50 protein-coding genes (2 of these 50 running past the window's edge) are annotated in these 57671 nt (G+C 70.5%); 31 read left to right on the forward strand and 19 right to left on the reverse strand.

Annotation, left to right across the window (positions count from 1 at the left end; translation table 11 throughout):
* Nucleotides 1-39: the end of a PIG-L deacetylase family protein gene (locus AC5RW2_RS15775; RefSeq protein WP_494049691.1), read on the forward strand. It extends 705 nt beyond the left edge of the window; 39 of the gene's 744 nt are visible here — the last part of the coding sequence; the start codon falls outside the window, past its left edge; it ends in the stop codon at nt 37-39.
* A gap of 131 nt (nt 40-170) precedes the next feature.
* Here the strand turns inward: AC5RW2_RS15775 and AC5RW2_RS15780 are convergent, their stop codons facing one another.
* The 3 genes from AC5RW2_RS15780 to AC5RW2_RS15790 all read right to left on the reverse strand — a co-directional run bounded on the left by AC5RW2_RS15780 (nt 171) and on the right by AC5RW2_RS15790 (nt 2308).
* Nucleotides 171-755 carry an anti-sigma factor gene (locus tag AC5RW2_RS15780; RefSeq protein ID WP_494012532.1) on the reverse strand — a complete coding sequence of 195 codons (585 nt, stop codon included), beginning with the start codon at nt 753-755 and terminating at the stop codon, nt 171-173.
* A 73-nt stretch (nt 756-828) separates the two neighbouring features.
* Entirely contained in the window at nt 829-1296 is a 468-nt protein-coding gene (locus AC5RW2_RS15785) for a tRNA (cytidine(34)-2'-O)-methyltransferase (RefSeq protein WP_494049692.1), read from the reverse strand.
* An 85-nt stretch (nt 1297-1381) separates the two neighbouring features.
* The gene (locus tag AC5RW2_RS15790; RefSeq protein ID WP_494022665.1) at nt 1382-2308 is read right to left on the reverse strand and encodes a J domain-containing protein; all 927 of its coding nucleotides are present in this window, start codon (nt 2306-2308) and stop codon (nt 1382-1384) included.
* Between the two features lie 110 nt (nt 2309-2418).
* Here AC5RW2_RS15790 and AC5RW2_RS15795 point away from each other — a divergent pair, with 110 nt between their 5' ends.
* Nucleotides 2419-3324 (forward strand): diacylglycerol kinase family protein, encoded by a 906-nt coding sequence (locus AC5RW2_RS15795; protein ID WP_494074185.1) that lies wholly within the window; start codon nt 2419-2421, stop codon nt 3322-3324.
* Here the strand turns inward: AC5RW2_RS15795 and AC5RW2_RS15800 are convergent.
* From AC5RW2_RS15800 to AC5RW2_RS15810, 3 genes are read right to left on the reverse strand one after another with little or no spacing between them, the layout of a single operon-like run.
* Nucleotides 3252-4064 (reverse strand): pyrimidine reductase family protein, encoded by an 813-nt coding sequence (locus AC5RW2_RS15800; RefSeq protein WP_494074186.1) that lies wholly within the window; start codon nt 4062-4064, stop codon nt 3252-3254. The genes AC5RW2_RS15795 and AC5RW2_RS15800 overlap by 73 nt on opposite strands.
* On the reverse strand, nt 4061-5005 hold the full coding sequence (folP, locus tag AC5RW2_RS15805; protein ID WP_494049695.1) for a dihydropteroate synthase: 945 nt from the start codon (nt 5003-5005) through the stop codon (nt 4061-4063). Before folP ends, AC5RW2_RS15800 begins: the two co-directional genes overlap by 4 nt.
* Nucleotides 5002-6252: an NAD(P)/FAD-dependent oxidoreductase gene (locus tag AC5RW2_RS15810; RefSeq protein ID WP_494049696.1), complete on the reverse strand. Its 1251-nt coding sequence runs from the start codon at nt 6250-6252 to the stop codon at nt 5002-5004. Before AC5RW2_RS15810 ends, folP begins: the two co-directional genes overlap by 4 nt.
* A gap of 176 nt (nt 6253-6428) precedes the next feature.
* On the opposite strand from AC5RW2_RS15810, the gene AC5RW2_RS15815 reads away from it, so the two are divergent.
* The 5 genes from AC5RW2_RS15815 to AC5RW2_RS15835 all read left to right on the forward strand — a co-directional run bounded on the left by AC5RW2_RS15815 (nt 6429) and on the right by AC5RW2_RS15835 (nt 11215).
* Nucleotides 6429-7085 (forward strand): helix-turn-helix transcriptional regulator, encoded by a 657-nt coding sequence (locus AC5RW2_RS15815; RefSeq protein ID WP_494049697.1) that lies wholly within the window; start codon nt 6429-6431, stop codon nt 7083-7085.
* Between the two features lie 78 nt (nt 7086-7163).
* Nucleotides 7164-8387, forward strand: a complete 1224-nt coding sequence (locus AC5RW2_RS15820; RefSeq protein WP_494049698.1) for a cysteine desulfurase family protein — start codon at nt 7164-7166, stop codon at nt 8385-8387.
* A gap of 88 nt (nt 8388-8475) precedes the next feature.
* Nucleotides 8476-9612: a tRNA 2-thiouridine(34) synthase MnmA gene (gene mnmA, locus AC5RW2_RS15825; RefSeq protein ID WP_494025556.1), complete on the forward strand. Its 1137-nt coding sequence runs from the start codon at nt 8476-8478 to the stop codon at nt 9610-9612.
* A gap of 150 nt (nt 9613-9762) precedes the next feature.
* Nucleotides 9763-10128 carry a chorismate mutase gene (locus tag AC5RW2_RS15830; protein WP_494012522.1) on the forward strand — a complete coding sequence of 122 codons (366 nt, stop codon included), beginning with the start codon at nt 9763-9765 and terminating at the stop codon, nt 10126-10128.
* Complete coding sequence (locus AC5RW2_RS15835) at nt 10115-11215, forward strand: uroporphyrinogen decarboxylase/cobalamine-independent methonine synthase family protein (RefSeq protein WP_494025557.1); 1101 nt, start codon at nt 10115-10117, stop codon at nt 11213-11215. The genes AC5RW2_RS15830 and AC5RW2_RS15835 overlap by 14 nt, the downstream gene beginning before the upstream one ends.
* A gap of 78 nt (nt 11216-11293) precedes the next feature.
* Here AC5RW2_RS15835 and AC5RW2_RS15840 read toward each other — a convergent pair whose 3' ends face one another.
* The 6 genes from AC5RW2_RS15840 to AC5RW2_RS15865 form a co-directional block, all read right to left on the reverse strand.
* A complete protein-coding gene (locus tag AC5RW2_RS15840) occupies nt 11294-11935 on the reverse strand; it encodes a DUF4166 domain-containing protein (protein WP_494025558.1) in 642 nt (213 codons plus the stop codon).
* A 63-nt stretch (nt 11936-11998) separates the two neighbouring features.
* The gene (locus AC5RW2_RS15845; protein WP_494025559.1) at nt 11999-13291 is read right to left on the reverse strand and encodes a DUF58 domain-containing protein; all 1293 of its coding nucleotides are present in this window, start codon (nt 13289-13291) and stop codon (nt 11999-12001) included.
* Between the two features lie 8 nt (nt 13292-13299).
* Entirely contained in the window at nt 13300-14325 is a 1026-nt protein-coding gene (locus AC5RW2_RS15850; RefSeq protein ID WP_494012518.1) for an AAA family ATPase, read from the reverse strand.
* A complete protein-coding gene (locus AC5RW2_RS15855; RefSeq protein ID WP_494025560.1) occupies nt 14322-15581 on the reverse strand; it encodes a DUF4350 domain-containing protein in 1260 nt (419 codons plus the stop codon). The genes AC5RW2_RS15850 and AC5RW2_RS15855 overlap by 4 nt, the downstream gene beginning before the upstream one ends.
* A complete protein-coding gene (locus AC5RW2_RS15860; protein ID WP_494025561.1) occupies nt 15578-16282 on the reverse strand; it encodes a DUF4129 domain-containing protein in 705 nt (234 codons plus the stop codon). Before AC5RW2_RS15860 ends, AC5RW2_RS15855 begins: the two co-directional genes overlap by 4 nt.
* The gene (locus tag AC5RW2_RS15865) at nt 16279-17736 is read right to left on the reverse strand and encodes a glycerophosphoryl diester phosphodiesterase membrane domain-containing protein (RefSeq protein ID WP_494025562.1); all 1458 of its coding nucleotides are present in this window, start codon (nt 17734-17736) and stop codon (nt 16279-16281) included. The genes AC5RW2_RS15860 and AC5RW2_RS15865 overlap by 4 nt, the downstream gene beginning before the upstream one ends.
* Before the next feature lie 191 nt (nt 17737-17927).
* Here AC5RW2_RS15865 and mtrA point away from each other — a divergent pair, with 191 nt between their 5' ends.
* The 7 genes from mtrA (at nt 17928) to secA (ending at nt 27981) form a co-directional block, all read left to right on the forward strand.
* Nucleotides 17928-18605, forward strand: coding sequence for an MtrAB system response regulator MtrA (mtrA, locus tag AC5RW2_RS15870; protein ID WP_493989146.1), 678 nt, complete (start codon nt 17928-17930; stop codon nt 18603-18605).
* Complete coding sequence (mtrB, locus tag AC5RW2_RS15875; RefSeq protein WP_494012514.1) at nt 18606-20300, forward strand: MtrAB system histidine kinase MtrB; 1695 nt, start codon at nt 18606-18608, stop codon at nt 20298-20300.
* Nucleotides 20281-22008, forward strand: a complete 1728-nt coding sequence (locus AC5RW2_RS15880) for an LpqB family beta-propeller domain-containing protein (RefSeq protein ID WP_494074187.1) — start codon at nt 20281-20283, stop codon at nt 22006-22008. The genes mtrB and AC5RW2_RS15880 overlap by 20 nt, the downstream gene beginning before the upstream one ends.
* Nucleotides 22009-22116: 108 nt before the next feature.
* Nucleotides 22117-22968, forward strand: a complete 852-nt coding sequence (locus AC5RW2_RS15885; RefSeq protein ID WP_494000221.1) for a ComF family protein — start codon at nt 22117-22119, stop codon at nt 22966-22968.
* A 240-nt stretch (nt 22969-23208) separates the two neighbouring features.
* Nucleotides 23209-23931, forward strand: coding sequence for a ribosome hibernation-promoting factor, HPF/YfiA family (gene hpf, locus AC5RW2_RS15890; RefSeq protein WP_494000220.1), 723 nt, complete (start codon nt 23209-23211; stop codon nt 23929-23931).
* Between the two features lie 28 nt (nt 23932-23959).
* Nucleotides 23960-25210 (forward strand): winged helix-turn-helix domain-containing protein, encoded by a 1251-nt coding sequence (locus tag AC5RW2_RS15895; protein ID WP_494025565.1) that lies wholly within the window; start codon nt 23960-23962, stop codon nt 25208-25210.
* A gap of 44 nt (nt 25211-25254) precedes the next feature.
* Nucleotides 25255-27981 (forward strand): preprotein translocase subunit SecA, encoded by a 2727-nt coding sequence (secA, locus tag AC5RW2_RS15900; RefSeq protein WP_494025566.1) that lies wholly within the window; start codon nt 25255-25257, stop codon nt 27979-27981.
* 9 nt (nt 27982-27990) lie between these two features.
* Here secA and AC5RW2_RS15905 read toward each other — a convergent pair whose 3' ends face one another.
* Both AC5RW2_RS15905 and AC5RW2_RS15910 read right to left on the reverse strand, forming a co-directional pair.
* A complete protein-coding gene (locus AC5RW2_RS15905) occupies nt 27991-28614 on the reverse strand; it encodes an Rv3235 family protein (RefSeq protein WP_494025567.1) in 624 nt (207 codons plus the stop codon).
* 95 nt (nt 28615-28709) lie between these two features.
* On the reverse strand, nt 28710-29429 hold the full coding sequence (locus AC5RW2_RS15910; protein ID WP_494025568.1) for a LysM peptidoglycan-binding domain-containing protein: 720 nt from the start codon (nt 29427-29429) through the stop codon (nt 28710-28712).
* Between the two features lie 157 nt (nt 29430-29586).
* On the opposite strand from AC5RW2_RS15910, the gene AC5RW2_RS15915 reads away from it, so the two are divergent.
* Nucleotides 29587-30147 (forward strand): hypothetical protein, encoded by a 561-nt coding sequence (locus tag AC5RW2_RS15915; protein WP_494025569.1) that lies wholly within the window; start codon nt 29587-29589, stop codon nt 30145-30147.
* A gap of 4 nt (nt 30148-30151) precedes the next feature.
* Here AC5RW2_RS15915 and AC5RW2_RS15920 read toward each other — a convergent pair whose 3' ends face one another.
* Nucleotides 30152-30367 (reverse strand): helix-turn-helix domain-containing protein, encoded by a 216-nt coding sequence (locus AC5RW2_RS15920; RefSeq protein ID WP_493979122.1) that lies wholly within the window; start codon nt 30365-30367, stop codon nt 30152-30154.
* 234 nt (nt 30368-30601) lie between these two features.
* Between AC5RW2_RS15920 and AC5RW2_RS15925 the strand changes: the two genes are divergently transcribed.
* The 4 genes from AC5RW2_RS15925 (at nt 30602) to AC5RW2_RS15940 (ending at nt 38947) form a co-directional block, all read left to right on the forward strand.
* Complete coding sequence (locus AC5RW2_RS15925) at nt 30602-31249, forward strand: hypothetical protein (RefSeq protein ID WP_494025570.1); 648 nt, start codon at nt 30602-30604, stop codon at nt 31247-31249.
* The gene (locus AC5RW2_RS15930) at nt 31246-32559 is read left to right on the forward strand and encodes a CpaE/TadZ family protein (RefSeq protein ID WP_494074188.1); all 1314 of its coding nucleotides are present in this window, start codon (nt 31246-31248) and stop codon (nt 32557-32559) included. The genes AC5RW2_RS15925 and AC5RW2_RS15930 overlap by 4 nt, the downstream gene beginning before the upstream one ends.
* Nucleotides 32560-32637: 78 nt before the next feature.
* A complete protein-coding gene (locus tag AC5RW2_RS15935) occupies nt 32638-37470 on the forward strand; it encodes an NAD-glutamate dehydrogenase (protein ID WP_494025572.1) in 4833 nt (1610 codons plus the stop codon).
* A gap of 1 nt (nt 37471) precedes the next feature.
* On the forward strand, nt 37472-38947 hold the full coding sequence (locus tag AC5RW2_RS15940) for a sensor histidine kinase (protein ID WP_494025573.1): 1476 nt from the start codon (nt 37472-37474) through the stop codon (nt 38945-38947).
* Between the two features lie 76 nt (nt 38948-39023).
* On the opposite strand, the gene AC5RW2_RS15945 is transcribed toward AC5RW2_RS15940, so the two are convergent.
* Nucleotides 39024-39272: a WhiB family transcriptional regulator gene (locus AC5RW2_RS15945; protein WP_086994524.1), complete on the reverse strand. Its 249-nt coding sequence runs from the start codon at nt 39270-39272 to the stop codon at nt 39024-39026.
* A gap of 275 nt (nt 39273-39547) precedes the next feature.
* Here AC5RW2_RS15945 and AC5RW2_RS15950 point away from each other — a divergent pair, with 275 nt between their 5' ends.
* Complete coding sequence (locus tag AC5RW2_RS15950; protein WP_494000210.1) at nt 39548-39964, forward strand: hypothetical protein; 417 nt, start codon at nt 39548-39550, stop codon at nt 39962-39964.
* On the opposite strand, the gene AC5RW2_RS15955 is transcribed toward AC5RW2_RS15950, so the two are convergent.
* Nucleotides 39936-43886 carry an FtsK/SpoIIIE domain-containing protein gene (locus tag AC5RW2_RS15955; protein WP_494025574.1) on the reverse strand — a complete coding sequence of 1317 codons (3951 nt, stop codon included), beginning with the start codon at nt 43884-43886 and terminating at the stop codon, nt 39936-39938. The two genes, AC5RW2_RS15950 and AC5RW2_RS15955, sit on opposite strands and share 29 nt — an antisense overlap.
* 154 nt (nt 43887-44040) lie before the next feature.
* On the opposite strand from AC5RW2_RS15955, the gene AC5RW2_RS15960 reads away from it, so the two are divergent.
* The 5 genes from AC5RW2_RS15960 (at nt 44041) to AC5RW2_RS15980 (ending at nt 49345) form a co-directional block, all read left to right on the forward strand.
* Complete coding sequence (locus AC5RW2_RS15960; RefSeq protein ID WP_494025575.1) at nt 44041-45330, forward strand: nucleotide sugar dehydrogenase; 1290 nt, start codon at nt 44041-44043, stop codon at nt 45328-45330.
* 61 nt (nt 45331-45391) lie between these two features.
* Entirely contained in the window at nt 45392-46012 is a 621-nt protein-coding gene (locus AC5RW2_RS15965; RefSeq protein ID WP_494074204.1) for an acyltransferase, read from the forward strand.
* Nucleotides 46009-47103: a DegT/DnrJ/EryC1/StrS family aminotransferase gene (locus tag AC5RW2_RS15970; RefSeq protein WP_494074189.1), complete on the forward strand. Its 1095-nt coding sequence runs from the start codon at nt 46009-46011 to the stop codon at nt 47101-47103. Before AC5RW2_RS15965 ends, AC5RW2_RS15970 begins: the two co-directional genes overlap by 4 nt.
* 2 nt (nt 47104-47105) lie before the next feature.
* Nucleotides 47106-48170 (forward strand): Gfo/Idh/MocA family protein, encoded by a 1065-nt coding sequence (locus AC5RW2_RS15975; protein ID WP_494074205.1) that lies wholly within the window; start codon nt 47106-47108, stop codon nt 48168-48170.
* The gene (locus AC5RW2_RS15980) at nt 48170-49345 is read left to right on the forward strand and encodes a glycosyltransferase (protein WP_494074190.1); all 1176 of its coding nucleotides are present in this window, start codon (nt 48170-48172) and stop codon (nt 49343-49345) included. The genes AC5RW2_RS15975 and AC5RW2_RS15980 overlap by 1 nt, the downstream gene beginning before the upstream one ends.
* Before the next feature lie 103 nt (nt 49346-49448).
* Here AC5RW2_RS15980 and AC5RW2_RS15985 read toward each other — a convergent pair whose 3' ends face one another.
* Nucleotides 49449-50588: a glycosyltransferase gene (locus tag AC5RW2_RS15985; protein ID WP_494000204.1), complete on the reverse strand. Its 1140-nt coding sequence runs from the start codon at nt 50586-50588 to the stop codon at nt 49449-49451.
* Nucleotides 50589-50890: 302 nt separating this feature from the next.
* Between AC5RW2_RS15985 and AC5RW2_RS15990 the strand changes: the two genes are divergently transcribed.
* From AC5RW2_RS15990 to AC5RW2_RS16015, 6 genes are read left to right on the forward strand one after another with little or no spacing between them, the layout of a single operon-like run.
* Nucleotides 50891-52051 carry a glycosyltransferase gene (locus tag AC5RW2_RS15990; protein ID WP_494074191.1) on the forward strand — a complete coding sequence of 387 codons (1161 nt, stop codon included), beginning with the start codon at nt 50891-50893 and terminating at the stop codon, nt 52049-52051.
* A gap of 54 nt (nt 52052-52105) precedes the next feature.
* Nucleotides 52106-52744 (forward strand): glycosyltransferase family 2 protein, encoded by a 639-nt coding sequence (locus AC5RW2_RS15995; protein ID WP_494074206.1) that lies wholly within the window; start codon nt 52106-52108, stop codon nt 52742-52744.
* 4 nt (nt 52745-52748) lie between these two features.
* On the forward strand, nt 52749-53132 hold the full coding sequence (locus AC5RW2_RS16000) for a DUF2304 domain-containing protein (protein ID WP_493979108.1): 384 nt from the start codon (nt 52749-52751) through the stop codon (nt 53130-53132).
* A complete protein-coding gene (locus AC5RW2_RS16005; RefSeq protein ID WP_494074192.1) occupies nt 53129-54355 on the forward strand; it encodes a glycosyltransferase in 1227 nt (408 codons plus the stop codon). Before AC5RW2_RS16000 ends, AC5RW2_RS16005 begins: the two co-directional genes overlap by 4 nt.
* On the forward strand, nt 54348-55484 hold the full coding sequence (locus AC5RW2_RS16010) for a glycosyltransferase family protein (RefSeq protein WP_494074193.1): 1137 nt from the start codon (nt 54348-54350) through the stop codon (nt 55482-55484). Before AC5RW2_RS16005 ends, AC5RW2_RS16010 begins: the two co-directional genes overlap by 8 nt.
* A 3-nt stretch (nt 55485-55487) precedes the next feature.
* Complete coding sequence (locus AC5RW2_RS16015; protein WP_494074194.1) at nt 55488-56471, forward strand: glycosyltransferase; 984 nt, start codon at nt 55488-55490, stop codon at nt 56469-56471.
* Nucleotides 56472-56523: 52 nt separating this feature from the next.
* On the opposite strand, the gene AC5RW2_RS16020 is transcribed toward AC5RW2_RS16015, so the two are convergent.
* On the reverse strand, nt 56524-57671 hold the 3' portion of the coding sequence (locus AC5RW2_RS16020) for an ABC transporter ATP-binding protein (protein ID WP_494074195.1). The gene runs 670 nt beyond the window's last position; the window shows 1148 of its 1818 coding nt (coding positions 671-1818); its start codon lies off the right edge, out of view — the gene reads right to left on this strand; its stop codon occupies nt 56524-56526.

Here is a 57671-nt window from a genome sequence, read left to right on the forward strand (position 1 = left end):
GTGGGGATCAATACCCCGGAAACCATCGCCGGATTCTGACGCAGGCCGCCCGCCGGCCGATCTGCCGCTCACGCCGGCACGGTGGGAGACCTGCGCCCCCACGGCGTCACAATGGCCGGTCGCGCCGGGTGCGTGCGCCCGTGCCTCGGCAGGTGGCCGGCGGCGCCGGGCTACGGCGTGGCGAGCGGAATGACGACGGCGAACGGCAGGCGGGGCGATTCCGCTCCGCCGGGTGCCTCGATGGAGACGGCCAGTTCGCGGCTGGTGGAGATGCCGTCGATTACCACCGGCTTGCCCGAGGTGATGTCGGCGGCGTCGATGGTGCCGGCCGACACCGGCGCCGAACCGTCCACCGGAAGCCGCCAGACCTGGTACGTGCGCCCCTCGGACGCCTGGACGCCGTGGAACGTCAGGACGGCGGCGTTCTCGCGGAGCGACACCGAGGCATCCACGGTGCCGCCTCCCTCCAGTTCCTGCTGGCTGGCGACGACGTCCGCGGCAGCCGTGACGTCCTGGTCCGAGGTTCCGCCCACGGTTTTCGCTACGGCGATGGCCCCCACCACCACGACGACGGCGGCCAGGGCAAGCAGCAGCCACTTCGTGACGGCCGGCATCGGCCGCCGCTCGGCGTCTTCCGATCCGCCGGTGAGCTGGTCGGCGTGCAGCACGGAGGCATCGTCATCCGGTGCGTAGTCGTTGTCCCCGGGGGAGTTACCGGGGCTGGCCAGGCGATCAGATGGCTGGGGCGTATCCATAGGATTCAAGTCTATCCGTCCCCGCCGAAGGCAGGGTCCAGCCCGACACGCCGCCGCACCGCACAGCGTGGCGCTACAGTTTGGCCCCGGCAAAACCGTGCTGCCGCCACGCCTCATAGACGGCGATGGAGGCCGCGTTGGCCAGGTTCAGCGACCGCAGCGACGGAAGCATGGGCAGGCGCAGCCGCGCCGTGACGTGCGGATCCTGTTTGACCGATGCCGGCAGCCCGACCGACTCCGGCCCGAACATCAGCACGTCGCCGGGAGCGTAGGCGACGTCCGTATAGGAACGCTCCCCGTCGGACGCAAAAGCGAAGACCTGTTCCGGCTGCAGGGCGTCCCACGCAGCCTCCAGATCCGCGTGGACCCGGACCACGGCAAGATCGTGGTAGTCCAGCCCGGCGCGGCGCAGCTTGGAGTCTTCGAAGGTGAAGCCCAGCGGCTCGACCAGATGCAGTTCGGCTCCGGTGACCGCGGCCAGCCGGATGGCGTTGCCGGTATTGCCGGGGATTTCGGGGGCGTAGAAGAGGATGCGGAACACGGATTACATCCTAAACGCGCCTCAGCCGCGGCCCGGCATCCGGCTGGCGGGCGGAGCAGCGCCCGGGGGGCGGAGAAGCACGCCGTCAGGCGTGCATGCCGCCCAGCAACTTCGCGAGCGAGGGGACGTGCACGGTGTTTGGCGCCGGGCCGGAGGACAGGAACTGTTTGAGCTCGCGCACCAGCCGCGCCGCGTTGACCACGTGCACCGGGACGATCCCGTCCGGGTCGTAGCCGCGCGTGTAATCGATCACCGGTTCGTGGAGGTTCCCGTCGGCGGAGTGGATCACCGTCCAACCGGTGACATTGAGCTCCGGAAACAGTTCCTGCATCCTGCGCACCGCCGGTGCCAGCCTCGGCGGTTCCACGATCCGTCCGTCCTTGTGCAGGGTGCGGCCGTCCCAGCGGAAATTCCCCCGCGGCAGCAGCATCGAATCAATCAGTGCCAGCCGGTAGCCTGCCAACAGCGCGTGGTCGATGAAGCCGTTGTCCGCCGGCGAGTGCAAGCCGTTGACCAGCCGTGCGGACGGGATGGCCGGCAGGATCTGCCGGCTGATCAGCTGCGCCGTCAGCGCCTCGCGCCGCAGCCGGGCCCCGGCGCCGAAGATGCCACGCTTCCGCGGCGCCCCATGGATGTGTTGGCGGGCGATGTTCTCCGGCAATGCGGGGGATTCGTCCGGGGAGCCGTAGGCGGGAACATAGACGGGGGAGTCCGACGCCGACGGGCCGCGTTGTCCGGGCGCAGAGTGCCGGGGGCCGGGGCCGGCCGCGAAGGTTCCGGTGCTGTCCGTCGGGGCGCCCGGGCCGGCGGCACCGTAGGAACGGTCGTAGCGGGACCTGGCCTGCGGGTTGCTGAGGACTTCGTAGGCCTGGCTGACGCGGCGGAACTCGGCGGCATCCCCGCCATGGTCCGGGTGCGTGGCGCGGGCGGCCCGGCGGTACGCGGCCTTGATCTGGTGCGCCGTGGCATTAACCGGCAACCCCAGGACGTCGTAGTGGGATAGGGGAATCACCGGCCGCCTCTCTGTCGGGTCTCGGGAGTCCTGCGCGAAGCCAAGTGTAACTGCCGGCCGCCTGTGTCGTACCGCGACCGCGGGCCGCCGCGATGCCACAATGATCTGCTGTGACCTCGCTGCCGTCCTCTGCGCCGATCGCCGTCGCGGTCAACCCCCGTGCGTCCTTTGGAACGGCCGCCGGTGCGGGAGCGGAGGTCATGGCCGAGCTCGCCCGGCGTGGCCGCCCCGCCGTCGAGCTGCGGGCGGAAACGGGGGCCGCGCTCGCCGACCTGGTCGCCGGCGCGCTGCGCCGCGGGGTCTCCGCCCTCCTGGTGGTGGGCGGTGACGGAATGGTTCACTTAGCAGTCAACGCGCTGGCGGGCACACAGGTTCCGCTGGGCATCGTGCCGGCGGGCACCGGAAACGACTTTGGCCGGCTGTTCGGCCTGCCCGCCGGGCCGGCCGCCGCCGTCGGGCATTTCCTGCACGCCTTGGAGCAGCCGCGCAGGGTGGACCTGGGCCGGGTGACGCATCCGGACGGGTCCACGGCCTGGTTCGCCGGGGTGCTCTCGGCCGGCTTCGATGCGGCCGTCAACGACCGTGCCAACCGCTGGAGGTTCCCCCGCGGCCGGCTGTGCTATCCGCTGGCCATGCTGCGCGAACTCGCCTCCTTCCGGCCCATCCGCTACCGGCTGGTCGTGGACGGCGTGCCGCGGGAGGTCGACGCGATGCTCGTCGCCGTGGCGAACGGCCGCTCCTTTGGCGGCGGGATGCGCGTGGTGCCGGGGGCGGCGTACGACGACGGTTTGCTGGATCTGTTCATCGTCTCGCCACTGTCCCGTCGGGCCTTAGTCGGCATCTTTCCGCGCGTCTACGCCGGCCGGCACCTCGGCCATCCGGCCGTCCGCATCGAGCGGGTCGGGACGGTCCGGTTGGAGGCTGCCGGCGTCACCGCTTACGCCTACGGCGAGCGGGTGGGGAGGCTGCCGGTGTCCGTGGACGTAATCCCCGGTGCGCTGTCCGCGGCGGTGTAACGCAACAGCAGCATCGACCCGGACTCGAGCACCTGCCGCAGTTGAAGCCGCTGCAGCGACTCGCGCGCGCCGGGAACATGGTCTGATATCCGCTTGGCGGCCCCGCCGGTTAACACCGGGCTGATCGTCAGGCACAGCTCGTCCACCAGCCCCGCCGCCTGGAAGCTGCCGAAGAGAAGCGGCCCGCCTTCGCTGTGGATCTGCTCGTAGCCGCGGGCGGCCAGCGCCTTCACCACCCGCGCCGGTTCCACCCTGGTGGTGCCGGCGTCGAGCACGTCGGCGACCGGTTCCAGCGCCCGGCGCCGGGTCGCGGGCGACGCGGCGCCGGTCAGCACGATCGGCCGCACGGGCGCGGCGGTGAAGAATGCGCTGCCCGGGTCCAGGTCCAGCGACGCCGAGACCACGGCGACAGGCGGATGCGCACTCATGCCGCGGGCCAGGCGCCACGCCTGAGACTCCGCCGAGAGCAGCTCGCCGCCGTAGCCTTCGGCCCGGATCGTTCCGGCACCGACCAGCAGGACATCGGCCAGCCTGCGCAACAGCAGGAAGACCCGCTGGTCCACCTCGTCGCCCAGGGTTCCGGAGCGGCCGGCATAGGTCGAGGCGCCGTCCAGGCTGGCCACGAAATTAAAGCGGACCCACGGGCCGGAGCGGGGGAGATCGCCGTACCAGGCCAGCAGCTGCTGGTCGGTGGCCTGCTCCGGCCCAGGCGGCAGGAGGCGCCGGATCGGGCGTGTCACGGCGCCGCCGGTTCGTTGACGTCGCCCATGTTGTGCCTCAGGCAGGACGGTTCCCGCCAGCCCATCACGGCCTCGGTCATGCGGATGGCGGAGCTGGCTTCCGCGACGTTGTGCATGCGCAGGATCCGCGCCCCGTTCATGATGCACATGACCGCTGCGGCCAGCGAGCCGGAGAGCCGTTCCTGCTTGCGCTGCGCCAGCGTCTCGCCGATGAAGTCCTTGTTGGACACCGCCGCCAGCGCCGGGTAGCCGAGGGACGCGATTTCGGCAAAGCGCCGGGTGATTTCCAACGAATGCAGCGTGTTCTTGTTCAGGTCGTGGCCCGGGTCGACGATGATTTTCCCGGCCGGGATGCCCAGGTCCAGGGCCAGCTGCACCTTTCGTCGCAGGAACCCGGCGACGTCGTCGACCACGTCGTCGTAACGGGGGCGGGGAAAGACGGTGCGTGGGGCGGCGAGCGAGTGCGTGATGACCAGATGCGCCCCGCCTTCCGCCACGACCGCCGCCAGCTCCGGGTGGTGCAATCCGGTGGTGTCGTTGATGACGTTGGCTCCGGCGCGGATGCTCGCTTCGGCCACCTCGGGCAGGAAGGTGTCGGCGGAGATGATGGCGTCCGAACCGGCCCGCACGGCCTCGATGACCGGGACAACCCGCTCGGCTTCCTCCCGCGCTGACAATGCCGGGCCCGGGGCGAACGGCACGCCGCCGATGTCCACCCAGTCCGCGCCCGCGGCCACCGCCGCCAGGGCGGCGTCGATGGCGGCCCGCCGGGTGAAGGTGCGGCCGGTGTCGTAGAAAGAGTCGGGGGTGCGGTTGATGATGGCCATCAGCGCCACCTGGCGGCGGAAGTCGATCCGTCGGACACCGAAGTCGTGCACCGGGTGGTACAGCTCGGGCAGGAAGGCGCTGGACGGCGACCGCGTCGTCAGTGGCTGGCTCACAGGCTGGTCAGCTCCTTGTCGGGATTGGACAGGTCCGCGGCATCGACGCTGCGGCCGGAACGGATCAGGTCCTGGATGGGCTCCTGGACGTCCCAGATATTTACATTCATACCAGCCACCACCTTGCCCTCGCGCAGCCAGAACGCGATGAACTCCAATGAGTCCAGGTCCTGGTGGTTGCCCCGGAACACCGGCTCGCCCCGCGCCGACCAGGGGAAATAGCCGGAGTACTCCATGCCGATCCCGAACTGGTCGGTGTAGAAGTACGGGATGTCGTCGTTGGACGCGTCCTGGCCCAGCATGGCGGCAGCGGCGGTCTTCCCTTGGGCCAGGGCGTTCGCCCAGTGCTCGCTGCGCAGCGGGCCGCCGTAACCGGGATGGTAGGCATGGGCAACGTCGCCGGCAGCGTAGACATGCTCGGCGGAGGTGCGCAGGGTCTGGTCGGTGTCAATGCCGCTGGACACGGCCAGCCCCGCAGCTTCGGCCAAGGCGGTGTTCGGGACGGCGCCGATGGCCACCAGGACCAGGTCGGCGGGCAGGCGCTCGCCGTTGTCCAGGACAATGCCGGCGACCCTGCCCTCCCCGCCGTTGCCGTCCTCGCCGAAAATTTCCACCGGCCAGCGACGGGTGCGCAGCAGGACGCCCTCGCGGCGGTGGGTATCGGCGAAGATGCTGCCGATGGCGTCGCCCAGGGCGGGGGCGAGCGGGATGTCGCCGCGGCCCAGGACCGTGACCTCGTTGCCGAGCTGGCGCGCCGTGGCCGCAACCTCCATGCCGATCCAGCCCATGCCGATCACGACCAGCCGCTGGTCCCCGGAAGCCAGCACGGCGTGCAGGGCCCGGCTGTCCGCCAGCGTGCGCAGGTAGTGCACGCCGCCCAGCCCGGCGCCGGGCAGCTCCAGCCTGCGCGGCGATGCCCCGGTGGCCAGCAACAGCTGCGAGTACTCCAGCGTGCCCGCATCGGCGAGCGAGACAGTACGCGCAGCGGGATCGAAGGCTTCCACCGTGGTGCCGCGCAACAGTTGGACGCCGTGCTCCGCATACCAGTCGGGCTGCTGCACGAGCCCCGACTGTTCATCCTCCCGGCCCGCCAGAAAGCCCTTGGACAGCGGCGGACGAAGATAAGGGGGCTGGTCCTCGGCGCCGGCCAGCACAATCTCGTCGCTGAAGCCGCCGCTGCGCAGCTCCCTGGCCGCTGTCGCACCGGCCAGGCCGGCCCCGGCGATGACGATCGGTTTCCCAGCCATGGCAGCGCTCCTTCATGTGCCGGCGGGCACGCGGCGGGTCCGCCCCCTGGCCGCCGATCTGATGGAAGCACCGGCAGCTGCCTGTCGGGGCAGGGCCAGATGTTCTAAAATGGGTACATCCGACTTTAGAAACCGGTTCCGGATAAGTCAATGCACCCCCCACCGGAAAGGACCCCATGGCCGACCAGCCGCCACCCGGACTCCCTGCCGTCTCGGCCCTTGGCGACGACGTCCGCCGCCGCCTCTTCGAATTCGTCCGCTGCAGCGCCGAACCGGTGACCCGGGACCAGGCAGCCGCCGCCCTGGATTTGCCGCGCAGCACCGTGTCCCTCCAACTGGACGCGCTCGCCGGGCACGGACTGCTGAGCATCGAGTTCCGGAAACTCAGCGGTAAATCCGGGCCGGGCTCCGGCCGGCCGGCCAAGGTCTACGCGGCAGCGGTGCCCGAAGTATCGGCCTCCGTGCCGGAACGTGCCTACAGCCTGGCCGGCGAGTTGCTGGCCACGGCGGTCGAGGAATCGGCCAGGACCGCCCGCCCGGCGCATGAACTGGTGGCCGAGGCCGCCCACGCCAAGGGCCGCGAGCTGGGGGCCGGCGCCGGCGGCCTGGCGGAAGCCCTCGCCGCGGCGGGCTACCGGCCGCTGCCGGACGCGGCCGGTTTCGCGCTGGGGAACTGCCCGTTCCACTTGCTGGCCCGCAGCCACACGGAAACGGTATGCGGCCTGAACCTCGCCCTGCTGCAAGGGATGCTGGCCGGCTGCGCGGACCAGTCCCACCGCGTCGCCGCAGATCCGGACGGGCCGTTCTGCTGCGCCAGGATCAACCGGCGCTGAACCGCCCGCGGGCTCCGTGCCTCCCGGGGCCGGGCGACGGGCTGAAACCAGGCGCACCGGGGCATGTAAAATATTGGCGTGCCCGTGTACCTTGACCACGCGGCGACCACGCCCCTTGTGGCGCAGGCCCTGGCCGCACTCACCCATGAACTCAGCCGCAGCGGAAACCCCTCCTCGCTGCACGGTTCCGGCCGGCGTGCCCGCAGGGTGGTCGAGGACGCCCGCGAAACCATCGCCGCCGCGGCCGGGGCGCATCCGTCCGAGGTGATTTTCACGTCCGGCGGTACCGAAGCCGACAATCTTGCCGTCAAGGGCCTGTATTGGTCCCGGCGCGACGCCGACCCCCGGCGGCGGCGGATCCTGTGTTCGCCGGTGGAGCACCATGCCGTGCTCGACACGGTGGAATGGCTGGCGAAGCATGAGGGCGCCGAGGCGGTCTGGCTGCCGGTCGACGCCCACGGCGTGGTCTCCGTCGAGGCCCTGCGGCGGGAAATCGAAGCCGACCCCGCAGCCGTGGCGTTGGTCACCGTCATGTGGGCCAACAATGAGGTCGGCAGCGTCCAGCCGATGGCAGAAATAGTCGCCGCCGCGCAGCCGCACGGCATCCCGGTCCACTCGGACGCCGTCCAGGCGTTCGGCCACCTGCGGGTGGATTTCAAGGTCTCCGGGCTGGACACCCTCGCCATCAGCGGGCACAAGATCGGCGGCCCGGTGGGGGTCGGTGCGCTGCTGGTCGGCCGGGACGTGAAGCTGACGCCCGTCCAGCACGGCGGCGGCCAGGAACGCGACATCCGGTCGGGCACCCTGGACACCCCGGCGATCGCGGCCTTCGCCGCGGCCGCGGAGGCCGCCGTCGGGCAGTTGCCGGAAGAAGCCGCACGGCTGGCGGAATTGCGCGACCGGCTCATCGCCGGCGTCGCGCGCAGCGTCCCGGAGGCGGTGTTGCGGGGCACCCCGGATCCGCAGCACGAGGGCCTGCGGCTGCCCGGCAACGCGCACTTCACCTTCCCGGGCTGCGAGGGCGATTCGCTGTTGTTCCTGCTGGACCTGGCCGGCGTGGAGTCCTCCACCGGGTCGGCCTGCACCGCGGGAGTGCCCCGGCCATCGCACGTCCTGCTGGCCATGGGGCTGAGCGAAGAAGAAGCCCGCGGGGCCCAGCGCTTCACGCTCGGGCATACAACAACCGAGTCAGACGTTGACTCACTGGTGGCAGCGTTGCCGGAGGCATACGCGCGGGCCAGGAAGGCCGGGATGGCCGGCCACGTCTCCAGCATCCAGACCGCGGGCACGCAGTTCGGCTGAGGCCTCGGCGGACCGGGCAGGTGCGGTGGGGTACACGGAACGTGGCGGCCGCGGGGACACGACAACGAATCAGTAGGGAAACGAATTCATGAAGGTACTGGCAGCGATGAGCGGCGGCGTGGACTCTGCCGTGGCGGCGGCACGGGCGGTGGAGGCCGGCCACGACGTGGTGGGCGTGCACCTGGCCCTGAGCCGGATGCCCGGCACCCTGCGCACCGGCAGCCGGGGCTGCTGCACCATCGAGGATTCGCGCGACGCCTGGCGCGCCTGCGACATCCTGGGCATCCCGTACTACGTCTGGGACTTCTCCGAGCGGTTCAAGGAAGACGTGGTGGACGATTTCATCGCCGAATACGCCGCCGGCCGGACGCCGAACCCCTGCATGCGCTGCAACGAGCGGATCAAGTTCGCTGCGCTGCTGGAGAAGGCTCTGGCGCTGGGTTTCGATGCGGTGTGCACCGGCCACTACGCCAAGGTCATCGAGGACGAGCACGGCAACCGCGAACTGCACCGCGCCGCCGACTGGGCCAAGGACCAGTCCTACGTGCTGGGCGTGCTCACCCACGAACAGCTGAAGCATTCCATGTTCCCGCTGGCCGAAACGCCGTCCAAGGCCGAGGTGCGCGCCGAGGCGGCGGCGCGCGGGCTCTCCGTGGCGAACAAGCCGGACAGCCACGACATTTGTTTTATTTCCGACGGCGACACCCGTGGCTGGCTGGCCGAAAAGATCGAGATGGAATCGGGATCCATCGTTGACCAGGACGGCCAGGTGGTCGGCGAACACGAGGGCGCCAATGCCTTTACCGTCGGCCAGCGCCGCGGACTGAAGCTGGGCCGGCCGGCGCCGGACGGCAAGCCGCGGTTCGTGCTGGAGATCCGGCCCAAGGAGAACAAGGTGGTGGTGGGCCCCGAGGACCTGCTGGCCGTCGACCAAATGCGCGGCATCAAGGTCTCTTGGGCGGGCCTGCCGTTGCCCGAGGTCGAGGCGCACACCGAGTTTGACTGCATGGTGCAGGTCCGCGCGCACGGCGACCCGGTGGCGGCGCGGGCGAAGGCGGAAGTTGGCGAGGATGGCCGGCAGCAGTTGGTCGTGACCCTCATCGAGCCGATGCGCGGCGTGGCCCCGGGCCAGACCATGGTGCTCTACCAAGGAACGAGGGTGCTGGGCCAGGCAACCATCGATTCGGCGCGTTCGCTGAGCTGGGACCCGGCCAACGTTTCCTAGATGACGCGGCACGCGCGGTGCGGAACACCTTCGTCCGCCGCGCCGGCGGCGGTCGTCCTTTCACGCCGGGGACGCGGGCCGGGACGGGCGGTGCTTCACAGAGCGGTAACCGGTGCACCTCCCGCGCGGGCCGAACCATAAACTGGTGGCATGACCGACCCCCGCCTTGCCGATGACTACGACCCGACCGCCAGCTCCCTCTCCGATCAGGTAGCGCCCGAGGTGATGGCGGAGCTGTTGGCGGTGCGGGGAAGCATCGACAACATCGACGCAACGCTGGTCTATTTGCTCGCCGAGCGGTTCAAGGCGACCCAGCGGGTGGGGTACCTGAAGGCCGCGCACAAACTGCCGCCGGCCGACCCCGATCGCGAGACCGCTCAGATCAACCGGTTGCGGCGGCTGGCCGAAGAAGCGCATTTGGATCCGGCCTTCGCCGAGAAATTCCTGAACTTCATCATTTCGGAGGTCATCAGGCACCATCAGGCCATCTCCGACGAGCACAATGGCGGCAACTGACGTGGCCGCCGGTTCCCACGGGCCTGCCGCCGACGTGCATGCCGCCGACGTGAACGCCGCCGGGCGGCCCGCCCACGTGAGCGCCACCGGGCTGGGCAGCTGGCCCGGCACGGAACCAGCCGAGGCCGCGCGCATCGTCCGCGGTGAACTGGGCGAGCCGAACCTGCCGCACCTGGTCGAGCTGCCGGACCGCGGCGCCGGGTCGGACCCGACCGCACGAACCGCGGGCATGCTGGAGGGACTGTTCATCGATCTGCAGCCGCACGGCTGGCGCTTGGTGGACCGTCCGGGGCAGGATCACCGCAGGGCCGTGTCCGCGCTGCGGACCGACCTGAACGTGCTGGCCGATGTGGTCGGCGCCGAAGACCGCCCCGGCAACCAACTCAAGATCCAGGTGCGCGGACCGATGTCCCTGGCCGCCAACCTCCACCTGCACAACGGCGAACGCGCCCTGATCGACGCCGGCGCCCGGCGGGACCTCGCCCAGTCGCTCGCGGCAGGCGCGGCCGGACACCTGGCCAACGTCAGGGCCGCGCTGCCGGCCGGCACGGAACTGGTGGTCCAGCTCGAGGAGCCGGAGCTCGATGCCGTGCTGGCCGGGACCATCCCCACGGCCAGCGGATACCGCACGCTGCGCGCGGTCGCGGCCACGGAGGCCTCCGCCGCCTGGGACCTCGTGGCCGCCGCACTGCGCGATGCCGGAGCCGTGGAGGTGGTCGCCCTGGTCCCTGCCGCCGATTCCTCCCTCGACGCCGTGGCCGGCAGCGGACTGGACGGGGTCGCCCTCCCCACCGGTGCCCTGACCACCCGGCAGTGGGAAACCATCGCCGCGGCGGTGGAAGCGGACCGGACCGTGTGGGCAGGCATCATTGACCCGGCCGCGGGCGCCGTCCCGCAGGTCAGCGCGCTCGTCGATGCGGTCGTCCGTCCGTGGCGGCAGCTCGGCCTGCCGTTGACGCGGCTGCCGCGGGTGAGGCTCACGCCTTCCGCCGGCCTGGCCGGACGTTCGCCGGAGACGGCGCGGGCGGTAGTCAAGCGGCTCACCCAGACGGCCGACGCCCTGAACCAGGTCGTCGCCGAGGCATGAGCCCGGAGCGGCTCCGACCAGAACCGGCGGCGGACGGCCGGCATAGAATCCCGGATGCGGCGCTGTGTTGGACTTCGATTAGGCGTGCACCGCGTACGTAAAGGATCCGGAGTATTCCAGCACGGTGCCGAGCTGGCGCTGGATGACCTTCGTCCGGATCCGGAAACGGCCCTCGGATCCGTCCCACCACTGTTCCGTGAAGGCCGCGGCATCCAGCAGCAGCGGAAGCCCGATGGTGAGCGGGCCGGCTGATATCCGGCATCGCCGCGACGCGAGGCGCATCCGGCCATCGGCACCGACCGAGCACGCCACGTCCGTCAGCAGCCGACCGCTGCGGCCCAGCGCACCGACGGGCCGGCGCAGATCGTCGTCCCAGCTGGTCCGGTCCTCCACGATCCGGGTCCGGTCGTCGAAGCTGAGCGTCCTGACGGCGGTGAGCTCCGGCTGGCCGCTGGCGTTCAGGGAAGCCCGGTTCTCGATGCTGAAGGGCACATTCTGCTGGTACTCGGGGAACAGAGCGTTGTCGCCGCTGGTCAGGCCGAGGAACGGCCGCATCGCCGGAACCGGGCAGCCGGCGACGTCGAACAGGCCGGACCCGATGCCCCGGGCTTCGTGTCGGCCGTCGTCCGCTGCCGGCGGGGCGAGCGAGAAGTATTCCTGCAGTTCGGGCGCCAGACGGGGAAAGTCCGGCCCCAGGGCCATCTGGTAGACGGAAACCATTGCATCACCATCCGGGTCGGGAGGCGGGCCGGCCAGGCAGGCCGGCAGCGGGGTCCATGGCGGTTACAGCCGTCCGGCGGCTTTGAGCCGGATGTACAGGTCGGCCAGTTGAGGCGGCAGTTCGTGCGGGGGAGCGTCCACCACTTCCGCGCCGAACTGGCGGATCTGCGCGGCGACTGCCGCCCGTTCCAGCACGGCACGCTCGGCGGCGGCGGCCCGGTACGTGTCGTCGGCGGTCCCGCGGACGGCGCGCAGCCGGTCCACGTGCGGATCGCTGACGGAGGCGACCACCACGGTGTGCTTGGCTGTCAACTGGGCCAGCACCGGCAGCAGCCCCTCCTCCGCCGCCCCGGAGTCCAGCGAGGTCAGCAGCACGACCAGCGACCGGTGCGAGGACAGGGCGTGGATCTCCGCGGGTATCTGCGACCAGTCCGCTTCGATCAGTTCCGGTTCCAGCGGGGCCATGGCGTTGACCAGCTGGTTGAGCAGGTTGCCCTTGGCCGCGGAGGCGACCCTGGCCCGCGGCCGCCGGTCGAAGGCCAGGAAATCCACGCGGTCGCCGCCGCGCTCGGCGAGCACGGCCAGCAGCAGCGAGGCCTCGATTCCGGTGTCCAGCCGCGGCTCGTCCTCGATCCGTGCGGCCGAGGTGCGGGAGGTGTCCAGCACGATCACTACCCGGCGGTCGCGTTCGGGACGCCAGGTGCGGACGACGACGGCCTGCCGCCGGGCGGTGGCGCGCCAGTCGATGGAGCGCACGTCGTCGCCGCGCACGTAGTCGCGCAGCGAATCGAATTCGGTGCCGGCCCCGCGGATTTGCACCGCCACGCGGCCGTCCAGTTCACGCAGCTTGCGCAGCTTGGAGGGCAGGTGACGCTTGGAATGGAACGGCGGCAGCACCCGCAGCCGGCCGGGCAGGGCGATGGTGATCTGGCGCGCGGCCACCCCAAGCGGCCCCAGTGACCGGACGGTGACGTGGTGCGCCTGCAGGTCGCCGCGGCGCTGCGGCGTCAGCTGCACCTCGACCAGCCGCCGTTCCCCCGGCGCCAGTCGCACGCGCTGCTCCGGGTTGGCGGCGCCGGCCGAGGGCTGCCAGCCGTCGCGCACCACGGCCCGCAGCCGGCGGCGGCCATGGTTGGCCAGCAGCAGCCGGGCCGTCACGGATTCCCCCAGCCGGACATTCGACGGCAGCCTCCGCTGCAGCCCGACGCGGCGCGGCGACAGCGCCAGCGACAGGTCCACGCCGACCGCCGCGGCCAGCAGCAGGCAGCACACCAGAGCCGTGACGGGGCGCGGGAAGAGCATCAGCGGGATGACGCCCGCCAGGGCCAGCAGGACGAAACGTCCGGTGATCGCCACGGCGTCACTCAGCGGGGGACCGGCACGGTGGCCAGGATGCTCTGCAGCACGTCGTCGGCCTGCACGCCGTCCATTTGCGCCTCCGGCCGCAGTCCCACCCGGTGCCGCAGCGCCGGCAGGGCCATCGCCTTGACGTCGTCCGGCGTGACAAAACCGCGGCCGTTCAGCCACGCCCAGGCCCGGGAGGTGTTGAGCAGGGCGGTGGCGCCGCGCGGCGAAACGCCCAGCTGGAACGACGGCGCGGACCGCGTGGCCCGGACAAGGTCCACGATGTAGCCGACCACCTCCGGCGCGATCGCCACCCGGGCCACGGCGGCCCGGGCCCGCACCAGGTCCTCGGCGGAGGCGGCGGCCCGCACCCCGGCGGCCTGCAGGTCGCGCGGGTCGAAGCCCTGGCTGTGGCGGCGGATGATTTCGATTTCCGCGTCCCGGTCGGGCAGGTGCATGGTGAGCTTCAGCAGGAAGCGGTCCAACTGCGCTTCCGGCAGCGGGTAGGTGCCCTCGTATTCCACCGGGTTCTGCGTGGCCGCCACGATGAACGGTTCGGGCAGCTTCCGTGAGGTGCCGTCCACCGACACCTGGCGTTCTTCCATCGCTTCCAGCAGCGAGGCCTGCGTCTTCGGCGGCGTCCGGTTGATTTCGTCGGCCAGGAGGATGTTCGTGAAGACCGGGCCCTCCCGGAAGCGGAATTCGGCCGTGTGGGTGTCGTAAATCATGGAGCCGGTGACGTCGCCTGGCATCAGGTCGGGCGTGAACTGGATCCGCTTGGTGTCCAGGCTCAAGGCGGCGGAGAGCGAGCGGACCAGCAGCGTCTTGGCGACGCCGGGCACTCCCTCCAGCAGCACATGCCCGTGCGACAGCAGGGCGATCAGCAGCCCGGTGACGGTGGCATCCTGGCCCACCACTGCCTTCGCCACTTCGGTGCGGACGTCATGCAGGGTCTGGCGCAGGCGGTCGTCGTCGGCGGGCGGCGTGGCGACGGCCGGCCCTCCGCCGTACTGGGATGCCTGCCGCTGTCCTGGCTGATCGCTCATCGGTGCGTTACCTCTTTCTCTAGCTGCTGCAGTTCTTGTGCCCAGGCCGCCAGCCGGGCTTCGGTGCCGGGTGCCTCGTGGCGCAGGAGGCGCTCCAGTTCGGCACGCGGGCGGCTGCTGTCCCGGGCTACCGCATCGACGACGTCGGCGCTCGCGGCGCCTGCGGGCAGCCGCAGGTGGGCGGCGAGCCGGGTCAGGGTGGCGGCGCGCAGGTTGTCGGCGGCGTGGTTCACGGCCTTGGCGCTCCGGTACAGCCGGGCACGGCCCTCGATCGTCTCGGCCGAGCGGACCACCACCGGCAACGGCTCGGACACCAGGGGCCCGAGCCGGCGTCCGCGCCAGAACATCGCGGCGACGCCGACGGCCATGAGCCACAGGGACACCGGAAGCACCCAGGCGGGCAGCAGGCTCATGGGGTTGACCGCTTCGCCGGACACCGGAAGGTCCTCCAGTCCCGCCCGGTACCACACCAGCCGCTCGGTGGCTCCCAGCGTGCGCAGGGCCAGCGCGGCGTTGCCGGCGCGGACGACGCCTTCGTTGCTGAGCACATGGCCGGCGCCGAGCACGATGGTGGCTCCGTCGTCGGACACGACGAAGGGCGCCGCGTCATCGGCCGGTGTCTCGAAGGCGAAGCACAGCTCGCCGCCGCCGCGGTAGGCCAAGCCGCCGCGGGTGATTTCGCCGGCCGCGGCGGGGCCGGGCAGGCCGCAGGCGGCCGCGAGGTTGCCCCCGTCGGCAGGGACGACGCCGGCGGCCCGGACGCCGGGGGCAAGGGCCCGCAGCGCCTCAAAGCCGGGCTCGAGCAGCACGATCCGCGCGGCCTGCTCCTTCAGCGGTTTCAGCTGCCCGGCGGTCAGGTAGCCGTCCGGGTCGTGGATCAGCAGGGCGGCGTCGCCTGCCGTCAGCTGGTCCCGGGTCTCCTGCAGCGAATTCGTGGCGGTCACCTGCACCCCCTGCTGGCGAAGCACTTCGGCCACGGCCTGGGCCCCGTTGGGCGCGGCGTTGCCGGGGGAGAGGTCGGCGCGGTCGGCGGCCGGGCCGCGGAGCAGTTCCAGCGCCACGACGCCGCACAGCAGCACCAGCAGCAGGAGCCAGAAGCTCCACCGGCGCAGCCGGTCGCGCAGCGTGGACAGCACCGAGCCGCCGTCGCCGACGGTTTCCGGCAGGTCTCCGGGTGCGCCGCCGGTTCCGGTGGTGCCTCCGGCGAAGCTGTTGGCTGCCGCAGCAGTCCGGTCCGCGGCGCGTGCGTGGCTCATCGCGGAACCGCCAGCGGCGCCGGGCCGCTGCCGCCCGGCTGCGGGGAGGCCGCGGCCAGGGAATCGTCCAGGGCCGCCAGCTGGTCAAGGTCCGCACGCGTGGCGGGAACGTTGCCGTACCGCACGGCGTCGAACCGGTTGGCCGCAACCCGCAGCCGCCCGGCCTCGGCGCCGAACGCGGCGGCGATGCCTGCGGCCGCTTCGTCGGCGGTGCGGCCCGGCCGGGCATCCAGGACCACCCGCTCTTCCATCGAGCGCACCAGCGCGCGGAACCGCTCGGTCAGCGCCGCATCCCAGTCGCCCCGGTCCGCGGCCGCCCGGGACTTGCGGCGGTGTTCGTCGGCTGTGAGCGGGACGGCGCCGTCGAACATCTCCGCCGCCGCGCGGCTGCGGGCGTTGCGCCGGGGCTTGATCAGCCACACGGCCGCGCCGATCAGCAGCAGGGCGGCCAGGACCAGGACCAGCGTGCCGAGATTGGGGCTGAAGCCATTGAGTTGGGCGACCAGCCCGGCCAGCCAGTCGAGGATGGCCTGCAGCACCGATTCCAAGACCCCGGGCCGGGCATCCTGGTACTCCTCCTTGGCCAGTTCGCGGACGAGCAGTTCGCGCGCCTCTTCCGGCCCCGGCTCCACCGGGACCTCGAAGGGGACAGCTGCGGAACCCGGTGCCGCTGCCGCGATGCCCGGGGCGTGCACGGTCACGTCGGCCAGGGGCCGGCCGGCCCGGGAACCGCGGGGCCGGGTGCCGCGCCCGCGCCGAGTCCCGGAATGGTCCGGGTCTCCCGGCCGCCGGAGGCTTCATGTTCGCGCAACAGCACGACGTCGAACCCTTCGCGGCGGATCCTCAGGTCGATGTAGACCAGGGCGATCACGGCCGCTTGGAAGGCGTAGCCGATGGCCGAGAAGATGGAAGACAGCAGCATCGAGACCAGCGTGAGCGGCCCCATGGTCGCCAGCATGCTCTCGGGCGATGTGGGGTCGCCCAGCAGCGGACCGGCGAGTCCCACGATGAACGAGATGGGCATGCTGACCACGGAGGTGATCACCGTGACGATGATGGTGCACAAGAGGATGATGCCAAAGGTCCGCCACCAGCTGCGGTCGGTCAGCTGCCACGACCGGGCGAGCGCCCGGAAGACCGAGGCGCGTTCCATGATGATCACCGCAGGTGCCAGCATCAGCTTGATGCCGATCCAGACGGATACCGCCGTCAGGCCCACAATGATCAGCACGATGATCCAGGCCGAGGACACGCCGAGCTGGTCGGCCAGGAAGAAGGAGCCGGCGATGATCGCGACCAGTGCGGCAGCGGTGAGGGCGAGATAGAGCAGGGCCAGCCCGACCAGCGCACCGATCCGGCCCTTCGCAAGCGTGAACATCAGGCCGAAGCCGGTTTTCTGGTTGACCGCGGCCCGGGCGGTGGGAATGGCGAGGACGCCCTGCAGGACCAGGATCCCCACCCCGGACAGCAGGCCGAGCACGAGCGAGGAGATGATGATGGACAGGCCGAAGGCCACCGCGGATGCATCCGTGAGTTCCTCGTTGGCCATGACCTGCAGGCCGCCGAAGGCCGAAATGATCAGCCCGCCGACCAGCCAGGCCAGCGCGCTGACGACCACCTGGAGCAGCACCGCGGTGCCGAAGACCGCCGCGGCGTTCTTGCGGGCCGCCTGGAAGGCGCCGTCGAGGATCTCGCCGACGCCGAGCGGACGCAGCGGGATGACGCCCGGTTTCGGCGGAGCCACATAGCCGCGGTAAGGGCCCGGACCTGCGGGCGCCGGCCAGCCTCCCTGCTGCTGTGCGCCGGGCGCGGGCTGTCCCCACTGCGGCTGCGGGTTCCACCCGGACTGGGAGGGCGCCGGCCAACCTTCCTGCTGCTGTGCGCCGGGCGCGGGCTGTCCCCACACCGGCTGCGGGTTCCATCCGGGCTGGGAGGGCGGAGGCTGCTGGCCCGGCGGCGCCCACGTCGGGTGTTGCGCGCCCGGCCCGGGCTGTCCCCAGGCCGGCGGCTGGCCCCACACCGGCTGCTGCCCCCACGCAGGCTGGCCCGGCGCCTGGCTGTCGGCCCCGGCGCCGTTGCCGGGGCCCGTGCCGTCGGGGCCCTGGCCTTGCGGATCCCTGCTGTCGTGCCCGGCGTCATTGGCCCCGTGGCTCATCGCGTCCCGTCTTCCTCATCTCGTGTCGCCGGCTGCGGGAGGCCTCCGGCGAAGTGTTAGCCTCTCATCAGCCTATAGTTTCGGTCCGCCAGTTCCTACCATCCCGGCGCGGGCCCGCCGTGGGCGCAGTGTCGGTGTGCCCTGTGCGTCGTTACGTCAGGGATGAGGGGAATAGGGAACAATAGGGAGATATGAAGGCACGCATTCTGGTCGTAGACGACGACGAGGCCCTGGCCGAGATGATCGGCATCGTGCTGCGCAACGACGGATTCGATCCCGTGTTCTGCGCGGACGGCGCGCAGGCCCTCGAGGTCTTCCGCAGCAGCAAGCCGGACCTGGTGCTGCTCGACCTGATGCTCCCGGGGCTGGACGGCATCGAGGTCTGCCGCCAGATCCGTGGCGAATCGGATGTTCCCATTGTCATGCTGACGGCCAAGTCGGACACCTCCGACGTGGTCCGGGGCCTGGAATCCGGTGCCGACGACTACGTGCCCAAGCCGTTCAAGCCGGCAGAACTCGTAGCCCGGGTGCGCGCGCGCCTGCGCCCGGGCGACCAGCGGGCGCCCGAGACCCTGCGGATCGCCGACGTGGTGATCGATGTTGCCGGGCACGTGGTTCACCGCGGGGACGAGAAGATCTCGCTCACCCCGCTGGAATTCGACCTGCTGGTGGCCCTGGCCCGGAAACCCTGGCAGGTCTTCACCCGCGAATTGCTGCTGGAGCAGGTCTGGGGCTACCGCCACGCCGCAGACACCCGCCTGGTCAACGTTCACGTCCAGCGGTTGCGCTCCAAGATCGAACGCGATCCGGAGGCCCCCGAAGTGGTGCTCACGGTGCGCGGCGTCGGTTACAAGGCCGGCCAAGGGTAAGTGGAGCCGGTTCTCAGCCGGTGGACAGCCAAGCTGAAGGCGGCAGCTGAGGCCGCTTGGCATGCCACGCTGCGGGCCCGCGAGTTCCTGAACCGGAAATGGCGGCGGTCGCTGCAGTTCCGCACGGTGACCGCCGCCGTCCTGCTCACCGCCTTCGCCTTCATGGGCGTGGGCGCGTTCCTCTCCAGCCAGATCGCCTCCGGGCTCTACCAGGAGCGGGTAAACCAGGCGGAGGCCGAGTCCCGGCGCGGGCTGTCCCAGGTCAAGACAATCTTCGAGAGTTCCTCTGCCAGCGACCGGGCGACCGTCTCCAGCATGGTGGCGGACACGCTGAAACTGCTGGAAGGCACCGGCGCCGAAGCGCCGCGCTACTACCTGCTGACGCCGCTGCCGGGCGGCCAGAACCTCTACGTGTTCAGCCAGTCGAACACCTCCATCACCGCCAACATCATTCCGGAGGGGCTCGCCCGGGAGGTCGCCACCGGCACCGGGCAGTACCGACAGGCGCTCGCGCTGCCCGTGGGCGACAGTGATGTCCCGGCGATCGGATTCGGCACCAAGGTGTCGTTGCCGCCGGGCAATTCGTATGCGCTGTACCTGATCTACGACCTCTCCTCGGTCCAGCAGACCCTGGACTTCATTCACCGGGTGCTCTGGATCGGCGGCGGGCTGCTGCTGATCCTGGTCGGCGGCATCGTCTGGCTGCTGACCCGCGCCGTCGTGCACCCGGTCAGCCAGGCAGCGATCGCCTCGGAGAAGCTGGCGGCAGGACAACTGCAGGAGCGGCTGGAAGTCCGGGGCGAGGACGAACTCGCCCGGCTGGGGGCCTCCTTCAACCACATGGCCAACAGCCTGCAGGAGCAGATCACGCAGCTGGCGGCGCTGTCCGAAATGCAGCAGCGGTTCGTGTCCGATGTGTCGCACGAACTGCGGACGCCGCTGACCACGGTCCGCATGGCCGCGGAGGTGCTGTACGAATCGCGCGGGGACTTCGATCCCATCAACGCCCGCTCCACGGAACTGCTGTACAACCAGGTGGAGCGTTTCCAGGCGCTGCTCGCCGACCTCTTGGAGATCTCCCGTTTCGACGCCGGTGCTGCGGCACTGGACGCGGAGCCGACCGATTTGGTGGAGATCGCCCGCACCGCGCTCGACGCCGCCCAGCCGCTTGCGGAGAACAGCGGGTCGGAGCTGCGGCTGATTGCCCACGAGCCGCGCTGCATCGCGGACATGGACCGCCGCAGGATCGAACGCATCCTGCGCAACCTGATTGTCAACGCGCTGGAACACGGCGAAGGCAAACCGGTGGAGGTTACGGTCGGGGCAACCGAGGACGCCGTGGCCGTCTCGGTGCGGGACTACGGCATCGGTATGACGCCCATGGAAGCCTCCAGGGTGTTCGACCGCTTCTGGCGCGCCGACCCGGCCCGGGCTCGGACCACCGGCGGCAGCGGTCTGGGGCTGTCGATTTCCACCGAGGATGCCCGCCTCCACGGCGGCTGGTTGCAGGCGTGGGGCGAGCCGGGCAACGGTGCCTGCTTCCGGCTCACGCTGCCGCGGCACAGCGGCGGCACGCTTACCCATTCGCCGCTGCCGCTGCCACCGGCCGGCGCCTCCGCGTGGCACGGCCAGCTGGTGGCCGAGAATGTGCTCCTCGAACAGCAGGAGGAAAACGGTGTTCCGGATCCCAGCTGAGCCTGCCCGCCCCTCCCGGCTGCGCGCCGTCGTCGTCATGCTCTGTGCCATGCTGGCGCTGGTCTCCTGTTCCTCCATCCCGATGTCGGGGCCGGTGGGCACGGTCCAGGCCGATTCGGGCGAGACCGGGGGGACCGGCTACACCTTCAACCCGCCGGGGCCGTCGCCGGGGGACTCCCCGCAGCAGATCGTCGCCGGCTTCATCCAGGCGGGCACGGCCACGCAGGACGATTACCGGATTGCGCGCGAATTCCTCGCCCCGGACCTCGCCGGCGAATGGCAGCCGGTGCAGCGGACGCTGGTGTACCGGAACGTCGTGCGGATTGTCGGATCGCCGTCCGAAACCGAATTCGTGCTCCAGGTGGAGGTCGATGCCACGATCAACGAGTCGGGCGTCCGCACCCAGGCCGAGGAAGGGGCCACCGAATCGCTGCCGGTGGAACTGGCGCAGGTGGACGGCGAATGGCGGATCTCCAGCGTTCCGGACGGGACCATGGTCTCCACGGTGGACTTCCGCACCTTGTTCTCCCCGTTCAACCTGTACTACTACGACCCGACGTACACGTATGCCGTGCCCGACGTGCGCTGGTTCGCCAACCGGCAGGGCATCTCGGCGGCCATCGTGGCTGCCATGCTGGAGGGGCCCGCGCCGTACCTGGCCGGCGCCGTGATCAGTGCCTTCCCGGAAGGCTCGCAGCTGGTTCGGCGGGCCGTACCGATCGAATCGGGGGCTGCCAGCGTGGACCTGTCGGCCGAAGTCCTCACGGGCACCACGTTCCTGCGCCGGCAGCAGATGCAACAGCAGCTGGAACTGACGCTGGGAGAGCTCAATACCGTCTCCACCGTCCAGATGACCGTGGACCAGCGGGAAGTGGACCTGGGCAATTCCCCCGATCCCCAGTTCCAAGCCGCTGTGACGGACCCCGCGGTCGGCAACGTGCAGATCGGGGTTTTGGACGAGGAACTGGTGTTTTACGAAGGATCGCGGCCGGTCAAGCCGGAGGACCTGCCGTCCGTCAGCCGGCTGCGCCCGCGCGAACCGGCGATGTCGCTGGACCAGGAACGCTTTGCCTTCCTGACCGCCGAGCGCAACCGGATGTTCGTAATCGGCGAGGACCGCCGCGCGGTGGAGGCGGCATCCGGAAGCAACCTCACCGGACCCAGCGTCGATCCCTTCGGCTGGGCCTGGGCGGCGGCCGGCGACGGCAGCGGGAAAGTCTCCGCGGTGTCCGTCGAGGCGCCGGACGAATCAGTGGCGGTCAGCGCCCAGTGGCTGACGGAGCGGACTGTGACCGAGCTGCAGATTTCACGTGAAGGTTCCAGGGCGCTCATCACCACCCGTGAAGGCGAGAGCACCTCGGTCTACGTTGCCGGCGTCGTCCGCGACCAGGACGGTCGGCCCCGGGGCATCACCACCCCCAAGCGGTTGAACCCCTCGGTGCCGGTGGACTCGGGCGTCTGGGCGGACGAGGATACCGTCGTCGTCATGCAGGCCTCGCCCGACCAAGCGGTGACTGCGGAGGTGCTGAACCTGGACGGCAGCACCCTGCGGACCGCGCCCCTGCAGGGGATGGTGGAGATCAGCGCGGGCAACGGCGACCAGGACGTGTACGCCCAGACCAACGAGATGCTCTACATCCGCGTCGGAAACAGCTGGGCTCCGCAGCGAAATTCCCCGCTGGTCATCGATCCGTCCTTCCCCGGATAGCCCCGCCTCCACAGCGGCCGCAGCACCGGAACACTCCACAGCCGGTACCCGGGCCGCCCCGGGCGGGCGGGGGCGCGGCCAGGCTGAAGGGATGGCGGGGACACGGTGATGAAGGTGACGGCGGACGTGGGCACCCGGCTGGACAGGCTGTATTTCAGCCGGGCCGCGCAGGCGCTGCGGATCTGGTCCGGGCAGTTCGGCCGGCTGCTGCTGCCGACCGACTGCGTGGCCTGCGGTGCGACGGATTACGTCCTGTGCGCTGCCTGCGGGCGGCGCCTGCGGCGCTCGACGGTGCGACCGATCGCCGTGGAACAGGACGCCGACTCCTTGCCGCTGGACGAGGCCGGCCGGCCGCTGCCGGTGACCGCCGGGGGACCCTACCGGCGTGAACTGTCCCAGGCCGTGCTGGCCTTTAAGAACCACGGCCGGACCGAGTTGGCGCCGGTGCTGGCCGTCGTGCTGGCCGGAGCCCTGGACGCGGCCGCGGCACGTGCGGGCCGGCCCGCCGCGGCGGTGCTGGTCCCGGTTCCCTCGCGCGGCAGCTCCCGCCGGCGCCGCGGCTACGATCCGCTTCAACTGCTGCTGTCCCGCCTGGCCCGGCAAGGCCTGCTGCCGGCCGGCCTGCAGTTGCTGCCCGCCGTCCGCCAGGTGGACCCGGCGCGGCGCCTGCAGCGGCCGGGTTCCCCGGGCGGGCAGAAGTCGCTGGGCCGGTCGGCGCGGCAACGGAACGTTGCCGGCAGCATGGCCGTGCCGCCGGGGTACGCACCCCTGATCGCCGGGAGGTGCTGCCTCCTGGTGGACGACGTGCTCACCACCGGTGCCACGATGGGTGAGCTGGCCCGGGCCCTGCGTGCCGCCGGCGGACATCCCCTGGGCGGAGCGGTGCTGGCAGCCGCCTCGGCCCCGGCCGGGCCCGCCGGCCGGGATGCGGGCCGGGAGGCCGCGAGCCGGCCCTCGTGAGCACCGCGGAATGACGCGGAGTGTAACGATTATGCAGTGCCGGCTGCACCGGCCCTCGGAGTGCCCTCGGACATCGTCGGCAAATGTTGTAGATATTCGTGGGTAAAGGGTGAATAAAAGGTGTCCGTGATCTAACGTGAAGTATGGGCTCCCGCGAGGGAGGCAACCCGTCTTCAGCGGCTGAAAGGAGTTTCTCTTTTCGGTCGCTGTTGTGTCATCTAGGCAATTATGGAGGGCACCATGGAATTCAACATCAACGGCCGCAACCTGTCCGTTTCGGATCGGTTCCGCGAGTACGCTGAGGAGAAGATCTCCAAGATCGAGCAGTTGGGCGACAAGGTCCAGCGGCTTGATGCCAAAGTCACCAAAGAGGCCAATGCCCGCAATGCCGAAAGCTCGATGACCGTCGAGCTCACCGTGCTCGGACGGGGCAGCGTGGTCCGCGCCGAGGCCAAGGCCGCGGACAAGTTTGCAGCTTTCGACATTGCCTATAACAAGCTTTTGGAGCGCCTGCGCCGCGCTCGGGACCGCCGCAAGGTCCACCACGGCCGTCACACCCCGACCGCCGTCCATCAGGCCACCGCCACGCTGGAACCGGCCAGCTCGGACATGCCGCTGCACGAAGCAGCGCTGGCTGCGGCAACTGCCCAGGACCAGGCCGAGGACCGGACCGGCTACGACATCGACAACGATGTTCCCGCCGGAGACTCACCGGTGCTGATCCGCCGCAAGGTCTTCCCGGCCGCGTCCATGACGCTCGACGATGCCGTGGACAACATGGAACTGGTGGGACACGACTTCTACCTGTTCATCGACAAGGCGACGAACGCACCCAGCGTCGTCTACCGCCGTCGTGGCTGGACGTACGGCGTGATCACCCTCGACGCCGATTGCAGCGCCGAAGAAGCCAAGGCGCGCGAAGAGGTGCTGGCCTACCGCGCGTCGGCGGGCGCCAAGGCCTGAAAGCGCCGCGGCTGCCTAGTATGAAGGCATGACAGCCCGCATCACTCCGGCCCAGGCCCGCCGCATCGCGCTGGCGGCGCAGGGCTTGGTTCAGGAACGGCCCACCGGCCTTGTCACGGCAAGGCAGGTGGGCCGGACCTTTGACCGGCTGCGGCTGCTGCAGATTGACTCCGTGAACGTGCTGGTGCGCTCGCATTACCTGCCGTTCTTCTCCAGGCTCGGCGGCTACGACGTCGACATCCTCCACCGGTTTGCGGGAAAAGCGCCGCGCCGCATGATGGAGTACTGGGCGCACGAAGCCAGCTATATCAAGCCGCAGGACTTCGCCGACCTCCGCCAGTGGCAGCGGCGCCGGTGGGTTGGCGCGGCCGGCATGGACCCGGCCCTCGTCCAGGACCTGACCGCCAAGATCCTGGACACGCTTTCCTCCTCGCGCGGCCTGACCGCCCGGGCGGTCGCCGACCGGATCGGCCATGACGCGCACCAGCCGAAGACCGACTGGGGCTGGAACTGGAACGCGGTCAAGCGGGTGCTGGAGGACCTCTTCGAACAGGGGCTGGTCAGCGCCGCCGCGCGGACTCCCCAGTTCGAACGGCTCTACACCCTGACCGAGCGGGTGCTGCCAGCCCCGCACGACGCACAGTACCGGCCCGATCCGGAACAGGCGATGCTGAGGCTGATCGAGGCCGCCGCGCTGGCTCACGGCATCGGGACCGTCAAGTGCTTCGCCGACTACTTCCGGGTGCCGGTGCGGGCGGCCGCCGACGCGGTGCGGGCCCTGGAGGCGGCCGGAAAGCTGGAAGCGGTGCAGGTGGATGGCTGGAGGGGCGACGTGTACCTGCACGCCGAGGCGGCCCGGCCGCGCCGCGCCACCGGCAGGGCACTCCTGAGCCCCTTCGATTCCTTGGTGTTCGAACGCCAGCGGGTGGAGCGGCTGTTCGGCTTTCGCTACCGGATCGAAATCTACACGCCGGCGCCGAAGCGGACCTACGGCTACTACGTCCTGCCGTTCCTGCTGGGGGACCGGCTGTGTGCCCGCGTGGACTTGAAAGCGGACCGGGCCTCGGGCAGGCTCGTGGTCCGGGCTGCGCACGCCGAAGACGACGCCCCGCCCGGAACCGCCGCGGAGCTGGCAGCCGAGCTGGCCGGCATGGCCGAGTGGCTGGCGCTGGACGCCGTCGTGGTTCAGGAGAGCGGCGGTTTGGCCCCGGCCCTGGCCCGTGAGAGCGCGAAACGGCCGCCGGGAACCAAAACGCTGCGGGACTCGTCTCTCACGTAGACTGAACGAGCCAGATTTCTGCGCAACTGACTGGGAGCTATGTAGTGCCAACGATTCTCGAGCGTGTGCTTCGTACCGGCGACAAGAAGACGCTGAAGAGGCTGCGCGGCTACGCCGATGCGATCAACGTCCTGGAAGAGGACTTTAAGTCCCTCACGGATGCCGAGTTGCGCGGGGAAACCGACACGTTGAAGCAGCGCTACCAGGACGGCGAGCTGCTCGACGACCTGCTCCCGGAGGCATTCGCCGCCGTCCGCGAAGCCGCCAGCCGCACCCTCGGCCTGCGCCACTTCGACGTCCAGCTGATGGGCGGCGCAGCCCTGCACATGGGCAACATCGCGGAGATGAAGACCGGCGAAGGCAAGACGCTGGTGGCCACCGCGCCGGCCTACCTGAACGCGCTCACCGGCAAGGGCGTCCACGTGGTGACGGTCAACGACTACCTGGCCGAATACCAGTCCGACCTGATGGGCCGTGTTTACCGCTTCCTGGGCCTGACCAGCGGCTGCATCCTCGCCAACCAGAACCCGGCGACGCGCCGCGAACAGTACGCGGCGGACATCACCTACGGCACGAACAACGAGTTTGGCTTCGACTACCTGCGCGACAACATGGCCTGGAGCCGTGACGAACTGGTCCAGCGCGGACACCACTTCGCGATCGTGGACGAAGTCGACTCGATCCTGATCGACGAGGCCCGCACCCCGCTGATCATTTCCGGCCAGGCCTCCGGCGACGTGAACCGTTGGTACACCGAATTTGCGCGCGTCGTGATGCGGCTGAAGGACACCGAAGACTACGAAGTCGACGAGAAGAAGCGCACCGTCGGCGTGCTGGAATCCGGCATCGAAAAGGTCGAGGACTACCTCGGCATCGACAACCTGTATGAATCGGCGAATACGCCGCTGATCGGGTTCCTGAACAACGCCATCAAGGCCAAGGAGTTGTTCAAGCGGGACAAGGACTACGTGGTGCTCAAGGGCGAGGTGCTCATCGTCGACGAGCACACCGGCCGCATCCTGGCCGGCCGGCGCTACAACGAAGGCATGCACCAGGCGATCGAGGCCAAAGAGGGCGTCGAGATCAAGGCCGAGAACCAGACGCTGGCCACGGTGACCCTGCAGAACTACTTCCGCCTCTACGGCAAGCTCTCGGGCATGACCGGCACCGCCGAAACCGAAGCGGCCGAGTTCATGAGCACCTACAAGCTCGGCGTGGTTCCGATCCCGACGAACAAGCCGATGGCCCGCATCGACCAGTCGGACCTGATCTACAAGAACGAAGTCGCCAAGTTCGACGCCGTCGTGAAGGACATCGCCGAGCGCCACGAAAAGGGCCAGCCGGTCCTGGTGGGCACCACCAGCGTGGAGAAGAGCGAGTACCTGTCCAAGCAGTTGGCGAAACAGGGCATCCGGCACGAAGTGCTCAACGCCAAGAACCACGCCCGGGAAGCGGCCATCGTCGCGCAGGCCGGCCGCAAGGGTTCCGTCACGGTGGCGACCAACATGGCCGGCCGCGGTACGGACATCATGCTCGGCGGCAACGCCGAGTTCAACGCGGTGGCCGAATTGGAACGCCGCGGCCTGGACCCCGCCGCGAACCCGGAAGACTACGAGGCCGCCTGGCCCGCCGCCCTGGCAGCGGCGCAGAAAGCCGTGCAGGCCGAGCACGACGAGGTCAAGGAGCTCGGCGGGCTCTACGTGCTGGGTACCGAACGGCATGAATCGCGGCGCATCGACAACCAGCTCCGCGGCCGCTCCGGGCGCCAGGGCGACCCGGGCGAATCCCGCTTCTACCTCTCCCTGACCGATGACCTGATGCGGCTGTTCAACTCGGGCGCGGCCGAACGCATCATGAACTCCTCCCGCATGCCCGACGACGTGGCGTTGGAGTCCAAGATGGTTTCCAAGGCCATCCAGAACGCCCAGGCACAGGTCGAAGGCCGGAACGCCGAGCAGCGCAAGAACGTGCTGAAGTACGACGACGTGCTCAACCGGCAGCGTGAGGCAATCTACAACGACCGGCGGCGCATCCTGGAAGGCGACGACCTGCACGAGAAGGTCGCGTTCTTCCTTGAGGACGTGGTGACGGCGATGGTCAACGAAGCCACCGCTGAGGGCCATGGCGACGACTGGGACTACGAGCAGCTGTGGACCAACCTCAAGCAGCTCTACCCGATCGAACTGACGATCGACGAGGTGCTGGAGGAAGCCGGCGGGCGCTCGCGGGTCACGGCGGATTTCCTGCGCGCGGAAATTGTCTCCGATGCCAAGGTCGCCTACGCGCAGCGTGAGCAGACGCTCGGCTCCGAGACCATGCGCGAACTGGAGCGGCGCGTGGTGCTCTCGGTGATCGGCAGGAAGTGGCAGGAACACCTCTACGAGATGGATTACCTCAAGGAGGGCATCGGACTGCGGGCCATGGCCCAACGCGATCCGCTGGTCGAATACCAGCGCGAGGGGTTCGTGATGTTCCAGGCCATGATGGAGTCCATCCGTGAAGAGAGCATCGGCTATCTCTTCAACCTCGAGGTCCAGGTTCAGCAGCCGGCCGAGGCGACGGTCCCCGGGGTCGCTGACGCCCGGGCGGCGGCGGCGCCGCAGATCACTGCGGCCGGGCTGGAAGCTCCGCAGCGGCCGGCGGCCCTGCAGTTCACGGCGCCCAGTGTATCCGGGGAAGCCGAGACACGGGTCGAACGCCAGGCCCCGGCCAAGGCGGCAGCGCCCGCCAGGGACAAGCGCCCCGCCAAGAGCGGCAAGCGCCGGAAGTAGTCTCGGGGTTCAGCCGATCTCCAGGGCCGTGACCTTCCACAGTCCGCGGATCCACTCCAGTCGCAGCGCCACCGCGCGTATCCGGCGGGTCTCGGCCACCACCAACGACGCTTCATAGGCGCTGTCGGCGGCACGGCACACCCGGGCGGAGCGCACCACGGGGCTGCGGTGCAGCCGCAGCGGTGCCCGGCCATCGGAACGCAGCTGTGCCTGGTGGGCCTTGGCGATGTCCGCCCGGTGCACCAGCTTTTCGTAGCTGGCCGGGTCCAGCCAGCGGGCCAGCTGTTGGACCGGCCGTGTGCCGGAGACGGCCTCCAGACAGGCCTGTGCCACGGACCGGGCCATCGCCGTGACATGGAGCAGTTCGGCCTCCGCCTCGGGATCCCCGCCCACCGGCAGCGGAACGGGACGGGGCACGGTGGCGGGTCCGGCCGCCCCGCGGGTGTCATCCGGTCGCCTGGGCTGCAACCGGATGACAGGTGCAAAGTAGCCGTCCGGCCCGGCCGGTTTGACCCGCCGTACCGTCAGGGGCCGGGGCGCCCCGCTCGCCGGTGCCAGCGCGTCAGGGCACGCGCCCGCCGCGGCTTCCTTTTCCGGCGTCTGCACGGCCGGGAGGTGTCGCACGTTGTCCATGTCCTGCCCTTCCTTCCACTGGTACTGCCTTGGCTTCCAGCCGCGCCACACAGCGCGGCTCCCGTGTGCGTCTGACGGCCGCTTCCGGAAAGCTTCTATCCGGGGGGAGGTACGACGAGCGTTTGCCCGGGTTTGATCAGGGAGGGGTCGTGACCGATGAGGGTTTGGTTGGCGGCATACCACTCCGGCCACCGCTCGGCGATCTCCACGTCGGTCGCCAGCGCGCCCAGTTCGGCGGCCGCGAGCTGCCAGAGGGAATCCCCGGCGGTGACGGTAACCATCCGGGGTGTGTCAGAGGCTTCCCGGGTTGGCGGCTTGGCGACGGCGCCCGGGGCCGCGGCCGGCGGAGCGGGCTTCCATGAGGGGTCCACCGGAGGGTTTACCGGACCGGCCAGGCCGTCCGGCTGCCACCGGGGATCCACAACGGCGGCGCTGGACGCGCCGGTCCCGGCCGCGGCTTCGGCCGGACGCGTTGCGGCCGCCGCATGGGCGCCCGCGACCACCACCAGATTGAGGCCGACGACGGCGCCCGCCAAGCGCCGCAGGAACGCGGGACTCCACACGGCCGACCGGGCCGCCAGGCGACTGTGGCCGGTCCTGGCCAGCACCGCGCAGGCCGCCGCTGCCGCCATGCCAAGGAGCAACCAACAGAGCACGGCCGCGCCGGCTCCGATCGACAGGAGCGCCAGCAGGTCCTGATAGTTCTGCGGAGGCCACGTGGCGCCGGTGGCCAGCTCCCTCCCCGCGAGCATCAGCACGGCGGCACAAGCCGTCACCAGCCCTGTGGTTGCCAGATCGGCGGTGGTTCTGAGCATGGGAAGCGCCTCCGGAGAGAAAGGTGTTACTGCCGTTTGATGTAGTTTGGCTACGTTTAGTGCTGTTTGTTTTCCAATGGTGGCAGCTTCAAACACTTGTTGTAAAGCAGTCGGTTTTCCGTTGACGGTATGTGGTGCAGGTTCCTAGGCTGGCGCCATGCGTTGGGACGCCCTGTTTGCCGATTTGGAGACCCAGCTACACGCCGCAGACCGGCTGGAGTTGGAAGCGGAGGTAAACGAGCGCGCCCGGATCGAGTTGGCCGCGGTGGGTCTGGCCGACCGGCTTCGGGGGCAGCTGGGCAGCAGGTTGCGCGTCCGTGCAGGCACAGACCTCAGGTTCGAGGGGACGCTGGCCCATGTCGGATCAACCTGGTTGGTGCTGTACGAGGGAGTGCGGAGCGTGCTCCTGCCGTTGGCCGCTGTCCAACTGCTCGAAGGAATGGGCCGGCATGCGGTTGCCGACTCGACCGGGGCGCGTCGGCTCGGGCTCGGATCCGCACTGCGCGCCCTTGGCCGCGACCGCGCACCGGTCGCGGTCTACCTGTCGGGCGGCCCCGGCATCCCGGCGGCCGAGGGGGTGGTCGACAGGGTCGGGGCGGACTCCTTCGACCTCGCGGCGGTGCCGTCGGGCGAGGACAGGCGCGCGGCAAATGTCCGGTCGGTCTACACGGTGCCCTTCGCGGCCATTGCGGCCCTCGTGTCGCGCAGCCCGGACTGAATGCTCATTCCGTGGTGGACTTGGCCTCTTCGATCAGCCGCCGCGTCTGGGCATACTTGTCCTGGATGTACTGGTCGAGCATGACCTGCTCGACGCGCCATTGGCCCCGGCCGCCGATCTGGATGGCGGGAAGTTCGCCGCTGCGAACCAGGGCGTACGTCTGCGACGAGGAGATCTGCAACTCCTCCGCCACATCGGACAGGGTGAGGAACCGCGGCATGGGCTGATCCTTCGGAGCGGGGACGGTTTCAGCCATTATGGCACCGTTTGACGTCGTTTGATCCAACTGGACCCGTTGCTTCTGAAAAGTTTTCCCCAGATCCGGCCCGGGTGGCCGCGGCGGTTCCCTTTCCCCTGGGCCACGACCAGAATGGTGCCATCCGCGGCCTCGGGGCCGACTCTCGGAGCGCAGGCTGGCTGTCCCCTGGGGCGCGGGAATAAGGGGGGAAAATTCGTGAGCGCTGCCATCGCAGAAAAAACCGTCGCACAGCGGTTGAAACGCCCGTCGTGGAAAGATCCCCGGTTGCTGGTGGGGCTGCTGCTCGTGGCGGCTTCGGTGGCCGGAGTCGCAGCGCTGGTCAACAGCGCGGATAAGACCACCGGTGTCCTGGCGGCCAGGACGGACATCGCGGTGGGACAACCGATCTCCGCCGCCGACGTGGTCGTCGTCGACGTTCGGCTGGGCGAGGCGGGCAGCCTTTATCTGCCGGCAGCAACGGGGTTGCCGGCAGATGCCGTCGCCACCGCGCTGGTCCGGGGCGGTGAACTGCTGCCGGCTTCCGTGCTGGGCGCCGGCGACGACTTGGACCGGAAACCGATCGGCCTGAGTATCGAGAGCCCGTTGCCCGAGGAGGCCGGTCCCGGTTCCCGGGTCGATGTATGGGTGTCGCTGCCCGACGGACGCAACGGTTTCAAGGAGCCGGAGAGGCTGCTCGAGGCGGCCGAGGTGTCGCAGTTGACGCGCGCCACCACCGCTTTCGGCTCGTCCGGGGCGGAACGGCTGCACGTCCTGGTGGATGATGACACCATGCCGGCGCTGCTGCATGCCCTCGCCAACGGGGCACGCATTAACGTGGTACTCAACCCGGCCGGTACTCCATGAGTCTGCCGGTCGTCACGCTGGGAACGGCGGCCGCCGACTTCGTGAACGGCCTGGAACGGCTCCATGGGCCTGTCACCGTGGTCCGGCGCTGCACCGACCTCGCGGAGTTGCTGGCGGCGGCGCAGTCCGGGCTGGCCCGGGCGGCCATCGTGGCGGGCCGGACGAGGGAGCTCGACGGCAGTGTGCTGGAGCGGCTGCACGGCGCCGAGGTGTCCGTGGTGGCGTTGACCGACGACGGCGGGGAACGCCTCCGGCTCGAAGCGCTCGGCATCCGCACGGGTGCCGCAACCGTTGAGCCCGTGGCCCTGGCAGCACTGGTGGCCGAGTCCGTCGCGCAGCTGCGCTCGCTGACGGTGGCCGGAGCGGCAGCAGGAGCCGCTGCGCCGGGAGGGGCGGCGCTGGCCGACCCCGCCCGGGCCCTGCGGCCGCACGACGCTGCAGTTGAACCGCCGGCACCTGCAGGGGCCAAGGGTGAACTCGTCGCGGTGTGGGGTCCGGCCGGGGCGCCGGGACGCACCACTGTGGCGGTCAACCTCGCCGCCGAATACGCCGCCGCCGGCCGGCGGACCCTGCTGATGGATGCGGATACCTACGGGGCCAGCGTCGCCGCGTTCCTTGGCCTGCTCGATGAATCTGCCGCACTTGCCCACGCCTGCCGGCTGGCGGACCAGGGCGTGCTGGACAGCCCGGCCCTGGAACGGGTCTGCCTGAAGGTAGCCGTGGCCGGAACCTCGATGCTGGTGCTGACCGGGATTACGAGGGTGGACCGGTGGACCGAGCTGAGGCCGTCGGCGCTCGGGGCGGTGCTGGACGTGGCGCGGGCGGTGGCGGAGACCGTCGTCGTGGATTGCGGTTTCTCGCTGGAACACGACGAGGAGCTGAGCTTTGACTCGGTGGCACCCCGGCGCAACGGCGCCACGTTGCGGGTGCTGGAGGCGGCGGACCGGGTGCTGGCCGTGGGCAGCGCGGATTCGGTGGGGCTGCCGCGGCTGGTCCGCGCGCTGGACGAACTGGCGCATGCCGTCCCCTCCGCCTCGGCCGAAGTGGTGCTCAACAAGGTCCGGGCGGCGGCGGTGGGAGCCCGGCCGGAAGCACAGCTGCGGGAGGCCTGGGAACGGTTCGTGCCGGCCTCCGGCGTCCCTGCCCTGCTGCCGTCCGATACCGCGGCAGCCGATGCCGCCCTGCTGGGCGGCTCGGTCCTTTTGGAAACCGCGCCGGGCTCTGCGCTGCGGCACGCCATCGCCGGGCTGGCCGGAAGCCGGCCGGCGCCGCCCAGGCGGGGAATCCGCCGTCGTGCCCGCCCAAAGTGAAGTTTTGAACGCGCCGCGTTAGGCTTGCCGAAGGACCGCAACGGCGCGGTTGGGACCCACCTATCGGAGGCGTTTTACATGTCGACTGGATCCAGCATGGCGGATCTGTCCAGCTCAGCTACCGGCGATGAGGAATTCATCGCTAAATACTATGAGCACCTGGCCGCGGAGGATGCCGCGAGCTACAGTCCGGATGTGCTCCGCGCCCGCGCGCTGGCGCACCGGGAGCTGGCGGTTCACCGGCCGCCGGCGCAGCCCGTGATCGCCATCCGGGACGAACCCGAGGCCAGCGTCGTCATGATCGTCACCGATGACATGCCGTTCTTGGTCGATTCGGTGACCGCGGAGCTGCTGCGCCACGGCATTGCCATCCGGATGATCACGCACCCCACCTTTGTAGCCACCCGGGCCCGGGACAGCCACGACCTCACCGGCGTGGAACAGGTGCCGGCCGCCGCCGGAGTCTCCAGCGGCGACACGGCGGCACTGCCGCAGCTGGGATCCTTTGAGACCGGCGGCGACCAGGTCCTGCGGATCGAATCCTGGATGGCCGTGGAGACCGGACGGATCGAGCCGGACAAGGCCGCCGAGCTGATGTCCGGCCTCAAGAGCGTCCTGGCGGATGTCCGGGCGTCGGTCGAGGACTGGCCGGCCATGCGCCGGCAGGTGCGGCAGGTTGCCGCGTCGCTGGATGCGGTCGTGGGAGCGGAGGAAATTCCCGACCTGCAGGAGGCCAAGGAGCTGCTTGAGTGGCTCGACGACGGGAATTTCACCTTCCTGGGCTACCGCGAATACGATCTCGTCACCCAGGACGGGGAAGACGTGCTCCTGGTCCGCGAGGACAGCGGCCTGGGCATGATGCGCCACATCGGCGACACGAAGCGGGTCCAGCACCTCACCGAAGAGGGCCGTGCCCGCGCCCGGGAAAAACGCGCGCTGGTGATTACCAAGGCGAACTCGCGGTCCACGGTGCACCGCGCGGCATACCTGGACTACATCGGCGTGAAGAGCTTCGATGCGCAGGGCAACGTCGACGGCGAGCGCCGCTTTATCGGCCTCTTCGCCACCAGCGCCTACAACCGTTCGGTGAAGAGCGTCCCGATTGCCCGGGAAAAGGTCGCGGCAGTGCTGCAGCACAGCGGCTTCCCGGCCGATTCGCACTCCGGCAAGGACCTGCTGTCGATCCTCGAAACGTACCCGCGGGACGAGTTGTTCCAGATGGACGTCGAGGAGCTGGCCGCGACCGCGATGGGCATCCTGCGGCTGCAGGAGCGGCGCCGGACCCGGCTGTTCCTGCGCACCGACGCCTACGGCAGGTTCGTGTCGGCCCTGGTGTTCCTGCCGCGCGACCGCTACACGACCGCCGTCCGGCTGCGGATCGAGCAGGAGCTGCGCAACACCTTCGACCCGCAGAGCATCGACTATGAGGCGCGGATGTCCGAATCCGCCCTGGCCAGGCTGTTCTTCCGCATCCGCCTCAAGCGTGCCTCCACGGTGCCGAAGGTCGACACGGCCGACCTTGAGCGCCGGCTTGCCCAGGCGTCCCGGTCCTGGTCGGAGGGCATCGAAGAGGTGCTGCGCGCCAATTTCGACGGCGAGGAGGCTGCCCGCCTCTCGGCGAACTGGAAGGACGCGTTCCCGCCCAGCTACCGGGTGGACTACGAGGTGGAAGACGCGCTCGAGGACATCGCCCGTTTCCGCAACTACGAGGGAGGCGACCCCGGCGCGGCCCCGGTGCTGCACGTCTACGTTCCCGAGGACAGCGCCGACGTCCTCGCCGCCGACGCCCGGCTGAAGCTGTACCTGCCGGAGGCCCGGTCGCTGAGCAACATCATGCCCGTGCTGCAGAACACCGGGCTGGAGGTACTGGACGAGCGCCCGTTCGAGATCAACACGGCGGACGGCGAAGACTACTTCCTGTACGACTTCGGCCTCCGGTATCCGGCGGGCGTCGACCCGATCGCCACCGGCGACCTGCTCGAGGAAGCCTTCGGCGCTGCCGTCACCGGACGCAGCGAGTCGGACGGCTTTGACCGGCTGGTCCTGGCCGAGGGCATCGGCTGGCGCCAGGTTGCGGTGCTGCGCGCGTACACCCGCTACCTGCGGCAGCTGGGCAACCTGGTCTCCTACGCCTTCGTCTCCGACACGCTGCTGGCCAACCCGGCAGTGGCCCGCGCCCTGCTGGCGGTGTTCAACGCCAGCTTCGATCCGGACCTGGAAGGCGACCGCGAGGCGGCGGTCGAGGCCGCCCGCTCCGAGCTCGCGGCGGGACTCGAAGCCGTGCCCACCCTTGACGCGGACCGGGTGCTGCGCTCGCTGGCCAACCTGATCGACGCGACGCTTCGCACCAACTACTTCCAGGACAAGCCCTACTTCAGCTTCAAACTCAGCCCGTCGCGGATCGAGGGTGCACCGTTCCCGCGGCCAAAATACGAAATCTGGGTCTACTCGCCGCGGGTGGAAGGCGTCCACCTTCGCTTCGGCGACGTGGCCCGCGGCGGACTGCGCTGGTCGGACCGACGGGAGGACTTCCGCACCGAAATCCTGGGACTGGTCAAGGCGCAGACCGTCAAGAACGCGGTCATCGTGCCTACCGGCGCCAAGGGCGGCTTCTTCGCCAAACGGCTGCCCGACCCCGCCGTGGACCGCGCGGCCTGGATGGCGGAGGGGCAGGAAAGCTACCGCACCTTCATCCGCGGCCTGCTGGACATCACCGACAACCTGGTCCGGTCCGCAACCGGCCAGGACGTGGTGCCACCCGAGCGGGTGGTCCGGCTGGACGGCGACGACACCTACCTGGTCGTCGCCGCGGACAAGGGGACCGCAAGCTTCTCCGACATCGCCAACGACATCTCGCTGGAATACGGCCACTGGCTCGGCGACGCCTTCGCGTCCGGAGGCTCGGTCGGCTACGACCACAAGGCGATGGGCATTACCGCCCGCGGCGCGTGGGAGTCGGTCAAGCGGCACTTCAGCGAACTCGGCGTCGACACCCAGACCGAGGACTTCACCGTCGTCGGCGTCGGGGACATGAGCGGCGACGTCTTCGGGAACGGGATGCTGCTTTCCGAGCACATCCGGCTGGTCGCGGCCTTCGACCACCGGCATATCTTCCTGGACCCGGATCCCGACGCCGCTGCCTCCTTCCAGGAGCGCCGTCGCCTGTTCGAGCTGCCCCGTTCCTCTTGGGCGGACTATGACGAGAAGCTGATCAGCGCCGGCGGCGGGGTCTACCCGCGGTCGGTGAAGTCGATCCCGTTGTCCGCGCAGGTGCGGGAAGTTCTCGGCCTCGATCCGCAGGTCACGAGCATGAGTCCGCCCGAACTGCTGCAGGCCATCCTGAAGGCGCCGGTGGACCTGCTGTACAACGGCGGCATCGGCACCTATGTGAAGGCGTCGACCGAGTCGAATGCCGAAGTCGGCGACAAGGCCAATGACGCCATCCGCGTCAACGGCGCGGACCTGCGGGTCAAGGTGATCGGCGAAGGCGGCAACCTGGGGATGACTCAGCGCGGCCGGATCGAAGCCGCCGGCAAGGGGATCATCCTCAACACCGATGCCATCGACAACTCCGCCGGCGTGGACTGCTCGGACTACGAGGTCAACATCAAGATCCTCGTGGACCAGATGGTCGCCGCCGGGAAACTGCCGGTAGCGGAGCGGGCCGACCTGCTGCATTCGATGACCGAGGAAGTAGGACGCCTGGTCATCCAGGACAACATCGACCAGAACGTCCTGCTGCTCAACGACCGCCAGCGGATCATCGAGTGGAGCCCGAGCTTCGAACGCCTGATGGACTGGCTGGAAAGCCACGCCGAACTGGACCGGCAACTCGAAGCGCTGCCGACCACCGAGGAGCTGCACGAACGGATCGCGGCCGGCCAGGGCCTGACCTCTCCGGAACTGTCCGTGCTGGCGGCGTACTCGAAGATCGAGCTGACCCATGCGCTGACCGAGAGCAACCTGGCCGACGACCCGTACTTCGACGGCGTGCTGCGCGGTTATTTCCCGCACCAGCTGGTCGAGCGGTTCGGCGACGATATGGCGGGCCACCCGCTGCGCCGGGAAATCATCGCCACCGTCGTTGCCAACGACATGATCAACATGGGCGGCATCACCTTCGCCTTCCGGGTCATGGAGGAAACGTCCGTCTCCGAGGCGGACGTGGCGCGGGCGTTCGTGGCGCTGCGCGAGATCTACGAATTCGACAAGCTCGTGGAAGCGTTGAACGCGTTGCCGGCCAGCTTCCCCACGGATTTGTGGTGCATGGTGCATCTGGACATGCGCCGCCTGCTGGACCGCGCGGTGCGCTGGTATATCAACCATGTCGACAGCGGAACACCGGTCGCAGAAGGCGTCGCGATGTTCAAGCCCCAAATGGACCCGTTGCGCAACAACCTGGCTCAGTACCTGCGCGGCGACGACCTGGTCCGCGTGCACGAATGGCTGGAAACCGCCGAAGAACGCGGGCTGCCCGCAGGGATCGCCCGGCAGTGGGCCGAGCAGTTCGAGAGCTTCGGTTTGCTCGACGTCGCCCGCATCGCCGGGCAGATCGACGAACCGGTCGAGTCCGTCGCACGCGTCTACTACGCGGTCTACGACCGGTTCGACGTCGACAACCTGCTCGAGCGGATCACGGCGCTGCCGCGGGAGGACCGCTGGCAGTCGCTCGCCCGTGCCGCCATGCGCGACGACCTGTACACGACGGTCACAGACATCACCGTGGCGGTCATGCAAAGCACCCCGGCAGGGGAGCAGGCCGAGGCCAGGCTCGACGAGTGGGAACGGGCCAACGCGGAGAACATCAAGCGCACCCGGGACATGTTCGAGGAAGTGAACAGGCTCGAGCAGGACGACATGGCGTCGCTGTCCGTGGCACTGCGACTGATGCGTTCGACAGTGCGGCGATAGCTTGGCGATCTTCACCGATCCCATCCGCGACTACGCGGACTTTCGTCCGGGTGACGCGGAGTGGCTCCACCTGCTGGTGGGCGACTGGCAGCTGATCGCGGACCTGGCGTTCGCCGACCTGGTCCTGTGGTTCCCGACGCCGGACGGGAGCTACGTGGCGCTGGCGCATGTGCGCCCGTCAACCACCCACACGGTGTTCCACCGGGACTTCGTGGGGGAGCGGATCCGTGCGGACCTCAAGCCGCTGGTGGACCAGGCACGCCAGTCGCAGGCGATCGAACGGTCGTCGGAGGCGGACTGGACCACCGAGATGGCCATGCGGGTCGAGGCGGTGCCCATGGTCCGCAACGGCCGGACGCTCGCCGTCGTGACGTCGCACATGGACCTGTCCAGCTCCAGAATGCCGTCGCGGCTGGAGCTGACCTACCGGCAGTGCGCCTACGACCTCTTGAAGATGGGAACGCTGGGACTGTGGCCGGACTTCGCCTCGCCGACCGGGTCGCGCCGCGGCGCGCCCCGGGTCGGCGACGGCCTGATCAGGCTGGACGCCGACGGGGTGGTGGAATACGCCAGCCCCAACGGGGTTTCTGCATTCCGGCGCCTCGGCGACGTCGAGTCGCTGGAGGGCCGCTCACTGGCCGAGGTGACGACGGCGCTGCTCAAGGACCGGCGGATGGTCGACGAAACCCTGCCGCTGGTGGTCACCGGCCGGATGCCCTGGCGCACGGAGATTGAATCCCGCGGCGTCTCGCTCTCGCTCCGGGCCATACCGCTGAGGAACGAACAGGAGCGTTTCGGCGCCCTGGTGCTGTGCCGGGACGTCTCCGAGCTGCGCCGGCGGGAGATGGAGCTGGTGTCGAAGGACGCCACCATCCGGGAGATCCACCACCGCGTGAAGAACAACCTCCAGACGGTCGCGGCGCTGCTGCGCATGCAGTCGCGCCGGATGGTCAGCGACGAAGCAAAGCAGGGGCTGGAACAGGCCATGCGCCGCGTCGCCTCGATCGCGCTGGTCCACGAAACGCTGTCCCAGGGCTTGGCGCAGAACGTGGACTTCGACGAACTGATCGGGCGTCAGTTCCGGCTCTCGGCGGAAGTAGCCTCGCCCACGCAGGCCGTCCGCACGGAGCGCAGCGGCGAGTTCGGGGAACTGCCCAGCGAGTTCGCCACCCCGCTGGCCCTGGTGATCAATGAACTGGTCACGAACGCCGTCGAGCACGGGCTGGCCGGGCGGCACGGCACCGTCCGGTTGACTGCCCGGCGGAGCCGGCGGGGCGAAGACGAATTGCTGACCGTCTCGGTCGAGGACGACGGCGTGGGCCTGCCCGAGGAACCGCGGCGGGAGGGCCTGGGCCTGCAGATTGTCCGCACCCTCGTCACCAGCGAATTAGGCGGCCGGATCGAATGGACCCCGCGCGACGGCGGGGGAACGTGTGTGCGGATTGACCTGGTGCTCAACACCAAAGGGGCCCGCTGAGCGCGGGCGGATCAGCCGACGCGAGAGGCCGCTGCCGAATCCGGCAGCGGCCTCTCGCCACACTGGGGGTACCGGGTCAGGAGGCCCGGCGGGCCCGGGCGGCACGGCGCTTCAGCGCCCGGCGCTCGTCCTCGCTCATGCCTCCCCACACGCCGGCGTCCTGGCCGGATTCGATGGCCCACTGCAGGCAGGTATCAATCACCGGGCAGCGCCGGCAGACGCTCTTGGCCTCTTCGATCTGCAGGAGTGCCGGCCCGGTGTTCCCCACGGGGAAAAACAGTTCCGGGTCCTTGTCCAGGCATGCCGCGCGGCTACGCCAATCCATGCTGATCACATACTCCTTTAAATGGTGTCCGGTGGTTTTTGTGAAAACATTCACGAACAGACTCATAGAAAAGGGAGCCCGACCGGCCCCCTCTGCGCTTCGCCATCAAGCGTTTCATGTTAAATCCGCGTAAACAAGAGGTCGTGCGGACTTAACCGGCCGTAATACCTGAGTCATTCGTCACAGGGTGATATGGTTCGGCTCCAAGCGGGAGCCGGTGCCCGGCGATCTGGAGCCGTTAATCCGACTATCTAAGGTAGGGTGCGAGTGTGTCAATGCCTGCACCTTCATCCTTCCCTGCCGCCCGTCCGATCGCCATCAAAATCGTAGCGGCGGCAGTGGTGCTGGAAGCACTGGTGCTCTTGGGCGGAGCGGCCCTGTTCGCGTACGGGCTGGCCACCCAAACCCCGATATCGCTGACCAGCAGCGTCTTCCTGCTGGTCCTGATGCTGGTCTTCGGCCTCTGGCTGCTCGTCGTCGGGCATTACCTGTTCCGCGGGTACCGCTGGACCCGCGCTGCTGCCCTGGTGTGGCAGATCTTCGTGGTTGTTGTGGCCATCTCCATGATCCAAGGCGGCCAGCTGCTGCTGGGCCCGGTCCTGTTGGTGGCGGCCGCAGCCTCCTTCGTCCTGCTGCTGACCAAGCCCGTAACGGATTTCCTGGTCAAGGGCGCCGCACCCCGCGCCCTGTAGCCAACGCCACCTGCAGCGGGACGGCCCGGCCGGCCTCGATCCGGTAGCCGCGTCCCGGCGGTCTCCACCCGTCGTCGAGCCGCACACCGAAGAAGTCCGCATCCGCGCCCGCCCGCGGCGCCAGGACCATGCCGCGCCCGCGTGCCCTGGCCTGCAGGACCAGCGGAACCTGCTGCGGCAGCAACGGCCCGGGGCGCGCGGCCACGACGGCCGATGCACCGGCGGCGATCAGGGCCGCGATGGCAGCGTGGGCACGCGTGCCCAGGTCCTCGGCGTCGTCGACCAGCAGGACGGCGCCGCTCCCGACGGCCGCGCGGCCGGCCCAGAAGTCGTCGGCGTCTCTGCCGTGCGGGGGTGCGGAACAGGGCCTCAGGCCCTCCAGCGCCCGCTGCAGCACGACCATCAGATTGGTCTTCCCGCTGCCCTCGGGCCCCAGCACCAGGTACACCTCGCCGGCGGCCAGCGGCAGCGTGGAGGGCCCCAGCTCGTCGCCCTCCACGCCGATCACCGGAAGCCCGCGGGCCGCGCGGGGCAGCGTGGCCGCGGGAACGGTCAGCGGCAGCGCTTCGACCCGGAAGGGACGGGCGCGGGCCGCGGCCGGGGGCGGGCAGCCGGCTGGATCGGTGGCCAGCTGGCAGACCCCGCCGTCGCCACCGATCCGTCCCTGCACTAATGCCCTGCCGGGCACGGCGTCCATGGGCGGAAGCCGGGGCAAGCCCAGCAACGTCTCGGGACCGGCCCCGGTCGGCAGGTAGAGCCGGTTGCCCATGAGCGGCAGGAAGCGGCTGCCCGACAGTTCACGGTCGCCGGACACAACCAGGACGACCCCCGTGGCCTGGCCGTCGCGCGCCAGATCCTGCAGGCAGTCTTCTGCCCAGCCGAGCCGGCCGGCCCGGAAGCCACCGAGCCAGCGGCCCCACCCGCTGACCAGCACGGCCAGCGGAACGGCGGCCGCCGGATCGGGCGGAATCTCGGCCGAGGCCAGGCTGCCGAGCCGGGCGGAAACCTCGTTGGCCAGGCGCCGCAGCACCCTTGCCGCCCGTTCGGTGTCCTGGGGGCCGACGTAGGCGCCGGTCCGGCCCGCGTCCGCGGCGAAGCCCAGCGAACCGTCACCGTCCAGCACGTAGCAGTGGCGTTCCACCGGTCCGCCCAGGAGTTGCGCCGCGAGGACCCGCAAAAACTCCCGGTGTCCTCCGCCCCCTACCCCGAGAACCGCCAGGTGTCCGTCGTGCTCCGGTTGCCAGCGCAGCGGCACCTGTCGTTGCCGGAACGGCATGTCCAGCAGGCCGATCGGGATGCTGCCCCCGTCCTTGGGCGCGGCGGCGGGGACCGGGCTCCCGCCGCCGTCGTCGCCGCCGGGAGAGCGGGCGAGTGCGGACGGCCCGGGCCCCGCGAGGTCGGCGGCGGCCAGGCTCAGCGGCAGGGCCGGCGGCAACCGCCGGGCCTCCGGCAGGCCGAGGTCACGGGAGGCTGCCGCTGCCTCGGCCACCAGCCGCTCCACCACTCCGGTGCCCTCCGGCGCTGCCGCTGCCGGTGGTTCTGCCGCCAGCCATTCGTCCACGGTCCGGAAGAGCGGGAAGTGTCCGGCGGCCGGAAGGGTGCTGCAGGCGGACTGGAAGGGCACCGCATCCTGCGTGCCAACGCGCAGGTAGGCCCTGCCCCTCGCGGTCACCGGAATGTCGGCGGCCACGGGCGAATTTAGCAGGTCGCGGGACTCGGCCGTGTTCTGCGTCCGCAGCACGATCATGGTGGTGATATTCGCGCGGATGTCCGAGGAGACGGCACCCTGCGGCCGTTGCGTGGCCAGCACCAGGTGGATGCCCAAGGCGCGGCCCACGGTGGCCACGCGCATCAGCTCGGGAAGCGCCTGCGGCGCGTCCTCGCCCAGCATCCGGAATTCGTCGACGACGACGACGAGCCGCGGCAGCGTGCCGGGCGGGCAGGCCGCGATGTCCCCGACGCCGCGGGCGGCCAGCAGGGCTTCGCGGCGGCGTACCTCCGCCTGCAGCCAGGCCAGCGATCGGCCGACTCCCTCCAGCGTCAGGTCCGTGAGCAGGCCGGCGCAGTGCGGCAGCCGGGCGAGCGGGCCGAGCCCGGAACCGCCCTTGAAGTCGATCAGCAGGAAATTCACCGTGTTCGGGGACCTGGTCAGGGCCAGCGAGAGGACAAGGCTCCGCAGCAGTTCGGACTTGCCGGAGCCGGTGGTGCCGGCGACCAGCAGGTGCGGCCCGTGGACGGCCAGGTCGAGCGCCAGCGGTCCGGCGGCGCCGGCACCCGGCAGGGCGGTGAGGCCGGGATGGCGGTCCCCGCGGGACCAGCGCTCCTCCAGCGGCTCCCGCGGCAGCATCGACTGCAGGCGGCAGCGCGGCGGCACCGAACCGGTTGCCGGCAGCGTCTCGGAGGGCATGGCCGCGGCGGCCAGCCGGGCAAGGCGGTCCAACGTGGGGGCCTGCACCAGATCCGCCGAGAACACGACGTCTCCGCCGTCTGCGCTCAGGCGGGAGGCCTGTCCGGCCACGATGATCCGGGTGCCGGCGTCGGCCGGGCCGCCGAACCAGAGCTGCGCGGCCGGCCGTCCGGCATCGGCCAGGACCCGGGCCGCCTCGCCGCCGCGTCCGGCGACCAGGAGCACGAGGGTGCCGGCGCCGGCCGCGAGTCGCTCCGCCAGTTGCCCGGGCCGGTCCGCCAGCTCCACGCCGGGAAGGAACCGCGCCGACGCGCGAACGGACTCCGGCAACGCGTAGCAGACAACGCGCAGGGTGGTTCCCGCCGCCCGTGCGGCCAACTGCAGCAGGGCCGAACGCAGCAGACCGTCCAGCCCGAAAGGTGTTCCCTGGATCCGCAGCGGGGGCCCGGCGAGCAGGTCCACGCACAGCGGAGCATCCCTCGGCGGGGGAGGCGGGACCACCGGCGCCGACGCCGAACCGATGTGTGCCGGCAGGCCGGCCGTCCCCAGCCGCAGCCACACGTGCGCCGGGCGGTCCGGAGGGCCGGGGTCCCCGGCAGGACGCCGGGCCCCCGTCCCGGCCCGCAGCAGGGACACGGCCAGATCCGCGGCACCCGGGGCCGCCAGGCGCCGCCGCCGCGCATCGGTTTCCGCCGCCGCGTGCACCGCGGCCCGGTAGCGGCGGCGCTGCCGGCGCCCGGCGGCGTAGGGCATGGCGGCGGCCAGCAGGGACATGGCGCTGAAGACCAGGAAGAACCACATGCCCGTCAGCAGTGCCAGCGCGAGCCCGGCGAGCAACGGAAGCCCGGCCAGCAGCAACGCCGTTTTGGCCCGTTGCTCCGGAGGCTTTTCAGCCACGGGCACCGGATCGGCCAGGTCCGTGTCCGGCCGGAACGGTTCGTCCGGTTCGCTGCCCACGACCAGTTGCAGCCGGCTGCCGCCGATCCGCACGCTGCGGCCGGCCTGCAGCACGACCTGCCGGGTGCGCCTGCCCCGCCAGACGATCCCGTTGGACGACCCCGCGTCGCGCAGCAGCACCTGGCGGTCGCTGACGTTAACGGTGGCATGCAGCCGGGACAGCGCCGGATCCGCAATGGTCAGTGCGCAGGCATGCCGGCCGACACTGAAGCTGCCGCGCCCGAGGGCGAACAACCGGCCGGCGTCGGGGCCGGCGGCGACGGCCAGCAGCAGCGGCGGCAGAGCGGGCGGTTCCCGGCACGGCACCACCACCGCGTCCGGGGCGCAGACGACGACGGCGCCATCGACCATCGGGGACACGCCGGCGGCGAGGGAGGACAGCCTCCGTCCGGCCACCGTGAAGGCCGCCCCGGGCAGGCGCCCGCCCAGCCAGGCAGCCAACGGCGCGGCGCTGCTTCCGGATTCGAGCCCCGCGACGGCATCGGCATGCGCCGCGACCCAGGCCGCTGCGGTGGCCGGAAGGCCGGGGGCCGCCACCAGCGTCAGATGAAGGACCATGACAAGGAACCTAGGCAGAAGGGAGCCCCACTTTCCCGTGCATCGCCCGGTATGTGGATAACCTGCGGTACCGGAGGCTGACGCGAACAAGCGATACCCTTGACTCTGGGCCGAAGGGCCGACACACCGACACAACGAGAAAAGGCCTTTGCTCTTGAAGATCGCTGTCATTGCTCTGGGAAAGATCGGGTTGCCGCTGGCCGCCCAGTTCGCCTCGAAGGGGCACGAGGTCGTCGGCGTGGACGTCAACCCCGCCGTGGTCGACCTGGTCAACGCGGGCAGCGAGCCGTTCCCGGGGGAGGCGGGGCTCCAGGACAGGCTGGCCGAGCTGGTGCCGGCGGGCAGGCTGCGGGCGACCACCGACTATGCGGACGCGGTACCGGGAGCAGACGCCGTGGTGCTGGTGGTGCCCCTGTTCGTGGACGCGGAGGCCAAGCCCGACTTCGGCTGGATGGATGCCGCCACGCAGGAGCTGGCCCGGCACCTGACGCCGGGCACGCTGGTCTCCTACGAGACCACGCTGCCGGTGGGCACCACCCGGACCCGGTGGAAGCCGATGCTCGAGGCGGGCTCCGGCCTGGTCGAGGGCGAGGACTTCCATGTGGTCTTTTCCCCGGAGCGGGTGCTGACCGGGCGGGTGTTCGAGGATCTGCGCAAGTATCCCAAGCTCATCGGCGGGCTGTCCGGGGCCGGTGCCGCGGCGGCGCAGGAGTTCTACGAGGCGGTGCTGGACTTCGACGACCGTCCGGACCTGCCGCGCGGCAACGGCGTCTGGGACCTGGGCTCGGCCGAGGCCTCCGAGCTGGCCAAGCTCGCCGAGACCACCTACCGGGACGTGAACATCGGGTTGGCGAACCAGTTCGCCCGCTATGCCGCGACCGCCGGGATCGACATCTACCAGGTGATCGAAGCGTCCAACTCCCAGCCCTACAGCCATATCCACCAGCCCGGCATCGCCGTCGGCGGGCACTGCATCCCGGTGTACCCGCGGCTGTACCTGTGGAACGATCCATCGGCCACGGTGGTGGCTGCGGCCCGGGCCGCGAACGCGGGCATGCCGGACTACACGATCGGCCTGCTGGAGGGCGCCTACGGCGATCTGGCCGGCGCGCGCGTGGCCGTGCTGGGCGCTGCCTACCGCGGCGGCGTGAAGGAGACGGCGTTCTCCGGAGTGTTCGGCGCGGTGGAGGCGATCAACGGGCGGGGCGGCACCGCCGTCGTGCATGATCCGATGTTCAGCGACGCCGAGCTCGCCGCCCTGGGCTTCACGCCCTACCGGCTGGGCGAGCCGGCCGACGCGGCGGTGGTGCAGGCCGACCACGCCGAATATGCGCAGCTGGGACCGGACGACCTCCCCGGCGTGAAGGTGTTCGTCGACGGCCGGCGGGTCAGCGCGGCCGAACGGTGGCCGGGCGTGGCGTACCGGGTGATCGGCAAGGCGTGAGGGCCGGAGCGAAGACGCAATGAATGGTGGAGCAGCGGTCGTGAGCGGAAAGAGGGAACCCATGGCGTTCATCGCCGATTCGGCGGACGTCGCCGACGCCGCCCGGCTGGGCGAGGGCACCAAGATCTGGCACCTGGCGCAGGTCCGCGAGGGCGCCGTGCTGGGAGAGAACTGCATCGTGGGCCGGGGCGCCTACATCGGCACCGGGGTGCAGGCCGGGGACAACTGCAAGATCCAGAACTATGCGCTGGTGTACGAGCCGGCGCGGCTGGGCCGCGGCGTGTTCATCGGACCGGCGGTCGTGCTGACCAACGACACCTACCCGCGGGCGGTCGCCCCGGACGGGTTGCTGAAGAGCGCCGACGACTGGACGCCGGTGGGCGTGGACATCCGCGACGGCGCGTCGATCGGCGCGCGGGCGGTCTGCGTGGCCCCGGTGACCATCGGCGCCTGGGCCACCGTGGCGGCAGGCTCCGTGGTCACCCGCGACGTGCCCGACTTCGCCCTCGTGGCCGGTGTTCCGGCCAGGCGGATCGGCTGGGTGGGCCGGGCCGGACAGCGGCTGGTCCAGGACCCGGCGGACCCGTCGGGCTGGGTGTGCCCGGCGACCGGCGCCCGGTACCGGGAGGACGAGGGCATGTTGCACGAAGTTTCGGACGAAACCGGAGGAGAGCAGCTGTGAGCAAGGACTTCATACCGGCGGCCAAGCCGATCATCGGAGACGAGGAACGGGCCGCGGTGGACGCCGTGCTGGCCTCCGGGATGCTCGCCCAGGGGTCGGAGGTCGCCGCCTTCGAGCGGGAGTTCTCGCAGGTGCTGCTGGACGGCCGGCACGCGGTGGCGGTCAATTCCGGGACCTCGGGCCTGCACCTGGGCCTGCTGGCCGCCGGCATCGGCCCGGGCGACGAGGTCATCGTCCCGTCCTTCACCTTCGCGGCCACCGCGAACTCGGTGGCCCTGACCGGCGCCACCCCGGTGTTCGCCGACATCGAGCCGGAGCACTACTGCCTGGACCCGGACGCGGTCCGCGCCGCGATTACGCCGCGGACCAAGGCCGTCATGCCGGTGCACCTGTACGGCCACCCGGCCGACATGGACGGGCTGGGCAGGCTCGCCGCGGAAAAGTCGCTGCTGCTCTTCGAGGACGCCGCCCAGGCCCACGGGGCGTCGCTGGGCGGCCGGCCGGTGGGCACGTTCGGCGAGTTCGCGATGTTCAGCCTGTACCCGACCAAGAACATGACCTCCGGCGAGGGCGGCATGGTGTCCACCGGCAGCGACGACGTGGCGCGCCGGCTGCAGTTGCTGCGCAATCAAGGCATGGAACGCCAATACGAAAACGAACTGGTCGGCTTCAACGCCCGGATGACCAACCTGCACGCCGCGATCGGCCGCGTGCAGCTGGGCAAGGTCCTCGGCTGGACCGAACGGCGCCGGGCCAACGCCGCGTTCCTGGACGCGAACCTGGACGGTGTGGGCACGCCGAAGGTGGCAGCCGGGGCGGTCCACGTGTACCACCAGTACACCGTGCGGATCGGCGCGGGGGAGCGCGACCGCTTCGCCGCGGCGCTGAAGGACGAATACAACATCGGGTCCGGGGTCTACTACCCGATCCCGAACCACCGGCTGCCTTCCTTCAACGTCGCCGCGGACCTGCCGGCGACCGAGGCCGCGGCCGCCGAGGTGCTCTCGCTGCCGGTGCATCCCTCCCTCGACGCCGAGGACCTGGACCGGATCGCCACGGCGGTCAACGCCCTCGCGAAGGCAGGGGCGTGAGCATGGCGGGTAAGACCGTGCTGCGCGCCGGGCTGATCGGCCTGGGCATGATGGGCCGCCACCACGCCCGGGTGCTCCGCGAAACCGAGGGCGTGGAACTGGTGGCCGTGGCCGACGCGTACGGCGACCCGCACGGCGCGGCGCCCGGCCTGCCCGTCTTCGGCGGCGTCGAGGAACTGATCGCGGCCGGGATCGACATCGCCATGTGCGCGGTGCCCACCGGTCTGCATGTGGAAGTCGGAATGGCCCTGGCCGAGGCCGGCATCCACACCATGGTGGAAAAGCCGATCGCGGACACGGTCGCCGGCGGCGAGAAACTGGCCGCCGCGTTCGAATCGCGCGGGCTGGTCGGCGCCGTCGGCCACATCGAACGGTACAACCCGGCGCTGCAGTCGCTGCGCGCCCGGCTGGAAGCCGGAGAACTCGGCCGCATCTTCCAGATCGCCACCCGCCGGCAGGGCCCCTTCCCGGCGCGGATCGCCGACGTCGGCGTGATCAAAGACCTCGGCACGCACGACATCGACCTCACCGCCTGGCTGGCACAGGCGGGCTACGCATCCGTCAGCGCCAACACCACCATCCGCACCGGCCGAGAGCACGAGGACATGGTGGCCGCCACCGGCCTGCTGGACAACGGCGTGATCACCAGCCATCTGGTGAACTGGCTGTCGCCGACGAAGGAACGCGTCACCGTGGTCACCGGAGAACGCGGCGCCTTCGTGGCCGACACGCTGACCGCCGACCTGACCTTCCACGAAAACGGCACCATCAACACCGAGTGGGAGTCCGTGGCCAACTTCCGCGGCGTCTCCGAAGGCAACATCACCCGCCTGGCCATCCCTAAGCGGGAACCGCTGAAGGTCGAGCACGAGGCCTTCCGCGACGCCGTGCTCGCCACCCGCGGCCTGCCGCCCGGTTCCCCGGCTGCCCGGCACGACGGCGGTGCCCGCCCCGGCCGCCCGGCGGCCAGCATCGTCACCATGCGGGAAGGGCTGAACACGCTGCGCGTGGCCGAAGCCATGATCGCCAGCGCGAAGGAATCCCGCACCATCGGGCTGCACGCCTGATGGGCCTGCGGATCGTGCTGGCCACCCGGATCTACGCGCCGGAGGTCGGCGCCGCCGCCTACCGGCTGGCCGCGACCGTGCGGGCCCTGACCGAGGCCGGCCACCAGGTCACCGTGCTCACCACCCGGCCCCCCAAGGGACTCCGTGCCGCGACGGGGACCAGCGGCGACGACGCCCGGATCCTCCGCTGGCCCGTGCTGCGGGACGCCAGCGGCGCCGTGCGGGGCTATCTGCAGTACGCCAGCTTCGACATCCCGCTGTTCTTCCGCCTGCTGGCGCAGAAACCCTTCGACGTGCTGCTCGTCGAGCCGCCGCCGACCACCGGCGTGGTGGTCCGGGCCGCGGCCGCGCTGCGGCGCCGTCCCTACGTGTACTTTTCCGCCGACGTCAGCTCCGATGCGGCGGCCGGAATCGGAGTGCACCCGCAGGTGGTCAAGGTGCTGCGGGCAGTGGAACGCTGGGTGGTGACCGGCGCAGCCGGCGTCCTGAGCATTTCGACCGGCGTGACCCAAGCGCTGGCGCGGCTGACCTCCGGACGCGCCAGGGTGGCCGAGGTGGGCACCGGCATCGACACCGGCACCTTCAGCCTGCACGGGCCCCGTGATGCGCATCCCGGCCCCACCTTCGTCTACGCGGGCACCATGTCCGAAATTCAGGGCGCCGGCGTGTTCGTGGACGCATTCCTCAAGATCATGGACCGGTACCCTCACGCGCGGCTGCTGATGTACGGCGGCGGCGTGGAGTTGGAGGAGCTGCGCCGGCGGGCGGCACCGGCGGGTGAGCGCATCCGCTTCATGGGAACGGCCGACGGCGGCACGATCGCCGGCGCGCTGCGCTCCGCTACCGCGGGGCTGGCCTCCGTGCGGCCGGCCCGCGGCTATGACTTCGCCTTCGCCACCAAGGCCTTCGTCTCGCTGAGCTGCGGCACGCCCGTGGTCTACGCCGGCGTCGGCCCGCTGCGGCAGCTGGTGGCCGACCACGGGCTGGGCCAGAGCGTGGACTGGGACGCCGGCCAGGTGGCCGAAGCCCTGGCCGCGGCGCTGGAACGGACCCCGGACGACGCCGAGCGCCGCCGGCTGTCGGACTGGGTCGAGCGGAACTACTCGCTGCGCAGCGTGGGGGCCCGCGCCGCCGAAGCCGTCGCGGGTGCCGCGAAAGGCTTCCGGCCGCGCTGACGCCGGCTCCGGCAGGGCGTCGGCAGGGCCGCGGCAATGCCTCCGGCGGTGGCGCGGCCAGGCTCCGACAGCGCCGACAGGATAGCTCCGGCGACGGCCTCGGTCAGGGCGTCAGCAGGGCCGCGAGGATGCCCCTGGTGACGGCCTCGTCCTCGGCCGAGCTGAGCGCCGCGGCGGCTCCGTGCGCGTTGGCCTTGTACTTGTCCACCTGTTCCGTGGTCAGCGACGCCAGCGCCCGGGCCAGCGACTCGGTGCTGAAGTCCTCGGTCACCACGCCCAGGTCGTAGGCCTTCATCAGGGCCGCGGTCTCCGGGGACGGGCTGAATACCAGCGCCAGGCGCGCCTGGACGAAATCGAAGAACTTGTTCGGCAACATGAACCGGTGGTTCATCGTCTGCGGCGGAAGGGAAAAGACCCCGACGTCGTAGGCATTGAGCGTGGCGGGCAGATCTTCCGGCGGCACCGCGTCGTGGAAGGTGATGCGTTCGTCGCCGTCGGCCAGGTCCTTGAGCTGCTGCCAGTAGCGCCCGCCGTCGCGCGCCTTGACCAGGTACAGATCCAGGGTGAAGCGGTCATCGAGCAGCTTTACGGCGTTGATGGTGCCTTCCAGGTTGCGTCCGGGTACCGCGGCGCCGCTGTGGACCAGCCGGATCTTCCCCGGCACGGGGGCCGACGGGTCCAGATATCGGAACGGCCCCGCGTTGCGGACCACTTCCACCGTGCAGCCGAACTGATCCGCATACATCCGGGCGATCGATCCGTTAACGGCGGTGACCGCGGCGCTGATCGGCAGGTACTTGGCGCAGAGCCTGTGCATATACGGTGCGACCAGCAGCCGCCAGGGCAGTACATGGGAGCGTTCCTCCGGCGCCCACTCGTGCATGTCTCCCCACACCGGGGCCCCCTGCGCCACGGCGTGGGCCAGGGGCAGGGCGCGCGCCTCATTCGCCACGACCAGGTCGAAGCGGCGTCCCGCCACCAGTTCGCGGGCCTGCTTGATGGCGGGGGCAGCCAGCTCCACCGCAGAATACAGGCGCAGCGCCAACAGCAGCACACCCAGCGGCGTCTGCGGCAGCGAGGGCAGCGACGCGTCGATTTCGAGGTGGTGGGTGGCTCCGGGGGGACGCTTGCCGTAGCTGAGCGTGGTGACCTCACCGGCTTCGGCCAACAGCTTGACTTGCCGCAGCACCCGGGAATCGGCCTGGATATCCGAGAACGAGATACACAGGATCTGCTGGGCCACCACTGCTCCTTGTCGCTGACGCCGGGCGAATGCCGGACACTGAAAGATTACCGTCCGGGAATCGGTCCGCCGCGGCGCGACGGTGCACCGGGCGCGCCGGACCGCGGCGCGAGGGGAGGATGCGGGACCGGGCTGCAGGCCTCCGGCCCAAGACAGCCGGGCGCATGGCAGCCCTGCGGACCCCGGGCCGCGGCAGGGGACCGGGCGGGGCCCGCAGCCCCGGGGTGGCGTTCAGGACGCCGGGCTAGGATGGCGATAAGCCGGACCGAGCCGGCTGCAGCCCACCAAGATCCGGGAGCCCCGTGAAGATCGCGATCACCAAGAGCACGTTGCGGATTCCGCCAACGTACTTCGCCACGGCGCACGCCGAGCGGTTGAAGGACAGGCACGACTTCCGTGTCTTCACGCTGGTGGCCGAGATCGAGGATTCGTCCGTCACGATCCCGGTGACGGACTTCGTTCCGGTGCCGCGGCTGGGCTTCCGGCGCCGCGAGCTCATGATGCCCGCTTTCATGCCGGCCATGACCGTGGCAGTGGGCCGGTTTGAACCGGACATCATCCATCAGCACTTCGCCACCTGGTCGACGCCCGCCGTCAAGGCCTCCATGGTGTCCGGGACGCCGCTCATCACCACCATGCACGGCTCCGACATGGTCTCGCTGGGGAATCCTGCGGACACGGTGATGGCCCGGTGGCACCACCGGAACGTCCTGGCCGCGGCGGCGCACAGTACCCGCATCCTGGTGGTCAGCAACTACATGGCCGGCCGTGCCGCGGAGCTGGACCTGGACACCGCGAAAATCCGGGTGCATTACCAGGGCGTCGATACCGACTATTTCGAGCCGGTCCGCTACGAGGCCGATGAAGTGCCGGTAGTGCTCTTCGTCGGCCGGCTGAACACGCAAAAGGGCATCCGGGATCTGTTGGATGCCTCCCTGGCCGTCTGGCGCAAGGCCCGGCACCGGCTGGTGGTGATCGGGGACGGGCCCTTGCGGGACACCGTCGCCGAGCAGGCTGCCAGCCATCCGCACATCGACTACCTGGGCCGCCAGGACAGGAGCGCGATCCGCTCCTGGCTGCAGCGGGCACATGTCCTGGTGGCACCCAGCCAGGAAGCCGGCGGCGCCCGGGAGGCGGCCGGACTGGTGCTGCTGGAAGCCCAGGCGTGCGGCACTCCCGTGCTGGCGTACCGCAGCGGGGGTATTCCCGAAATGATGGACGACGGCGTCACCGGCCTGCTGGCACCGGAAGCCGAGTACAACCAGTTGCAGGACGGGTTGCAGCAACTGCTGCAGCTGGGCAGCGCGGAGTACCTGGCCATGCGCCGCGACGCGCGCAAGTTCGTGGTGGACCAGCGGAGCCTGGCGGGCAGCGTGCGGGAGCTGGACGGCCACTATCGCGACGTGGCAGCCCAGCCGCCGGCCGCCGGACGGCAGGGCCCGCCGCCGCCGGAACAGCCGTGATCATTCCCTGTGTGGAATACTAGGCGGGTGAGTCGCTGCTGGGTCGTCGTGCCGATGTACAACGAGGCCACCGTCGTCGGCTCGGTCATTCAGGAGCTGCTCGAAACCTTTCCCCACGTGGTCTGCGTGGACGATGGCAGCACCGACGATTCCGCCGCCCTGGCCCGCAGGGCCGGCGCCGTCGTCGTTGCCCACCCGGTGAACCTGGGCCAAGGCGCCGCGCTGCAGACCGGAATCGAATATGCCGTGCAGGATCCGCAGCTGGACGCGGTCATCACCTTCGATGCGGACGGCCAGCACCGGGTCCAGGATGCCGCGGCGATGCTGGCGCGGATCAGGGCCGGCGAAGCGGACGTGGTGCTCGGTTCCCGTTTCCTCGACGGGCGGGGCGAGGTCTCGGCGCTCAAGCGCCTGGTGCTGCAGACGGCGGCCATCCAGTCCCGGATTTCCACCGGCTACCGCCTGACCGATGCCCACAACGGGCTGCGTGCCATCTCCGCCGACGTGGCCCGGAAGATCCACCTGACCCAAAACCGGATGGCGCACGCCTCCGAACTGGTCCACCAGTTCGCCGCCCTCGATGCCCGGGTCGTGGAACAACCGGTACACATCGTCTACACGGAATATTCCAAGTCCAAGGGGCAGTCCCTGCTCAACGGCATCAACATCCTCGCTGACCTCTTCTTCCGGTGAACCCATGCTCATAGTCGTCCAAATCGTCCTGGTCCTGGCCGTCGCCCTCGGCGCGCTGGCGCTGATGCGCGGGGGCCAGAACGCTCGGCACCAGGCCGTGCGCCGCATCCTGCTGATGCTCTTCGCGGTCCTGGCCGCGCTGTCCGTGTTCTTCCCGGGCATCCTCACAGCCGTGGCGAATGCGCTGGGCATCGGCCGCGGCACCGACCTGGTGCTGTACGGGCTGATCGTGTGCTTCCTGATCTACATGGCGAGCTCATTCCAGCGCACCCGGCAACTCGAGGAGCGGATCACCAAGCTGGCCCGGCGCATCGCGCTGGACGAGGTGCCCAAGCCGGATGACGTGGCCGGACCGAGCGACGCGGCACCCCCGGGAAGCGGGACGTGAGCGTGCCGGAGAACCTTCGCCGCCACGGCCGCGGTCCGGAAGCCGAGATCGTGATCGCCGTCCATACCGCCGACCGGCCCGTCCGCCGCGCCGTGGACTCGGTCCTGGCCGCAGCGCCCGGACGCGTCGGCGCCACGGTGGTGTGCCACAACATGGACCCGAATCCCGTGCGCGGGCAGCTGGCCGGCCTGCCGGAGACCGTCCGGGTGCTGGAACTGGCCGACGGGATACCGTCCCCGGCCGGGCCGTTCAACCACGGGCTGGGCCAAGCCCGGGCAGAATTTGTCGGCATCATGGGATCCGACGACACGCTGGAGCCCGGCTCGGTGTCCGCCTGGCTGGACGCCGCGCAGGCCACGGGCGCGGTCGCCGTCGTCGCACCCCTCCGCTACCGCGGCGGCGCACGCATCCTCACGCCCCGCGCTCGGGTGATCAGGGGCCCGCTGGTGGATCCGCTCCGCGACCGCCTGGCCTACCGGACGGCACCCCTGGGACTGATCCGGCGCGAGGCGGTCGGCCGGTTGGGCCTGCGGCTGACCGACGGGCTGCGCACCGGGGAGGACCTGGAATTCGGCCTGCGCCTGTGGTTCTCCGGCGAAAAGATCGCCTACCCCGCCCACGCCCCGGCGTACCTGGTGGGACAGGACGCGGACGAACGCGTCACCGCCGCCGTGCTGCCGCTGCGCGCCCAATTCCAGGACGTCGAGTCGCTGGTGTCCGGGCTTTGGTTCCAGTCGCTGCCCGCCGCCCGGCGCGAGGCCATCGCGGTAAAGCTGCTGCGCGGCCACGTCATCAGCGCGGCGCTGCGCCGAGGCGCGGGCTTCGCCTGGGGAGCCGAGGACCGGGAGGCGATGTCCGCCGTCGTCCGCTCCCTGATCAACGCCGCGCCCGGGGCGCCGCGCCTGCTGGGCGCCCCGGACGAACGGCTGCTGCTGGCCCTGCGGGATGCGGCCTCCGCCGCGGACCTTGCGGCGGAGATACGACGGCGGGAGGCCGCCGGCGCGCTGCGGCGCACCTTCACCCGGCGCTGGCCGGACAACGCCCGGCGCGAAGCCCCGCTGCGGACCAACCTGAACTCGCTCGCGTTCACCGCCGCCTGCCGGCTGCGCGATGCCCGGCTGCAGGCAAGCCCGGCCGCCGCGGCGGGACGCCCCGCCGAGGCCAGCGGCTCCTCCGCCACCCCGGAATCCGCCAGCCCCGACGTTAGGCAGCCCCGTGACTGATGCCCGATCCCTGCTGGTCCTCTCGCTCTCGCCGCTGCGCAGCGACCCGCGGGTGCTCAAGCAGATCACCCTGTTCAAGGACAAGTACCGGGTCTTCACCTGCGGCTACGGCCCCGCGCCGGACGGCGTCGCCGGGCACTTCGAGCTGGACACCGCGCTGGCCAGCTGGCCGCGCGATCCCCGGCGGCTCGCCCTGCGCCGCTACGTGGACGTCTATTGGAACATCGCCGCCGTCGCGCAGGCCCGGAAGCTGCTGGGAGGCCAGCGCTTCGACGCGGTCCTGGCCAATGACACCAACACCGTCCCGCTGGCGCTGAGCCTGCGCCCCGACCACGGCGTCCACGCCGACCTGCACGAGTTCGCGCCGAAAGAGCACTTCAACAAGCCGGCCTGGCGGGCGCTGGTCGCCCCCTACGTCCGCTGGCTCTGCCGCACCTACCTGCCGGCCGTGCGCTCGGTGACCACGGTGGCGGAGGGCATCGCCGCGCAGTACACCAAGGACTTCGGCGTCGCCGCCAGCGTGGTCACCAACGCCGCGCCCTACGCGGACCGGAAGCCGCGGCCCACCGGCGCGAAGATCCGGATGATCTACAGCTCCGCCGGACAGCGCTACCGCAAGATCGAAGACATCATGGAGGCCATGCGCGGCGCGCCGGAGCACCTGGAGCTGGACCTGATCGTGATGCCCAACGAGCCGGCCTACGTGGCCGAGCTCAAGGCCCTCGGCGAGGAACTGCCGCGGGTGCGGTTCCGCGAGCCGGTCCCGTACGACCAGCTGGTGGATACCGTGGCCGAATACGACGTCGCCATCTCCATCATCCCGCCCACCAACTTCAACCTGGCCCACGCCCTGCCGAACAAGTTCTTCGAGGCGGTCCAGGCCCGCACCGGGCTGATCATCGGGCCCTCGCCCGCCATGGAGACGCTGCTGCGCCGGCACGGGCTGGGCGCCGTCACCGCCGACTTCACGCCCGCGGCCCTGGTGGAGGTGCTCAAGACCCTGACGCCGCAGTTGGTGGACGAGTGGAAGGCCAACGCGCACGCAGCCGCCTGCGAGCTGTCCTCCGAGCACCAAATCAAGGGCTGGGAGCAGGCCGTCGACAGTCTGTTCGCTCGGCAGGAGGCCTGAGCGGTGGCGGCAGAACCGCGCGTCCTGCACATCTACGACGCCGCCGACGTCGGGGCCACCCTGGTCAAGTACGGCCGGCGGGCGGGGCGTCCGTGGCGGCACTTCAACGTCATCCCGCCGGAGGGCGCGCCGTCGTCGGCCGCGGGGCGGGCGGGGAAGCTCGCCGCCGGTGCCGCGTGGCAGGCCCGGCGGGCGGCCGCGATCCTGCGGTCGGACCTCCTGCATGTGCACTCGGGGTCGCGGATCGGCGTGGTGCGGTCGCGACCGGTCAAGCCCTTCGTGCTGCATTTCCACGGCACGGACATCCGCACCCAGTACTACGATCCCGTCCGCCGCCCCGCGCTGCAGTGGGGCGCCGACCACGCGGTGAAGGTGCTGTACTCCACCCCGGACCTGCGCGAACACGCGGAAACGGCCCGCCCCGACGCCGTGTACCTGCCGAACCCGGTTGACCTGGAGGAACTGCCCGAGTGGCGGCCCGCCGAGCGGCCGCGGATCGTTTTCGCCTCCCGCTGGGACGACTCCAAGGGCGGCCGGCGGCAGCTGGAGCTGGTGCGTGCCCTGCAGGTTGCCGCCGGCGCAGAGGTGGAGCTGCAGGGGCTGGATTGGGGCGACGGCGCCTCCCGGGCGGCGGAACTCGGCGTCGTGATGGTGCCGAAGATGCCCAAGCCCGCGTACTTGCGCTGGCTCGCGACGGCACACGTGGTGATCGGCCAGAGTGCCGGCATCCTGGCCATGAGCGAGCTGCAGGCCATCGGCATCGGGGTTCCCGTGGTGATGCAGCCGGGGGAGGGGTACTACCGGTCGCCTCCCGTGCTCCAGGGGGAGTCGGCCGACGCGCTCGCGGCTGCGGCCGCGGCGGCGCTGGAGAACCCGTCCCGCACCTCCGCGGCCCTGGGCGGCCGCGCCTGGCTCGGCGAACACCACGACCCGGTTCGCCTGGTGCAGCGGCTGGCAGGACTCTACGCCGAGGCCGCGGCCGGATAGACCGGCCGGCTCCCGCCAGCGGGCCTGGAGCTGCCGGGCGGCGGGCGCCGGCTCAGCGGTGTTCTTCCACCGGCTTCCCGGTCTTGCCGAGGCCGGCGAGGGCGGCCTGTTCGGCGAAGTCCGGCACGGTGGCCACCACCTCGTCGAAGGTTCCGGCGGCCGCCACGGTTCCGCCGCGCATGAAGAACACGATGTCGGCGTCCCGGATCGTCGCCAGGCGGTGCGCCACTGTGATGACGGTGACGTCACCGTGCAGCCGCCGGATCGCCGTCGTCACCGCCGCCTCGGTGGCGGTGTCGAGCGCCGAGGTGGCCTCGTCCATGACGAGCACCCGGGGGTTGTCATAGAGGGCGCGGGCGATGCCGAGCCGCTGCCGCTGCCCGCCGGAGAGCGCCATGCCGCGCTCGCCGACCAGGGCGTCCAGGCCGCCGTCGCGCCCCATCACCGTGTCCAGCAGCTGCGCGCGCCGCAAGGCTACGGTCACGCGCTCGCGGTCCACCCGGGACTGGTCCCAGGCGAGGGCGACGTTCTGCGCGATCGAGGCGTCGAAGAGCGAGACCTCCTGCGGGACGTAGCCAATGCGCCGCCGCCAGGAATCCAGCACGAACTCCATCGGTTCGCCGCCCACCAGGATGCGCCCGCGGCTCGGTTCGAGCAGGCCCAGGAGCAGGTCCACCATCGTAGACTTGCCGGCGCCGGACGCCCCGACGAAGGCCACGTGGCTGCCGGCCGGAATCCGGATGTTCACGTCGTGCAGGGCCGGCGCCGCGGTATCCGGGTAGCTGAAAGCGACGTCCCGCAGCTCGATGTCGGCGGCGTCGTCCGGCAGCTCGTGCTGCGGGCGCTCGTCGCGCAGCCGGGACATTTCCGCCTCGCCCTCGTGGATGTCCTCGACGATCTGCCGGGCGAAGGACGCGCTGGTATTCACGGAGGACTGCACGGCCTGCATGCGCGTCAGCGAGGGGATCAGCCGGAACCCGGCGACGGCGAACAGGCCGACGGCGCTGACCGCCCCGGCCGGTCCGCCGGTCAGGTAGCCCACGCCGCCCAGCAGCGCGAAGCCCAGGACCAGGGCGGTCTCCAGCACGTAGCGCGGGATCTGCGAGATCTGGATGGCTCCGGCGCGCGCTATCGAGGACTTCGTCCTGGTGCCGTGCACCTGTTCCTGCACCTCGGGCCCGCGGCCGGCCAGGGTGATTT

The sequence above is a fragment of the Arthrobacter sp. B0316-1-20 genome, from assembly GCF_059091865.1.

Coding starts and splice junctions, on each gene's coding strand:
- AC5RW2_RS15855 (WP_494025560.1), bottom strand. CDS start 15,581: ATGAGCCACGCACGCGCCGCGGACCGGACTGCTGCGGCAGCCAACAGC.
- AC5RW2_RS15810 (WP_494049696.1), bottom strand. CDS start 6,252: ATGGCTGGGAAACCGATCGTCATCGCCGGGGCCGGCCTGGCCGGTGCG.
- AC5RW2_RS15965 (WP_494074204.1), top strand. CDS start 45,392: ATGGCGTTCATCGCCGATTCGGCGGACGTCGCCGACGCCGCCCGGCTG.
- AC5RW2_RS15930 (WP_494074188.1), top strand. CDS start 31,246: ATGAGTCTGCCGGTCGTCACGCTGGGAACGGCGGCCGCCGACTTCGTG.
- AC5RW2_RS15850 (WP_494012518.1), bottom strand. CDS start 14,325: ATGAGCGATCAGCCAGGACAGCGGCAGGCATCCCAGTACGGCGGAGGG.
- AC5RW2_RS15920 (WP_493979122.1), bottom strand. CDS start 30,367: ATGCCGCGGTTCCTCACCCTGTCCGATGTGGCGGAGGAGTTGCAGATC.
- AC5RW2_RS15945 (WP_086994524.1), bottom strand. CDS start 39,272: ATGGATTGGCGTAGCCGCGCGGCATGCCTGGACAAGGACCCGGAACTG.
- AC5RW2_RS15955 (WP_494025574.1), bottom strand. CDS start 43,886: ATGGTCCTTCATCTGACGCTGGTGGCGGCCCCCGGCCTTCCGGCCACC.
- AC5RW2_RS15915 (WP_494025569.1), top strand. CDS start 29,587: ATGCGTTGGGACGCCCTGTTTGCCGATTTGGAGACCCAGCTACACGCC.
- AC5RW2_RS16000 (WP_493979108.1), top strand. CDS start 52,749: ATGCTCATAGTCGTCCAAATCGTCCTGGTCCTGGCCGTCGCCCTCGGC.
- AC5RW2_RS15815 (WP_494049697.1), top strand. CDS start 6,429: ATGGCCGACCAGCCGCCACCCGGACTCCCTGCCGTCTCGGCCCTTGGC.
- hpf (WP_494000220.1), top strand. CDS start 23,209: ATGGAATTCAACATCAACGGCCGCAACCTGTCCGTTTCGGATCGGTTC.
- AC5RW2_RS15935 (WP_494025572.1), top strand. CDS start 32,638: ATGTCGACTGGATCCAGCATGGCGGATCTGTCCAGCTCAGCTACCGGC.
- AC5RW2_RS15885 (WP_494000221.1), top strand. CDS start 22,117: ATGAAGGTGACGGCGGACGTGGGCACCCGGCTGGACAGGCTGTATTTC.
- AC5RW2_RS15905 (WP_494025567.1), bottom strand. CDS start 28,614: ATGGACAACGTGCGACACCTCCCGGCCGTGCAGACGCCGGAAAAGGAA.
- AC5RW2_RS15950 (WP_494000210.1), top strand. CDS start 39,548: ATGCCTGCACCTTCATCCTTCCCTGCCGCCCGTCCGATCGCCATCAAA.
- mnmA (WP_494025556.1), top strand. CDS start 8,476: ATGAAGGTACTGGCAGCGATGAGCGGCGGCGTGGACTCTGCCGTGGCG.
- AC5RW2_RS15840 (WP_494025558.1), bottom strand. CDS start 11,935: ATGGTTTCCGTCTACCAGATGGCCCTGGGGCCGGACTTTCCCCGTCTG.
- AC5RW2_RS15980 (WP_494074190.1), top strand. CDS start 48,170: ATGGGCCTGCGGATCGTGCTGGCCACCCGGATCTACGCGCCGGAGGTC.
- AC5RW2_RS15835 (WP_494025557.1), top strand. CDS start 10,115: ATGGCGGCAACTGACGTGGCCGCCGGTTCCCACGGGCCTGCCGCCGAC.
- AC5RW2_RS15895 (WP_494025565.1), top strand. CDS start 23,960: ATGACAGCCCGCATCACTCCGGCCCAGGCCCGCCGCATCGCGCTGGCG.
- AC5RW2_RS15865 (WP_494025562.1), bottom strand. CDS start 17,736: ATGAGCCACGGGGCCAATGACGCCGGGCACGACAGCAGGGATCCGCAA.
- AC5RW2_RS15975 (WP_494074205.1), top strand. CDS start 47,106: ATGGCGGGTAAGACCGTGCTGCGCGCCGGGCTGATCGGCCTGGGCATG.
- AC5RW2_RS15995 (WP_494074206.1), top strand. CDS start 52,106: ATGTACAACGAGGCCACCGTCGTCGGCTCGGTCATTCAGGAGCTGCTC.
- AC5RW2_RS15830 (WP_494012522.1), top strand. CDS start 9,763: ATGACCGACCCCCGCCTTGCCGATGACTACGACCCGACCGCCAGCTCC.
- AC5RW2_RS15910 (WP_494025568.1), bottom strand. CDS start 29,429: ATGCTCAGAACCACCGCCGATCTGGCAACCACAGGGCTGGTGACGGCT.
- AC5RW2_RS15780 (WP_494012532.1), bottom strand. CDS start 755: ATGGATACGCCCCAGCCATCTGATCGCCTGGCCAGCCCCGGTAACTCC.
- mtrA (WP_493989146.1), top strand. CDS start 17,928: ATGAAGGCACGCATTCTGGTCGTAGACGACGACGAGGCCCTGGCCGAG.